At 66.0% G+C, this 48,766-nt stretch carries 53 protein-coding genes (1 of these 53 running past the window's edge); 29 read left to right on the forward strand and 24 right to left on the reverse strand.

The genetic code is table 11. The features are described from left to right. Positions 1-487, reverse strand: the start of a protein-coding gene (locus tag GW587_RS19085) for an ATP-binding protein (protein WP_166106097.1). It extends 917 nt beyond the left edge of the window; the window shows 487 of its 1,404 coding nt (coding positions 1-487); the start codon lies at positions 485-487; the stop codon falls past the left edge of the window. Positions 488-642: 155 nt separating this feature from the next. On the opposite strand from GW587_RS19085, the gene GW587_RS19090 reads away from it, so the two are divergent. From GW587_RS19090 to GW587_RS19100, 3 genes are all read left to right on the forward strand, one after another. Then, complete coding sequence (locus GW587_RS19090) at positions 643-1,347, forward strand: cysteine hydrolase family protein (protein ID WP_166106099.1); 705 nt, start codon at positions 643-645, stop codon at positions 1,345-1,347. Between the two features lie 11 nt (positions 1,348-1,358). Next, the gene (locus GW587_RS19095; protein WP_166106100.1) at positions 1,359-1,787 is read left to right on the forward strand and encodes an OsmC family peroxiredoxin; all 429 of its coding nucleotides are present in this window, start codon (positions 1,359-1,361) and stop codon (positions 1,785-1,787) included. Positions 1,788-1,901: 114 nt separating this feature from the next. Next, the gene (locus GW587_RS19100) at positions 1,902-2,489 is read left to right on the forward strand and encodes a LuxR C-terminal-related transcriptional regulator (RefSeq protein WP_166106102.1); all 588 of its coding nucleotides are present in this window, start codon (positions 1,902-1,904) and stop codon (positions 2,487-2,489) included. Positions 2,490-2,492: 3 nt separating this feature from the next. Here GW587_RS19100 and GW587_RS19105 read toward each other — a convergent pair whose 3' ends face one another. Genes GW587_RS19105 through GW587_RS19115 form a run of 3 tightly spaced genes read right to left on the reverse strand, consistent with a single transcriptional unit; the run spans position 2,493 to position 6,749 of the window. Then, positions 2,493-3,920 (reverse strand): efflux transporter outer membrane subunit, encoded by a 1,428-nt coding sequence (locus tag GW587_RS19105; protein WP_229259543.1) that lies wholly within the window; start codon positions 3,918-3,920, stop codon positions 2,493-2,495. Then, positions 3,917-5,077 carry an HlyD family secretion protein gene (locus GW587_RS19110; protein ID WP_207393556.1) on the reverse strand — a complete coding sequence of 387 codons (1,161 nt, stop codon included), beginning with the start codon at positions 5,075-5,077 and terminating at the stop codon, positions 3,917-3,919. The genes GW587_RS19105 and GW587_RS19110 overlap by 4 nt, the downstream gene beginning before the upstream one ends. Before the next feature lie 10 nt (positions 5,078-5,087). Beyond that, positions 5,088-6,749 (reverse strand): MFS transporter, encoded by a 1,662-nt coding sequence (locus GW587_RS19115; RefSeq protein ID WP_166106104.1) that lies wholly within the window; start codon positions 6,747-6,749, stop codon positions 5,088-5,090. A gap of 167 nt (positions 6,750-6,916) precedes the next feature. Here GW587_RS19115 and GW587_RS19120 point away from each other — a divergent pair, with 167 nt between their 5' ends. The 4 genes from GW587_RS19120 to kefC are packed head-to-tail and all read left to right on the forward strand — an operon-like array spanning position 6,917 to position 10,391. Continuing rightward, positions 6,917-7,612 carry a type 1 glutamine amidotransferase domain-containing protein gene (locus GW587_RS19120; protein ID WP_166106106.1) on the forward strand — a complete coding sequence of 232 codons (696 nt, stop codon included), beginning with the start codon at positions 6,917-6,919 and terminating at the stop codon, positions 7,610-7,612. A gap of 2 nt (positions 7,613-7,614) precedes the next feature. Next, positions 7,615-7,977, forward strand: a complete 363-nt coding sequence (locus GW587_RS19125) for an SDR family oxidoreductase (protein ID WP_229259545.1) — start codon at positions 7,615-7,617, stop codon at positions 7,975-7,977. Positions 7,978-8,027: 50 nt separating this feature from the next. Next, positions 8,028-8,564 (forward strand): carboxymuconolactone decarboxylase family protein, encoded by a 537-nt coding sequence (locus GW587_RS19130; protein WP_166106110.1) that lies wholly within the window; start codon positions 8,028-8,030, stop codon positions 8,562-8,564. A gap of 21 nt (positions 8,565-8,585) precedes the next feature. After that, complete coding sequence (kefC, locus tag GW587_RS19135) at positions 8,586-10,391, forward strand: glutathione-regulated potassium-efflux system protein KefC (RefSeq protein WP_166106112.1); 1,806 nt, start codon at positions 8,586-8,588, stop codon at positions 10,389-10,391. 9 nt (positions 10,392-10,400) lie between these two features. On the opposite strand, the gene GW587_RS19140 is transcribed toward kefC, so the two are convergent. Beyond that, on the reverse strand, positions 10,401-10,928 hold the full coding sequence (locus tag GW587_RS19140) for a winged helix-turn-helix transcriptional regulator (protein ID WP_166106114.1): 528 nt from the start codon (positions 10,926-10,928) through the stop codon (positions 10,401-10,403). Positions 10,929-11,125: 197 nt separating this feature from the next. On the opposite strand from GW587_RS19140, the gene GW587_RS19145 reads away from it, so the two are divergent. Genes GW587_RS19145 through GW587_RS19155 form a run of 3 tightly spaced genes read left to right on the forward strand, consistent with a single transcriptional unit; the run spans position 11,126 to position 13,345 of the window. Further along, positions 11,126-11,878 (forward strand): SDR family NAD(P)-dependent oxidoreductase, encoded by a 753-nt coding sequence (locus GW587_RS19145; RefSeq protein WP_166106116.1) that lies wholly within the window; start codon positions 11,126-11,128, stop codon positions 11,876-11,878. Between the two features lie 31 nt (positions 11,879-11,909). Beyond that, positions 11,910-12,557 carry a cysteine hydrolase family protein gene (locus tag GW587_RS19150; RefSeq protein ID WP_166106118.1) on the forward strand — a complete coding sequence of 216 codons (648 nt, stop codon included), beginning with the start codon at positions 11,910-11,912 and terminating at the stop codon, positions 12,555-12,557. Between the two features lie 11 nt (positions 12,558-12,568). After that, a complete protein-coding gene (locus GW587_RS19155) occupies positions 12,569-13,345 on the forward strand; it encodes an alpha/beta fold hydrolase (protein ID WP_207393557.1) in 777 nt (258 codons plus the stop codon). A gap of 41 nt (positions 13,346-13,386) precedes the next feature. Here the strand turns inward: GW587_RS19155 and GW587_RS19160 are convergent, their stop codons facing one another. Further along, the gene (locus GW587_RS19160; RefSeq protein WP_166106122.1) at positions 13,387-14,394 is read right to left on the reverse strand and encodes an alpha/beta fold hydrolase; all 1,008 of its coding nucleotides are present in this window, start codon (positions 14,392-14,394) and stop codon (positions 13,387-13,389) included. Positions 14,395-14,486: 92 nt separating this feature from the next. After that, the gene (locus GW587_RS19165; RefSeq protein WP_166106124.1) at positions 14,487-15,236 is read right to left on the reverse strand and encodes an SDR family NAD(P)-dependent oxidoreductase; all 750 of its coding nucleotides are present in this window, start codon (positions 15,234-15,236) and stop codon (positions 14,487-14,489) included. A 122-nt stretch (positions 15,237-15,358) separates the two neighbouring features. Here GW587_RS19165 and GW587_RS19170 point away from each other — a divergent pair, with 122 nt between their 5' ends. Beyond that, entirely contained in the window at positions 15,359-16,291 is a 933-nt protein-coding gene (locus GW587_RS19170) for a LysR family transcriptional regulator (RefSeq protein WP_166106126.1), read from the forward strand. Here GW587_RS19170 and GW587_RS19175 read toward each other — a convergent pair. Continuing rightward, positions 16,251-19,280 carry a ligand-binding sensor domain-containing protein gene (locus GW587_RS19175; protein WP_166106127.1) on the reverse strand — a complete coding sequence of 1,010 codons (3,030 nt, stop codon included), beginning with the start codon at positions 19,278-19,280 and terminating at the stop codon, positions 16,251-16,253. The genes GW587_RS19170 and GW587_RS19175 overlap by 41 nt on opposite strands. 171 nt (positions 19,281-19,451) lie before the next feature. On the opposite strand from GW587_RS19175, the gene GW587_RS19180 reads away from it, so the two are divergent. Genes GW587_RS19180 through GW587_RS19195 form a run of 4 tightly spaced genes read left to right on the forward strand, consistent with a single transcriptional unit; the run spans position 19,452 to position 22,690 of the window. Further along, positions 19,452-19,715 (forward strand): XapX domain-containing protein, encoded by a 264-nt coding sequence (locus GW587_RS19180; protein ID WP_166106128.1) that lies wholly within the window; start codon positions 19,452-19,454, stop codon positions 19,713-19,715. Continuing rightward, entirely contained in the window at positions 19,715-21,631 is a 1,917-nt protein-coding gene (locus tag GW587_RS19185) for an amidohydrolase (RefSeq protein ID WP_166106129.1), read from the forward strand. Before GW587_RS19180 ends, GW587_RS19185 begins: the two co-directional genes overlap by 1 nt. Further along, complete coding sequence (locus GW587_RS19190; RefSeq protein WP_166106130.1) at positions 21,631-22,047, forward strand: DoxX family protein; 417 nt, start codon at positions 21,631-21,633, stop codon at positions 22,045-22,047. Before GW587_RS19185 ends, GW587_RS19190 begins: the two co-directional genes overlap by 1 nt. Next, positions 22,034-22,690 carry a YoaK family protein gene (locus tag GW587_RS19195; RefSeq protein WP_166106132.1) on the forward strand — a complete coding sequence of 219 codons (657 nt, stop codon included), beginning with the start codon at positions 22,034-22,036 and terminating at the stop codon, positions 22,688-22,690. The genes GW587_RS19190 and GW587_RS19195 overlap by 14 nt, the downstream gene beginning before the upstream one ends. A 4-nt stretch (positions 22,691-22,694) precedes the next feature. Here GW587_RS19195 and GW587_RS19200 read toward each other — a convergent pair whose 3' ends face one another. Both GW587_RS19200 and GW587_RS19205 read right to left on the reverse strand, forming a co-directional pair. Further along, positions 22,695-23,327 (reverse strand): response regulator, encoded by a 633-nt coding sequence (locus GW587_RS19200; RefSeq protein WP_308495394.1) that lies wholly within the window; start codon positions 23,325-23,327, stop codon positions 22,695-22,697. A 44-nt stretch (positions 23,328-23,371) separates the two neighbouring features. Then, the gene (locus tag GW587_RS19205; protein ID WP_166106136.1) at positions 23,372-24,313 is read right to left on the reverse strand and encodes an MBL fold metallo-hydrolase; all 942 of its coding nucleotides are present in this window, start codon (positions 24,311-24,313) and stop codon (positions 23,372-23,374) included. Between the two features lie 121 nt (positions 24,314-24,434). Here GW587_RS19205 and GW587_RS19210 point away from each other — a divergent pair, with 121 nt between their 5' ends. Beyond that, entirely contained in the window at positions 24,435-25,409 is a 975-nt protein-coding gene (locus tag GW587_RS19210; protein ID WP_166106137.1) for a LysR family transcriptional regulator, read from the forward strand. A 15-nt stretch (positions 25,410-25,424) separates the two neighbouring features. Here GW587_RS19210 and GW587_RS19215 read toward each other — a convergent pair whose 3' ends face one another. The 5 genes from GW587_RS19215 to GW587_RS19235 all read right to left on the reverse strand — a co-directional run bounded on the left by GW587_RS19215 (position 25,425) and on the right by GW587_RS19235 (position 31,913). Next, positions 25,425-26,360, reverse strand: a complete 936-nt coding sequence (locus tag GW587_RS19215) for a tetratricopeptide repeat protein (RefSeq protein WP_166106139.1) — start codon at positions 26,358-26,360, stop codon at positions 25,425-25,427. A gap of 41 nt (positions 26,361-26,401) precedes the next feature. After that, entirely contained in the window at positions 26,402-27,661 is a 1,260-nt protein-coding gene (locus tag GW587_RS19220; RefSeq protein WP_166106141.1) for a D-amino acid dehydrogenase, read from the reverse strand. A 45-nt stretch (positions 27,662-27,706) separates the two neighbouring features. Beyond that, the gene (locus GW587_RS19225; RefSeq protein ID WP_166106143.1) at positions 27,707-29,566 is read right to left on the reverse strand and encodes a DUF885 domain-containing protein; all 1,860 of its coding nucleotides are present in this window, start codon (positions 29,564-29,566) and stop codon (positions 27,707-27,709) included. An 81-nt stretch (positions 29,567-29,647) separates the two neighbouring features. Beyond that, positions 29,648-30,355, reverse strand: coding sequence for a glutamine amidotransferase (locus GW587_RS19230; protein WP_166106145.1), 708 nt, complete (start codon positions 30,353-30,355; stop codon positions 29,648-29,650). Positions 30,356-30,392: 37 nt separating this feature from the next. Next, a complete protein-coding gene (locus tag GW587_RS19235; RefSeq protein ID WP_166106147.1) occupies positions 30,393-31,913 on the reverse strand; it encodes an FAD-dependent oxidoreductase in 1,521 nt (506 codons plus the stop codon). 104 nt (positions 31,914-32,017) lie between these two features. Here GW587_RS19235 and bla point away from each other — a divergent pair, with 104 nt between their 5' ends. Together bla and GW587_RS19245 are read left to right on the forward strand one after the other, a co-directional pair. Next, on the forward strand, positions 32,018-32,878 hold the full coding sequence (gene bla / locus GW587_RS19240; RefSeq protein WP_166106149.1) for a class A beta-lactamase: 861 nt from the start codon (positions 32,018-32,020) through the stop codon (positions 32,876-32,878). A gap of 32 nt (positions 32,879-32,910) precedes the next feature. Next, positions 32,911-33,441, forward strand: a complete 531-nt coding sequence (locus GW587_RS19245) for a hypothetical protein (RefSeq protein ID WP_207393558.1) — start codon at positions 32,911-32,913, stop codon at positions 33,439-33,441. A gap of 6 nt (positions 33,442-33,447) precedes the next feature. On the opposite strand, the gene GW587_RS19250 is transcribed toward GW587_RS19245, so the two are convergent. Further along, positions 33,448-34,104, reverse strand: coding sequence for a TetR/AcrR family transcriptional regulator (locus tag GW587_RS19250; RefSeq protein WP_166106151.1), 657 nt, complete (start codon positions 34,102-34,104; stop codon positions 33,448-33,450). A 20-nt stretch (positions 34,105-34,124) separates the two neighbouring features. On the opposite strand from GW587_RS19250, the gene GW587_RS19255 reads away from it, so the two are divergent. From GW587_RS19255 to GW587_RS19265, 3 genes are read left to right on the forward strand one after another with little or no spacing between them, the layout of a single operon-like run. Next, entirely contained in the window at positions 34,125-34,913 is a 789-nt protein-coding gene (locus tag GW587_RS19255) for a GNAT family N-acetyltransferase (RefSeq protein ID WP_166106152.1), read from the forward strand. A gap of 59 nt (positions 34,914-34,972) precedes the next feature. Further along, positions 34,973-35,983, forward strand: a complete 1,011-nt coding sequence (locus GW587_RS19260) for a proline iminopeptidase-family hydrolase (RefSeq protein WP_166106154.1) — start codon at positions 34,973-34,975, stop codon at positions 35,981-35,983. A 16-nt stretch (positions 35,984-35,999) separates the two neighbouring features. Beyond that, positions 36,000-36,302: a DUF1330 domain-containing protein gene (locus GW587_RS19265; RefSeq protein ID WP_166106156.1), complete on the forward strand. Its 303-nt coding sequence runs from the start codon at positions 36,000-36,002 to the stop codon at positions 36,300-36,302. Positions 36,303-36,309: 7 nt separating this feature from the next. Here the strand turns inward: GW587_RS19265 and GW587_RS19270 are convergent, their stop codons facing one another. The 4 genes from GW587_RS19270 to GW587_RS19285 all read right to left on the reverse strand — a co-directional run bounded on the left by GW587_RS19270 (position 36,310) and on the right by GW587_RS19285 (position 40,695). After that, positions 36,310-38,253: a cytochrome c/FTR1 family iron permease gene (locus GW587_RS19270; protein ID WP_166106158.1), complete on the reverse strand. Its 1,944-nt coding sequence runs from the start codon at positions 38,251-38,253 to the stop codon at positions 36,310-36,312. Between the two features lie 59 nt (positions 38,254-38,312). Further along, entirely contained in the window at positions 38,313-39,242 is a 930-nt protein-coding gene (locus GW587_RS19275; protein WP_166106160.1) for an NAD(P)/FAD-dependent oxidoreductase, read from the reverse strand. Positions 39,243-39,344: 102 nt separating this feature from the next. Further along, on the reverse strand, positions 39,345-39,944 hold the full coding sequence (locus tag GW587_RS19280; protein ID WP_166106162.1) for an NADPH-dependent F420 reductase: 600 nt from the start codon (positions 39,942-39,944) through the stop codon (positions 39,345-39,347). Between the two features lie 16 nt (positions 39,945-39,960). After that, on the reverse strand, positions 39,961-40,695 hold the full coding sequence (locus GW587_RS19285) for an SDR family NAD(P)-dependent oxidoreductase (RefSeq protein WP_166106164.1): 735 nt from the start codon (positions 40,693-40,695) through the stop codon (positions 39,961-39,963). A gap of 119 nt (positions 40,696-40,814) precedes the next feature. On the opposite strand from GW587_RS19285, the gene GW587_RS19290 reads away from it, so the two are divergent. Beyond that, positions 40,815-41,189 (forward strand): winged helix-turn-helix transcriptional regulator, encoded by a 375-nt coding sequence (locus GW587_RS19290; RefSeq protein ID WP_166106166.1) that lies wholly within the window; start codon positions 40,815-40,817, stop codon positions 41,187-41,189. A gap of 48 nt (positions 41,190-41,237) precedes the next feature. On the opposite strand, the gene GW587_RS19295 is transcribed toward GW587_RS19290, so the two are convergent. The 4 genes from GW587_RS19295 to GW587_RS19310 form a co-directional block, all read right to left on the reverse strand. Beyond that, the gene (locus GW587_RS19295; protein WP_166106167.1) at positions 41,238-41,651 is read right to left on the reverse strand and encodes a GFA family protein; all 414 of its coding nucleotides are present in this window, start codon (positions 41,649-41,651) and stop codon (positions 41,238-41,240) included. A gap of 84 nt (positions 41,652-41,735) precedes the next feature. After that, entirely contained in the window at positions 41,736-42,377 is a 642-nt protein-coding gene (locus GW587_RS19300; protein ID WP_166106169.1) for an NADPH-dependent F420 reductase, read from the reverse strand. A gap of 36 nt (positions 42,378-42,413) precedes the next feature. After that, positions 42,414-43,349, reverse strand: a complete 936-nt coding sequence (locus tag GW587_RS19305; protein ID WP_166106171.1) for an SDR family oxidoreductase — start codon at positions 43,347-43,349, stop codon at positions 42,414-42,416. Then, on the reverse strand, positions 43,337-44,017 hold the full coding sequence (locus GW587_RS19310; protein ID WP_166106173.1) for an NADPH-dependent F420 reductase: 681 nt from the start codon (positions 44,015-44,017) through the stop codon (positions 43,337-43,339). Before GW587_RS19310 ends, GW587_RS19305 begins: the two co-directional genes overlap by 13 nt. 136 nt (positions 44,018-44,153) lie before the next feature. Between GW587_RS19310 and GW587_RS19315 the strand changes: the two genes are divergently transcribed. The 7 genes from GW587_RS19315 to GW587_RS19345 all read left to right on the forward strand — a co-directional run bounded on the left by GW587_RS19315 (position 44,154) and on the right by GW587_RS19345 (position 48,441). Further along, the gene (locus GW587_RS19315; protein WP_166106175.1) at positions 44,154-44,606 is read left to right on the forward strand and encodes a winged helix-turn-helix transcriptional regulator; all 453 of its coding nucleotides are present in this window, start codon (positions 44,154-44,156) and stop codon (positions 44,604-44,606) included. Positions 44,607-44,771: 165 nt separating this feature from the next. After that, positions 44,772-45,365 (forward strand): DUF4240 domain-containing protein, encoded by a 594-nt coding sequence (locus tag GW587_RS19320; protein WP_207393559.1) that lies wholly within the window; start codon positions 44,772-44,774, stop codon positions 45,363-45,365. A 17-nt stretch (positions 45,366-45,382) separates the two neighbouring features. Beyond that, the gene (locus GW587_RS19325; protein ID WP_371875621.1) at positions 45,383-45,781 is read left to right on the forward strand and encodes a GFA family protein; all 399 of its coding nucleotides are present in this window, start codon (positions 45,383-45,385) and stop codon (positions 45,779-45,781) included. A 788-nt stretch (positions 45,782-46,569) separates the two neighbouring features. After that, on the forward strand, positions 46,570-46,854 hold the full coding sequence (locus GW587_RS19330; RefSeq protein ID WP_166106179.1) for a hypothetical protein: 285 nt from the start codon (positions 46,570-46,572) through the stop codon (positions 46,852-46,854). A 76-nt stretch (positions 46,855-46,930) separates the two neighbouring features. Beyond that, positions 46,931-47,374: a hypothetical protein gene (locus GW587_RS19335; protein WP_166106181.1), complete on the forward strand. Its 444-nt coding sequence runs from the start codon at positions 46,931-46,933 to the stop codon at positions 47,372-47,374. Between the two features lie 59 nt (positions 47,375-47,433). Then, positions 47,434-47,742, forward strand: coding sequence for a DUF8220 family protein (locus GW587_RS19340; RefSeq protein WP_166106183.1), 309 nt, complete (start codon positions 47,434-47,436; stop codon positions 47,740-47,742). Between the two features lie 429 nt (positions 47,743-48,171). Next, entirely contained in the window at positions 48,172-48,441 is a 270-nt protein-coding gene (locus GW587_RS19345; protein ID WP_166106185.1) for a hypothetical protein, read from the forward strand. Positions 48,442-48,766 lie beyond the last annotated feature (325 nt).

Here is a 48,766-nt window from a genome sequence, read left to right on the forward strand (position 1 = left end):
TGCCGACGCCGCCGGTGCCGGCCAGCGTCACCAGCCCTTTTTCCTGCAGCAGCCCGGCGATGTGGACGACCGCGTCGTCGCGGCCCAGCGGCATGGAATGGTGGTCGGCCGGCGCCGGCGCGGCCGCGCGCCAGCGCACCTGGGCCACGAAGCAATAGCCCTTGCCGGGCACGCTGTCGATATGCCGGTCGCCGCCGCCGTGCTCGGCCAGCGCCTTGCGCAGGGTGGAGATCTGTACCCGCAGGTTGGCGTCGGTGACGTCGGCGCCATGCCACGCCGAGCGCAGCAGCGTCTCGCGCGGCAGCACGGTGCCGGCCGCCAGGACCAGCGCCAGCAGCAGGTCGAAGGCGCGCGGGTTCAGATCCACCGGCCGGCCATGGCGCGACAGCGTGCGCGCGGCCGGATCCAGCAGGTAGCCGTCGAATTCGCAGGCCGACCCGATCGGAGGGAGCGCGCCCGGGGCGCGGTTTGATGTTGAGGTATCCACGAGCGAATTGTAACACTTCAATATTTAAAGTAACTACCTCCCTCCAATTCGGGAGGGCATCGCCTGATTTCGATGCTAGAGTTTAGCTTCAAATATTGAAGTTTGCTTGCCGCCCGTGCGCGGGCGGCGTTTTCCACCTTTTCGAAAGAACCATCATGAACCTGCTCCGTACCCTGTTTGTCGCCGCCGCCGCCTCCTTGCTGGTGGGCCACGCCGGTGCCGCCGCGCCGGTCTACAGCGCCGCCAAGACCGCGCTGCTGATCGTCGATCCCTACAACGACTTCATGACCGAGGGCGGCAAGCTGTATCAGGCGATCAAGCCGACCGCCGACGCCTCCGGCATGTTCGACAATATGCGCAAGATCATTCCGGCGGCGCGCGCGGCCGGCATGCAGGTGTTCGTGCTGCCGCACCACCAATCCTCGCCCACCGGCGACGACTACGATGGCTGGCAGCACGTCAATATGTTCCAGGCCAAGAACCAGGGCTTGAAGGCGTTCGAAGTGGGCACCTGGGGCGCGCAGTACAACCCCGAGTTCGGTCCGAAAAAAGGCGACGTGATCGTGCGTCAGCACTTCGCCCAGAGCGGCTTCGCCAACACCGACCTGGATTTCCAGCTCAAGCAGCACGGCATCAGCCATATCATCCTGGTCGGTGTGATCGCCAACAGCTGCATCGAATCGACCGCGCGCTACGGCATGGAACTGGGCTACCACGTGACGCTGGTGCCGGACGCGCAAGCGGCATTCAGCCCTGAAGGCATGTCGGCCGCCGCCGAAAACGCGCCGCTGTTCGCGCACGCGATCCTGAAGACGGCCGATCTGCTGAAGCAATTCCCGGCCGCGCGCGCCGCCAGGTAAGGAGGGCGAACATGCAAGCCAAGGGATACTCCACCTGGCGCGGCAACTGGCGGCAGGGCGCCGGCACCATCTCCACCGCCAGCGACAGTGTGCGCGACCAGCCCTACAGCTACGCCAGCCGCTTCGATGGCGCGCCGGGCGCCAGCCCGGAAGAGTTGTTGGCGGCGGCGCACGCCGGCTGCTTCAACCAGGCGCTGGCCAACAACTTCGGCATGCAGTCGCTGATGGCCGGCAGCATCGCCACCAGCGTGACGATCGAGCTGGGCCAGGATGAGCTGGGTCGTCCGGCCATCCTCGGTTCGCACATCTCGGTCGAGGCCGAGGTGCCGGGCGCGACGCCGGAGCAGATGCTGCAATGCGCCACCCGCGCCAGCACCAACTGTTCGATCTCCAAGATCATGCGCTGCGATATCACGCTGGCGGCGCGCCTGCTGCCGTAAGCCTGCGGCATCCGTTGCAGGGCCGTGGGCGCGGCCTTGCAACGCTTAACAACGTTAAACATTCAGCGGCGGCGCCGGTTCGTATAATCGGATTTTCTTACCTGGATGCTGACTATGACAACCCTCTACACGCCCGGGACAGCCATCTGCGCGCAAGTGGCGCATGGCAATCCCCTGATCCGCGCCGGCCTCGCCACCTTCCTCGCCGCCTGCATCGACATCACCGTCGCCGCCACTCCCGATGAACGCCACGACGTCGTCGTCACCGACTACCAGGACGGCCTGCGCCGTCTGCAGCAGGCGCCGCCGGGATGGAAGGGGCGGGTGCTGATCGTCACCGAACAGGACCGCGAATGGAGCGTGCGCACCGCCGTCACCAGCGGCGTGCACGGTTACGTGCTGCAGCATTGCAGCCAGCGCGAGCTGGAGACGGCGGTGCGTTCGGTGGGGCGCGGCTTGCGCTATCTGACGCCAACGCTGGACCGCTGCCTGGCCGACGGCCTGTCGCGCGTCAGCCTGACAGGCCGCGAGAGCGACGTGCTGCGCCTGCTGGCGCGCGGCTTCTGCAACAAGCTGATCGCGCGCGAGCTGGGCATCGGCGTCGGCACCGTCAAGACCCATGTGAAGGGATTGTTCGACAAGCTGGGCGCCACCGCGCGCACGCAGGCGGTGGTGCTGGCCACGGAGCGCGGCCTGATCTGAAGCTCAGCGCGCTGGCGGCGCGGGGCGCTGCCAGCCGCCGCCCAGCGCGCGATACAGATCGACCGAGGCCACCAGCAGCCGCGTTTGCAATTGCAGCCGGCTGATCTCAACCGCGTACTGGGTGCGTTGCGCGTCCAGCTGTTCCAGATAGGAGTTGTAGCCGTTGCGGTAGCGGCTCTGCGCGATGCGCAAGGTGTCGGCGGCGGTGCGGCTGCGGGCCAGGTTGACTTCGGCCTGGGCGCGCAGCTTGGCCAACGCGGTCAGGCCGTTTTCGGTGTCGCGCAGCGCGTTGCGCACCACGTTTTCATATTGATGGAAAGCCTGGTCGCGCTGGGCCGCCGCGATGTCGGTCTGCGCTTGCAGCCGCTGGCCGTCGAACAGCGGTTCGCTGAGGCCGGCCGCCAGCCGCCACAGCTCGGCCGGAGCGTTGATGAATTGATGCCAGCCTGCCGCCTGCACGCCGCCGGCGGCGGTCAGCCGGAACGAAGGCAGCATCTGCTCCTGCGCCGCCTTCAGCGCGGCGCTTTGGGCCGCCAGCATTTGCTGCGCGCGATAGATGTCGGGTCGGCGGCGCAGCAGCGCGGACGGCAGGCCGGCCGGAATGTCGGGCGGGGCCAGCGCCGCCAGCGGCAGGCCGCGACGCACCGCGCCGGGCGCGGCGCCGGCCAGTACCGACAGGGTATTTTCCTGCTCCGCGATGGCCAGTTCCAGTTGCGGAATGGCTTCGCCGGCGGCTTCGTATTCGGCCTTGGCTTGCAGCCATTCCAGTTGCGAGGTGTAGCCGGCGTCGTAGCCCCGGCGCGCCAGATCCAGGCTGTCGCGGCGCAGTTGCAAGGTCTTTTGGGTCAGTTCCAGCTGCGCGTCCAGGCCGCGCAGATTCAGGTAGGCGCTGGCGGTGGTGGCGGCCACCGCCAGCCCCACGGCGTCGGCGTTGGCTTGTTCGGCGCGCTCGGCGGCCAGCGCAACGTCGGTCAGTGCGGCCAGGCGGCCCCAAAGATCGACCTCGTAGCTGGCCTCGACCTGGGCCGCCAGCACGGTGATGTCGATCGGCGTGTTGAAGGCGTTCATGGCGCGGGCGCGCTGCGGCGAAACCGATGCGCTCAGCGACGGCAGCTGGCCGGCGTGCGCTTGCGTGACGCGGGCGTGCGATTCCAGCACGCGGGCGCGGGCGGTGAGCAGGTCCGCATTGCGCGTCAGTGCTTGCGTCACCAGTTCGCTCAGCACCGGATCGCCGAAGGCCTGCCACCATTCCTGGTCGACGGCGCGGCCGATGCCGGCCAGCGACAGCGGTGCGGCGGTGCGCCATTGCTCCGGCAGCGTCAGTGCCGACATCGGCGGCGGCCCGGCGCGGCCGGCACAACCGGCCAGCAGGCAGAGCGCGATGGCGGCGAGGGCGCAGGCGGTTTTGGCGGGCCTGGTGGCGGCCATCATGGCTGGGCTCCCGGCGCCGGTGCGGCGTTGGTGTCGATGCTGGTCACCACCGACATGCCCGGCCCGAGGCGCGCGGCATCGGCCTGTCGTGGGTCGATGCGGATCCGCACCGGTATGCGCTGGGCGATCTTGACGTAGTTGCCGGTGGCGTTATCGGCCGGCAGCGCGCTGAATTCGGCGCCGGTGGCGGGCGAGATGCGTTCGACCACGCCGCTCAGCCGCGCGCCGTCCAGCGCGTCGGCGCGGAACCAGGCGCGCTGGCCGACGCGCACCCGGCTCATTTGCGTTTCCTTGTAGTTGGCGATCACCCACAGTTCGGTCGGCACCAGCGGCATCAGCAGCGCGCCGGCATTGACGTAGGCGCCGCGCCGCACCGCCACCTGGCCCAACCTGCCGTCGGCGGGCGCGGTGATGCGGGTGTTGTCGAAGTCGACCTCGGCGGCGTGCAGCGCCGCGCGCGCGCCGGCCACCGCCGCTTGCAGCGCGGCTCTGTTGACCAGCACCGCGCGCTGGTTTTGGCCGGCGATGTCGAGCGCGGCGCGCGCCTGCGCCACCGCCGCGCGGGCCTGGCTGTTGCCGGCGGTCGAGGCGTCTTGTTCGCGCAGCGACAGCGAGCCGTCGCCGGCCAGGCGGCGTACGCGACCCAGGTCGGCGTCGGCCTTGGTCGCCTGGGCCCTGGCGTTGTCCAGCATGGCCTGGGCCTGGACGATGCCGGCGGCGGCGCTGTGCTTTTGCTGTTCCCAGTTGTCCAGCGCGGCCTGGCTGGCGTCCAGCTGGGCTTGCGCCTGCTCGCGGCGGGCGCGGTAGCTGCGCTGGTCGATGACCGCCAGCAGATCGCCGGCGTGGACCTGCTGGAAGTCGGCGACGTCGACGCTGGTCACGTAGCCGGGCAGTTGGGTGCCGATCATGGTCACCTGGCCGCGCACCAGCGCGTTCTCGGTGCTGACGATGGCGTCGCTGAACGGCGGCAGGCGCCAGGCGTACAGCACCGCCAGCGCGCCGGCCACCGCGATGGCGCCGAAGCCGATGGCGGGCAGCCAGCGCGTCGCCGGGCCGCGTGCCGGCGCCATGGCGGACGCCGCTGGCGTCGTCGGCGGCGGGTTGGCGGCGGTTGATGGGACGGACGGCGGGGAAACGGGCGTTGCGGTGTCGGACATGGTATCGGCTCTAGTGGCTGCTGGTGGAGGTGGAAGGAGCGGCTGCGGCGCGCTGGCCGGCGCAGCCGAGGCAGAAGGTCCAGAATTCGCTGAGGAACAGCCAAGCCATCACCGCGATCGCGATCACGCCCAGGCTCATGAAGACATCGTTGTAGGCCAGCACGTTGGCCTGGCGCGTGGCGGCGCCGGCCAGCGTCGCCAGGCCCTGGCCGGCGCGCGCGGCCGGATCCGACAAGCCGCCGCTGAACGCGCCGGCCGCCGCCTGGACCCGCGCCGCCACCTGCGGATCGGCCAGCGACAAATGTTCGACCAGATAGCTGGAATGATATTTCTCGCGCACGATCTGGAAGGTGCCGACCAGCGCGTTGCCTAGCAAACCGCCCAGGTTCTGCGTGATGGCGAACATCACCGACAGGCTGACCAGGTAGCGCGGTTCCTGCAGCACCGGCCCGAAGCCGGCCAGCAGCGTCGGTCCGAAGAAGAAGGTGCTGCCGAAGGCCAGCATGAACTGGCTCAGGTACATCTGCTCCGGCCGCGTGTCGCTGGTGACGCCGGCGTCCATCAGCGCGCCGGTCGCGATCAACGCCAGCGCCACCAGCAGCGAGCGATTCAAATTGGTCGGCTTGATGGTGGCCGCGCTGACCACCAGGCCCAGCACGCTGCCCGCCAGCACGCAGCAGAACATCGTGTGCATCTGGTCGGTGTGCAGACCGAGCGCCTGGAACAGGCCGACCACGCCGACGCCTTCGGCCAGCACGATGCGGATCAACAGCACCGACAGCGCCAGCCTGGCGATCTGACCGCTGCCGAGCCAGCGCACGTCGAGCAGCGGCCGTTCGCGGCTGCGTTCGATCAGCAGTGCGGCGGCGATCAGCAGCAGCGCGCCGGCCAGGCTGGCGCCGACCCACGGCGCCTCCAGCCACCAGACGTAGCGCCCCAGCGCCAGGGCGGCGCACAGCAGCGCGACGCCGGGCGCGAACAGCGCGAAGGTGACGAAATCGATTTTCTCGAACGCCCGCGTGCGGTCGCCGCGCGGCAGCTTGAGCAGCAGCACGCAGCCGAGCGCCAGCAGCGACAGGCCGGCTTCGAACCAGACCAGTCCCTGCCACTCGCCGATTTCCAGCAGCTCCGACGAGATCACGCGCGCCAGCGGCAAGGCCAGTTGCGACGCGCCGAAGCCCAGCACCAGCGCCTTGATGCGGTGCACCGCCGGAAACGCCTGCACGCAGTAGTTGGCCGCCAACACCGTCAGTGCGGCGCCGACCAGACCGTGCGCGGCCCGCACCGCGATCGCGGTCGGCAGGTTGTGCGCGTACAGGTGGGCGAAGGCCACCAGCGCGTACAGCGCCAGGAACAATTCGGTGAACAGTTGCAAACCGTACTGCTGGCGGAACTTCACCAGCAGCAGATTCATCGACACATTGGCCATCACGTACGCCGCCGGCAGCCATTGCATCTCGGTGGCGTAGGCGCCGAACGAGCCTTGCAGGTTGAGCAGGTTGGCGATCACCAGGCCGTTGCTCAGGCCGCCCGCCATGGCCAGCACCAGCGCCACCAGGCCGAAGGCGACCCGGCGCGGCAGCGGATGATCCGGCGTCGATGGCGACCCCGGCAACTGCGGCCGTTCCTGCGGCGACCACTGATGCGGCGCGTATTCGTCCTGGTCTTCCATGCTCGCTCCGTGGGATGTCGAGCCGCGATTTTAGGCAAGAAGCGGCCGCCTCGCGGTTAAGCGTTGTTAGGCCGGCAGGCGCATGCGGTTTACATGTTTTAATAGCTTCAAAATATGAAGCTGGTGCTAAGATCGGCTCCCGCGACCCAACCACCCATGGAGATGTGATGCAGATCTTGTTTATCGTGACCAGCGCCGAACGCGGCTATTGGTTGCCCGAATTGACCCGCCCGTACTGGCACCTGACCGAGCGCGGACACAGCGTCACGCTGGCCAGCCCCGCCGGCGGCGCGGTGCGCCACGACCGCCTGAGCAATCCGCACAGCGAAGGTTCCTGGGAAGCCGGCTGCCTGGTCAGCAAAGGCTTCCTGGCGGATCCGGCGCTGGCCGCCGCGCTGGAGCAGACCACGCCGCTGGCGGGGCTGGACGCCGCAGGCTACGACGCGGTGCATGTGGTGGGCGGCACCGGCGCCGCCGTCGACCTGTATCCGAACCCGGAGGTGGCGCGCCTGCTCGCGGCGTTCTGGGACGCCGGCAAGTTGGTCGGCGCGATCTGCCACGGCGCCATCGCGCTGGGCAACCTGGCGACGCGGCTGGCCGGCCGCAGCGTCACCGGTTTTTCGCTGGCCGAGGATCTGGAAGCGGAAAAATTGTACGGCAAGGACTTCATTCCGCATTACCCGCAACCGGTGCTGGAGCAGGCCGGCATGCGCTTTTCGCACGTCGAACCGTGGGGCGTGCGCGCCGTGGTCGACGGCAAACTGGTGACCGGCCAGAACCAGCAATCGGCGTCCGAATATTCGCTCGCCTTGCTGCACGCGCTGCAAGGCGCCAACCCCGTCGTCAACCTCACCAAGGAATGAGCATGGCAAAGAATATCTTCAGTCTGGAAGGCAAAGTGGCGCTGGTCAGCGGCGGTTCACGCGGCATCGGCGCGGCGGTGGCGGCGATCCGCGCCGCCGCGCGCGTGATGGGCGAGGGCGGCCGCATCGTCTCGATGTCGTCCAGCCTGGCCAGCATCACCGTCAACGTGCTCGGCGTCGGCTCGGTCGACACCGACATGAATCCGCAGCACGGTCCATCGTCCGACTGGCAGAAGAGCGTCAACGCGGTGGGCCGCTTCGCCCGGCCCGAGGAGATCGCCGCCGCCGTGGCCTTCCTGGTCAGCCCCGCCGCCAGCTTCGTCACCGGTTCGGTGCTGGCGGTCGACGGCGGCCGCCGCGCCTGAGCGCGCGGCCGGCTTTCCCTATTGTATTATTCGTCTGGACCAAGGAAATCATGACTCGATTACATACCGCACCGGTGGCCGACGCCACCGGCTCCGCCGCGCAATTGTTCGCGGCCATCAAGGCCTCGGCCGGCATGGTGCCGCAGGCCTACATCGACATCGGCAGCAACAGCCCGGCGGCGCTGGAGGCCGCGCTGCACCTGGACGCCGCGCTGCGTCGCGGCACGCTGCCGGCGCAGGACGCCGAAATCGTCAAGCTGGTGGTCAGCGAAATCAACCGCTGCGACTACTGCCTGGCGGCGCACACGCTGTTGGGCAAGAAGACCGGCCTGACGGCGGCGCGCATACTCGCCATCCGTCACGGCCTCGACACCGGCGACGCCCGCATCGATGCGCTGGCCGCCTTCGTCCGCCAGCTGGCGGGCAGCAGCGGCACGCTGCCGGCGCACGCGCTGGCGGCGATCCAGGCGGCCGGCTACAGCGATGCGCAAATCGTCGACATCGTGCTGGCCATGACCGCCATCAGCCTGACCAATCTGTTCAACCGCGTCAACGACACCGCGATCGATTTTCCGCCCGCCGACTAATATTTTTTACGGAACCCCCACATGGAACATGGCTTTCTCCTGCACACCTTGTATTACCTGGTCGCCGCGCTGATCCTGGTGCCGCTGGCCAGGCGCGCCGGAATGGGCGCGGTGCTGGGGTATCTGGTGGCCGGCGCCGCCATCGGTCCGTGGGGGCTGGGCCTGATCGACAATGTCGAGGACATCCTGCATCTGTCCGAGTTCGGCGTGGTGCTGCTGCTGTTCCTGATCGGGCTGGAGCTGCAGCCTAAAAAACTGTGGTCGCTGCGGCGGCCGATCTTCGGCTGGGGCGGGGCGCAGGTATTGCTGGTGAGCGCGGCGCTGACCGGCGCCGCGATGGCGCTGGGCGTCGACTGGCATATCGCGCTGGTGGCCGGCATGGGGCTGTCGCTGTCGTCGACCGCGATCGTGCTGGCCACGCTGGGCGAGCGCAAGCTGTTGCCCAGCCCGGCCGGTTCGGCCAGCTTTTCGATCCTGCTGTTCCAGGACATCGCCGCGATCCCGATGATCGCGCTGGTGCCGCTGCTGGCCGGCGTGGCCTCGGCGCACGGCAACCACGGCTGGGCGGGCGTGGCGCGGCTGGTCGGCGTGCTGGCGGCGCTGATCTGCTTCGGCCGCTTCCTGGTCAATCCCGCCATGCGCTTCCTCGGGCAAACCAAGCTGCGCGAATTGTTCACCGCTTTTGCGCTGCTGCTGGTGATCGGCATCTGCATGCTGATGGAGTCGGTCGGCCTGTCGATGGCGCTCGGCACCTTCATGGCCGGCGTGCTGCTGGCCGACTCCGAATACCGGCACCAGCTCGAAAGCGACCTGGAACCGTTCAAGGGCTTGCTGCTGGGGCTGTTCTTCATGGCGGTCGGCATGTCGGCCGACTTCGGCGTGCTGCGCGCCCATCCGCTGCTGGTGCCGGCGCTGGCCTGCGGCCTGCTGCTGATCAAGGGCGCGATCCTGTACGGGCTGGCGTTCCGCTTCGACATCCCGCGCGGCCAGCGGCTGTTCTTCGCGCTGCTGATGTCGCAGGGCGGCGAGTTCGCCTTCGTGGTGTTCGGCGCGGCGGCCGGCGCCAGCGTGCTGGAGGCCGAGACGGCGGCGATGCTGGTGATGGTGGTGACCTTGTCGATGGTGGCCACGCCGCTGCTGTTGCTGCTGTACGACCGGGTGGCGGCGCCCCGGCTGCGCACGCCCAAGCGCGAGGCCGACGCGATCTCGGCCGACAATCCGGTGATCATCGCCGGCTTCGGCCGCTTCGGCCAGATCATCGGCCGGCTGCTGGTGGCCAACCGCATCGGCGTCACGGTGCTGGACCACGATCCGGACCAGATCGAGCTGCTGCGCCGCTTCGGCCTGAAGGTGTACTACGGCGACGCCACCCGCCTCGACCTGCTGCTGGCGGCCGGCCTGGCGCAGGCGCGCGCGCTGGTGGTGGCGATCGACAACGTCGACGACAGCCTGGCGCTGGTGGACGCGGTGCGCGGCCGCTTTCCCGAGCTGGCGATCCTGGTCCGGGCGCGCAACGTCAGCCACTACTATGCGCTGCTCGACCGGGGCGTGACGCTGATCGAACGCGAGACCTTCGAGGCCTCGCTGCAGCTGGGGGCCAAGTTGCTGGAATCGTTGGGCTTCGGCGCCGAGCGCGCCGGGCAGGCCGCGCAACTGTTCCGCCGGCATAACCTGAAGACGCTGATGGAGGTCTATCCGCACCAGCAGGACCAGGACAAGGTGGTGTCGCTGACGCGCAAGGCGCGCCAGGAGTTGGAGGAGATGTTCGCCGGCGACGCCGCCGCCTTCAAGGACACGCCGCCGGAGCAGGCGCGGACGGCCGAATAAGCGTCCGGCCTATTTCGCCGGCGGGTCTTTCTTGCGTTTGACTTTTTGCTGGAACACCGCGCCCTTGGCCTCGCGTTCCTGCAGGTAGCTGTCGTGCATGGTGGCTTCGATGTCGTCGAAGGTGAACGGCCGGCCGGTGTTCGGGATCTGCCAGTGGCCGTCGATGACCTCGCCGGTGGCCTTGTACACCATCGCGATCGACGGATCCGAGCCGAGCGCGCTCTGGCCCCAGCGTAGCCCCCAGGCGCGCAGCGTCAGCAGCACGGCGTCGAGTTCCTTGCCCTTGGCGGTGGCGTGGTATTCGTAGCGCGGCGGCCGCTCCAGATACCGGCGGCGCTCGATCAGGCCGTCCTCCTCCATGCGCTTGAGCCGCGTCGACAACAGGTGCGACGAGATGCCGGTCTGCGCCTGCAACTCGTCGAAACGCCGCGAGCCGATCGACAGCTCCAGCATGATCAGCAGCGTCCAGCGGTCGCCCACCTCCGACAAGGCGCAGGAGATCTGGCACACGCTTTCCGCAATTTCGTCCCAACCCATCTTTCTTCCTTTCGGGATAGGCCGCGCCTTATCCCCGATTGTCGCTTGACAGTCGTCCAGTATGCCTTCAATATTTGAAGCCTAATAACTTCTAATTTTGAAGTGATTACCCCGCCCCATAAGAGCTGGAGTATAGCCTGTCCGCCGTCATCCGAGGGCAGGCGGCTCCGCGTCCTTTACTTGAATAAGGAAACACCATGCAATCACTATCCGACAAAATCGCCCTGGTCACCGGCTCGTCCAAGGGGATCGGCGCCGGCATCGCCCGCGCGCTGGCCGCCGCCGGCGCCACCGTGGTGCTCAACTACGTCAGCGGCAAGGCCGACGCCGAGCGTGTCGTGGCCGAGATCGCCGCCGCCGGCGGCAAGGCCAGCGCGGTGCAGGGCGACTTCTCGCGCGAGGAAGACATCGTGCGCGTCTACGCCGGACTGAAACAGAGCCACGGCCGGCTCGACATCCTGGTCAACAACGCCGGCGTGTACGGGTTCGGCCCGATCGAGGAGCTGACCGGCGCCGAGTTCCACCGCCAGTTCAACCTCAACGTGCTGGGCATGCTGCTGTCGGTGCGCGAATCGCTGCCGTTGTTCGGCCCGCAAGGCGGCGCGATCATCAACATCGGCTCGATCGCCGGCAAGATGCCGGGCGCGATGGCGTCCATCTACGCCGCCACCAAGGGCGCGGTCGATTCGCTGAGCATGTCGCTGGCCAAGGAGCTGGGCGGGCGCATGATCCGCGTCAACAGCCTCAACCCCGGCCTGATCGAAACCGAGGGCACCGTCGCCGAGGGCCTGATCGACGGCGATTTCCACCAGGTGGTGCTGAACACCACGCCGCTGGGCCGGGTCGGCCAGCCGGCCGACATCGGCAAGCTGGCGGTGCTGCTGTCCTCCGACGACGCGTTCTGGATGACCGGCCAGCAGCTCGCCGCCAGCGGCGGCATGACGATGTAACACCACAACCACCGAAATGAAAGGCCACACCATGAGCTCCACTACTTACGCAGCCGACCGCACCGCGCTGTTGATCGTCGATCCGTACAACGACTTCATGAGCGAGGGCGGCAAGCTGTATAACGCCATCAAGGAGACCGCCGACGCGTCCGGCCTGTACGACAACCTGCGCAAGATCATCCCGACGGTGCGCGCCGCCGGCATCCAGGTCGTGATCGTGCCGCACCACCGTTCGCACCAGCACGGCGACGATTACGCCGGCTGGCGTCACGTCAACATGTTCCAGGCCAGGAATGCGCCGCTGAAGGCGTTCGAGGCCGGCACCTGGGGCGGCGAGTTCAATCCCGAGTTCGGCCCGCAACCTGGCGACATCGTGGCCAAGGAGCATTGGGCGCAGAACGGTTTCGCCAACACCGACCTGGATATGCAACTGAAACAGCGCGGCATCCAGAAGATCATCATGGTCGGCCTGATCGCCAACAGCTGCATCGAAGCGACCGCGCGCTATGGCATGGAGCTGGGCTACCACGTCACGCTGGTGCCCGACGCCACCGCCGCGTTCAGCCCGGCCGGCATGGAAGCGGCGGCGCAGAACGCGCCGATGTTCGCGCACGCCATCGTTAGCACCGCCGAACTGCTGGCGCAGCTGCCGCCGGCCAAGACCGCCGCGGTGTTCTGAGCATGGGCGCCATGACCGTTATGCGCGGCGCGCTGATCGGCGGCGTGTTCGGCGCCGCCGCGCTGCTGGCGCCATCCATCGCCTCGGCCCAGGTGCAGGCGCCGCAGGCCGTCAAGACCGTGGTGCTGGTGCACGGCGCCTGGGCCGACGGCTCCAGCTGGAACAAGGTGATTCCGCTGCTGGAGGCCACGGGCCTGCGCGTGGTCAGCGTACAGCATCCGCTGACCTCGATCGCCGACGACGTCGCCGCCACCAACCGTCTGATCGATGCGCAGGAGGGGCCGGTGCTGCTGGTCGGGCACTCGTACGGCGGGGTGGTGATCACCGAGGCCGGGGTCCATCCCAAGGTCGCCGGACTGGTCTACGTGGCGGCGTTCGCGCCGGACGCGGGCGAGACCGTCGGCGCCGTCTCCGCGCCGTACGGCAACACGCCGGCCATCGCCGAGATCTGTCCGCTCAAGGACGGCTTCCTGGTGTTGTCGCCGAAGGGCGTGGCGGAGGACTTCGCCCAGGACTTGCCGGCCGCCGAGCAAAGGCTGCTGGCGGCCACGCAAGGGCCGGTGCAGGGCGCCGTGCTGGGCACGCCGTTGAAGGCCGCCGCCTGGCGCGTCAAACCAAGCTGGGCGGTGATCGCCGCGAACGACCGCACCATCGCGCCGCAGCAGGAAATCGACGGCGCCCGGCGCATGGGCGCCAGGACGCTGACCCTCTCCAGCAGCCATGTGGCGATGCTGGCCAAGCCGAAGGAAGTGGCGGCCTTCATCGCCGAAGCGGCCGCCGGCAAGTAGTCCCGGGCCGGCGCGCGCCGGTGCGCGCCGGTTTGTCGTGACTACGGTTGCGCCGCGCCGAGGAAGTCCAGCATGGCCTTGAGCACCTGCGCCGGCTGTTCCTCCTGCACGAAGTGGCCGCTGTCCTCGATCTTCACGGCGCGCAGGCGCGGCGCCTTCTTCTCCATCACCGCCGTCAGCCGCTTGAAGCCCGGCGCGCCCAGCGCCAGCACCGGCATCGGCAGCGGTTGGTAATCGCGGTCGTCGATGATGTCCTGGGTGAAGGCCTGATACCAGCCGTTGCTGGCGCGGATCGCGTCGGCGCTGTTGTAGGCGGCCTCGTAGACGGCGCGGTCGCGCGCATCGATCGCTTCCTCGTGCAGCGCCATGTAGGTGTAGAACCATTCCTGTTCCAGCCGCACCCGTCCGGCCAGCAGCTTCTCCGGCAGGCCCTTGACCTGGTGGAAGGCGAACCACCACAGATAGGCGTGGTCGGGATCGATCTTGTCGTGGAAGGTGCCGTGCTGCGGCAGCATCGGCAGTTTCAGCAGGCTGTCGGTCGACGGCGCCACGTCCATCAGCACCAGTTTGCGGGTCGCCTGGGGGAAGTTGGCGGCGTAGCTGTAGGCCACCTGCGAGCCGATGTCGTGGCCGGCGATATGGGCCGAGCTGTAGCCCAGTTGGTGCACCAGGCCGAGGATATCGGCCGCCATGGTCTTCTTGTCGTAGCCGCCGTCCGGGCGGCCGGACGCGCCCTGGCCGCGCATGTCGACCGCGATCACGGTGTAGTGCTTGGCCAGCTCGGGCATGATCTTGTGGTAGCCCCACCAGGTTTCGGGCCAGCCCGGCAGCAGCACCAGCGGCTCGCCCTGGCCGCCCATCACGTAATGCAGGGCGATGCCGTTGACCACCGCCTGCGCGCTTTGGAAGCCGGGCAGGGTGCGCAGCAGCGCCTGGTCGGAGATGTCGGCCGCGCCGACGACGCTTTGGGCGGATGCATGCAGTGGCGTCAGCGCGGCCAGCGCGGCGATGGCGACCGCCTTCTTGGTCGTGAGTAGGAGATTTTTCATGGAAGCCTCAAGGTTGGCCTGCGGGATTGCAGGCGCGAACCATATTAGCTTCAATTATTGAAGTTTAAAAGTGGTCTAACAGGAGAGCGCGATCAGATCTGCCGCTGGCCGCCGTCGACAAACAATTCGATGCCGTTGACGAAGCTGGCATCGTCCGACGCCAAAAACACCGCCGCCTTGGCGATTTCGTCGGGGTCGCCGACCCGGCCCAGCGGAATCAGCGTCGCCAGATGGTCGAGGAAGCCTTGCTGTTGATCCGCGTCGGTGCCGACCAGTTCGACCAGTCCGGGCGTCTTGACCGGGCCCGGACTGAGGGTGTTGACGCGGATGCCGCGACCCTTCAGGTCGAGGATCCAGTTGCGGGCGAAGGCGCGCACCGCCGCCTTGGACGCCGCATACACGCTGAAGGCTTCGGTGCCGCCGCTGGCCGCGGTCGACCCGGTCAGGATCACCGACGACCCCCGGCCCAACAGCGGCAACGCGGTCTGCACGGTGAACAGCGTGCCTTTGACATTGCGCGCGAAGGTGTCGTCGAAGTGCGCCTCGGTGATCTGGCCCAGCGGCAGCAGCGAGCCGCCGCCGGCGTTGGCCACCAGGACGTCGAGCTTGCCGTGTTGCGCCTTGACGTGATCGAACAGCGCCTGCAGCTGCGCCAGGTCCGCCGAGTCGACGCGCGCCGCTTCGGCGCCGCCGCCGATGGTCCGCACCGCCGCATCCAGTTCCGCCTGGCGCCGGCCGGTGATGTAGACCTTGGCGCCTTCGCCGACGAAACGCCGGGCGATGGCCAGGCCGATGCCGGTGCTGCCGCCGGTGATCACAACTACTTTTTCCGCGAGTTTCATGATGTTCCTCTGGTGATTGAAAACGTGACGGCAGTGTGCGCCGCCGAGGCCGGTCCGATAAGACAGGCGGCGCTCATATCATCTATGCTTTAATTGCATGAATCGTGGATAAAGGTTGAGAAATGAATAAATTGCTATGGATGCATTGCTTTGTCCGCGCGGTCGAGACCGGGAGTTTTTCGGCGGTGGCGCGCGAGCTGGGCATCGGGCAGCCCAACGTCAGCCGTCATATCGCCTCACTGGAAAAGGAACTGGACACGCGCCTGATCCACCGTTCGACGCGCCAGCTGGTGCCGACTCCCGAGGGGCAGCGCTACTACACGCAGGCGCGCCAGGCGCTGGATGTCATCGCGCAAGCCGAGTCGGACGCGCGCGGGCAGGAGAACCCGCACGGACTGTTGCGCGTCGCTTGCGCGCCCGGCTTCGGAACGGAAAAGATCATCCCGGCGATGCCGGCGTTCGCGGCGCGCTATCCGGATGTGGAATTGGAGTTTCGCTTCGGCGACGAGTACATCGACCTGGTTGCTCAAGGCGTGGATGTCGCGCTACGCGGCGGGGCGCTCAAGGACAGCGCGCTGCGGGCGCGGCGCATCGGCACGTCCGAGCGCATCTGCGTCGCCAGCGCGGCGTATCTGGACCGGCATGGCGTGCCGCAGCATCCCGCCGAGCTGCTGCGGCACCAGTGCATCATCTACACCTTGATGGCGGGCGGCGGCGGTTGGCCGTTCCGCGACGGCGAGGTGCACGTGTCGGGGCGCTTGCGGCTCAACAGCCTGGAGGGCATCCGCCGGGCGGTGCTGGAGCACATCGGCATCGCCTACCTGCCTTCCTGGATGGTGGTGAAGGAGCTGCGCAGCGGCGAGCTGAGGGCGCTGCTTGGCGAACATGCGGCCGCGCGTTCGCCGCTGAATGCCGTGTATTCGGCGGAGCGCCTGTTGCCGCGTCGCGCGGCCGTCTTCATCGACTTTGTCGCGGAGCTGTGTGCCGCCACGCCGGGCCTCGATGGCGGAACGCTCAGGCCGCCTCTCGCGTCAGCCAGCGCCGCAGCGGACTGAGCTTGTGTTGCACCGCGTAGGCCGCCGCCGCCGAGGCCGTGATCCGCACCGCCGTGCCCAGGCTGGGCCGGCTCCACAGCTCCAGGGTCGTGCCCAGCTTGGCGGCGCGTTCGCGCATGCCGGTCAGGCCCCAGTGGCCGGGGCGCGAGCCGTCGGCCATGATCGTGTCGGCGATGCCGTTGCCGTTGTCGCGCACCTGCAAGGTGACGTGGTCGGCGCCGTAGCCCAGCTCCAGCTCGATGCGGCCGGCGCTGGCGTGGCGGAAGGCGTTGAGCAGCGCTTCGCGGCCGATGTGGTACAGGTGCTCGCCGGCGTCGTCCTTCAGCGCGGCCGGCTGGCCGGTGACGATCAGCACGAAGCTGGCCGCGTGCTGCTCGCGCAGTTGCTGCCCCAGCTCGCCGAACAGCCGTTGCAGGTCGTGCTGGTACTGGTTGACGTTGCGCAGGCCGTTGACCTGGTTGCGCCCCTCGGCCAGCACCTGGTCCGACTGGTCGAGGATTTTTTCCACCAGCGCGCGCGCCTCGCCGTCCGGGGGCAGCCGCACCAGCAGCGTGTGCATGCGCAGCATCAGCCCCTGCACGCTTTGCAGGAAGGTGTCGTGCAGCGCGCGGGCGATGCGCTCGCGTTCGTCGGCCCGCTCCTCGATGCGCTGGCGCAGCTGGCGCGTCACCTCGCGCAGGCGCCAGCGGTACAGCAAGCCCAGCGCCGCCACCGCGCCGAGCGCGCACAGCAGCTTGAACCAGAGGGTTTGCACGAAGGTCGGCGGGATCACGAACGCCAGCTCGGCCTCGCGCGGGCTCCAGACGCCGTCCTCGTTGGCGGCCACCACGCGGAAGCGGTAGCTGCCCGGCGCCAGATTGGTGTAGAACGCCTGGCGCCGCGCGCCCGGATCCTGCCAGTCGAGGTCGACGCCGTCGAGCCGGTAGCGGAAGCGCACCCGCTCCGGCATGCTCAGGTTGAGCGCGGTGAAGTCGAGCCGCAGGCCGCTGGTGGACTTGGGCAGCTCCAGGCCGGGCAGGGGACTGTAGCGCTGCTCGCCCACCGCCACACCCTGCACCAGCACCTGCGGCGGCACCGGGTTGCGGCTGATGCGCGACGGGTCGATCCAGTTGATGCGGTTGGCGCTGGCCATCCACAGCAGGCCGTCGTCGGCCATCACCAGCGACGGCATCGGCCGCAGCTGCGAGGCCGCGCCCAGCAGGCCGTCGTGGGCGTCGAAGCGTTCGTAGTCGACCTCGACGCTCGGCTGCGGCCGCCGCAGCGCCGGCTCCAGCTGGTCGGCGCCGATCCGGCTCAGGCCTTCGGTGCCGAACAGCCACAGGTCGCCCAGCGCGGTGCGGGCGATGCCGGAGACGCCGCGGAACGCTTCGCCCTGGCGGCCGTGCAGCGTGACGAAGCGGCCGCCGTCGAACCAGGCGACGCCGCGCTCGCCGCCGACCCAGAGCCGCTCGCCGTCGCGGTACAGGGCCAGCACGATGCCGACCTCCAGCCCCTGCTCGGTGCCGTAGTGGGTGATCTGGCGGCTGCGGATGCGGGTGATGCGGTTGCGGATGTAGCCGGCCCACAGCGTGCCGTCCGCCTCGCCGGCCAGGCTGGTGGGGAATTCGCCGGGCAGGCCGCCCTGGTGCCGCCATTGCCCGTCCTTCAGCAGGTACAGCCCGGCGCGCACCACCGAGACCCACAGCCCGCCGTCCGGCGCGGCGCTCATCGCCTGCACCTCGTAGCTTTGCGCCTGCGGCGGCAGCGGGTAGCGGGTGGGGACGCCGGCGCCGGCGCGGCCGCCGACCCGCCACACGGCGTTGGCGTTGCCGGCCCATAGCACGCCGTGCGGATCGCGGTACAGTGCCGAGGCCTGGTCGTCCAGCACGCTGCCGCGCACGCCGTCCGGGCCGAGCGCGCGCAGCATGCCGACCCGGTCGCCGGCCCAGATGCCGCCGCCGGGCGCGGGCGCGATCGCCGGGTAGTTGAATTGCGCGTGCAGCGGCAGGGTCAGCAGGCGGTTGCGGCGGAAGCGGTCCAGCCCGGCCGAGGTGCCGATCCAGACATTGCCTTCGCGATCCTGCAGGAAGCTTTGCGCCAGTCCGCCGCCCAGCTCCAGCAGTTGCGGCGCGTCGTGGCCGGAGGCTGCGGTCGGGTTCGGCCTGCGCTCGACGTCGCCGCCGCGAAACAGCCACATATTGCCGTCGCGGTCGAAGTGCATGCCGTTGCCGTGCAGCGCCGGCCGGGCCGGCTGCTGGCCGGCCGGCGCCTGCGGCAGCATGCGGTAGATCTTGTCGGCGTCGCTGCCCCAGACCGTGCCGTCGGGCGCCAGCGCCAGGGCGCTGATGTCGCGCCGCGGCCACGCCGGCTGGAACGGCTCGTCGCCGTCCGGCCGGCTGTAGACGCCACCCTGCATCGCCACCCATTGCCGGCCGGTGCGGTCGAACAGCACTTGCCGCGCGCGCCGCTGCGGCAGCCCGGCCTCGGCGCCGACGATCTCGAAGCGGCCGCCGCCGCCGGCCAGGCGCGCCAGGCCGTCGCGCGCGGTCAGCCACAGCGTGCCGTCCGGCGCCCGCACCATGCTGTTGATGGCGCCGCCGGGCAAGCCTTCGCCGGCGCCGTAGTGCCGAGCGCGGCCGTTATAGAAATGGCTGAGGCCGCCTCCCATGCGGTAGCCGACCCACAGCCCGCCCTCGGGCGAGGCGTACAGCGTGCGCACGTTGGACGAAAGCAAGGTGTTGCCGTCGACGCTGTCCATCCGTTCGAAGCGCTTGCCGTCGAAGCGGTACAGGCCGGTGCCGGCGGCCAGCCACAGCCAGCCGTCGCTGGTCTGGGCGATGCCGAGCACGTCGGTGGGGCCGTTGTCGAGCGCGCTCCAGCCGGTATGGGTGAATTGTTCCTGCAGGCGGGGCGGCACCGACGGCGACGGCTGCGCCGATGCCGCTGGGCACAGCAAGCAGCCGCACAGCAAGGCGGCATACAGCAGCGACATGGCGCGAACAAGGTTCATGGTCTGGCCTGCGGGTGGGTTACATGCATTTTACCACCCATGATGTGCTCACAATGACAACTATCGCGGCCGCCGCCTCACTCGAAAGAGTGAGTCGCCGGCTGACCTTCCCAGTGATGGCAAGCGCGCGCGCCGGCCGTACACTGTGGCGTCACCATCGAGGGGAATACCATGAAGATGTATATTGTGTCGATAGCGGTGGGCCTGTTGGTCGGCCTGATCTACGGCTTTCTGAATGTACGGTCGCCGGCGCCGCCGGTGATCGCGCTGGTCGGCCTGCTGGGGATCCTGGTGGGCGAACAGTTGCCGCCGCTGCTGCGCCAGTTGTGGCAGCCGCAGGCCCCCAAAGTGTCGTGGATCGAAGACCACGTCAAACCGCATTGTTTCGGCCAGCTGCCCACCGCGCAGAAGTCCGATGAAACCAGGAGCACCTGATGTCCCAAATTCCCGATCTGATTCTGCATCGCGGCCTGTTCACCACGCTCGACCGCGCCAATCCGCACGCCGAAGCGGTGGCGATCAAGGATGGCCGCTTCACCCACGTCGGCCGCGCCAACGAGATCATGGCGCTGGCCGGTCCGGCCACCCAGGTGGTCGACCTGCACGGCAAGCGCGTGCTGCCCGGCCTGATCGATAACCACTGCCACATCATCCGTGGCGGCTTGAACTTCAACCTGGAGCTGCGCTGGGACGGCGTGCGCAGCCTGGCCGACGCGATGGCGATGCTGAAGGCGCAAGTGGCGATCACGCCGGCGCCGCAATGGGTGCGCGTGGTGGGCGGCTTCACCGAACATCAATTCGCCGAGAAGCGGCTGCCGACCATCGCCGAACTGAACGCGGTGGCGCCGGACACGCCGGTGTTCATCCTGCACCTGTACGACCGGGCGCTGTTGAACGGCGCCGCGCTGCGCGCGGTCGGCTACACCAAGGACACGCCGGAGCCGCACGGCGGCGAGATCCTGCGCGACGGCGCCGGCAATCCGACCGGCCTGCTGCTGGCCAAGCCGAACGCCGCCATCCTGTACCAGACGCTGGCCAAGGGGCCGAAGCTGCCGCTGGAATACCAGGTCAATTCGACCCGCCACTTCATGCGCGAGCTGAATCGCCTCGGCGTCACCGGCGCCATCGACGCCGGCGGCGGCTTCCAGAACTATCCCGAGGATTACCAGGTGATCCAGCAGCTGTCCGACGCCAATCAGCTGACCATCCGCCTGGCCTACAACCTGTTCACGCAAAAGCCGCAGCAGGAGAAGGAAGACTTCCTGAACTGGACCCAGAGCGTCAAGTACCAGCAGGGCGACGACTACTTCCGCCACAACGGCGCCGGCGAGATGCTGACCTTCTCGGCGGCCGACTTCGAGGACTTCCGCCAGCCGCGCCCGGACATGCCCGACACCATGGAGGACGACCTGGAAGGCGTGATCCGCGTGCTGGCGCAGAACCGCTGGCCGTGGCGCATGCACGCCACCTACGACGAGACCATCAGCCGCGCGCTGGACGTGTTCGAGCGCGTCAACCAGGAGATTCCGCTGGAAGGCCTGAACTGGTTCTTCGACCATGCCGAGACCATCTCGCCGGCGTCGATCGACCGCATCGCCGCGCTGGGCGGCGGCGTCGCCGTGCAGCACCGCATGGCCTACCAGGGCGAATACTTCGTCGAGCGCTACGGCCACGGCGCGGCCGAGGCGACGCCGCCGATCAAGAAAATTCTGGAGGCCGGCGTCAAGGTCTCGGCCGGCACCGACGCCACCCGCGTCGCCTCCTACAATCCGTGGGTGTCGCTGGCGTGGATGATCACCGGTAAAACCGTGGGCGGCATGCAGCTGTACCCGCGCGCCAATTGCCTGGACCGCGAAACCGCGCTGCGCATGTGGACCGAGAACACCACCTGGTTCTCGAACGAGGTCGGGAAGAAGGGCCGCATCGAGGTGGGGCAGCTGGCCGACCTGATCGTGCCGGACAAGGACTTCTACGCCTGCGCCGAGAGCGAGATCTCCGACATGAGCTCGCACCTGACCATCGTCGGCGGCAAGATCGTCTACGCCGCCGGGCAGTTCGCCGGCTTCGACCAGGCGCCGCCACCGGCGATGCCGGACTGGTCGCCGGTGCGGCGCTTCGGCGGCTACGCCGGCTGGGGCGAGCAGATCGGCAACAACCGCGCCGCGCTGAAGGAACTGGAACAGCGCAAACAGCAGCAGGCGGCGCTGCGGCAGCAGCAGGCCGCCTGCGGCTGCGCCAACTCGTGCGGCGTGCACGGCCACCAGCACGCCACCGCGTGGACCAGCAAGCTGCCGATCGCCGATCTGAAAAGCTTCTGGGGTGCGCTGGGCTGCGCCTGCTGGGCGGTCTGATGGCGCTGCATTTTCCCGCGCCGTTGCGCGCGCCCTGGATCCGCTGGGTGTGTCTGTTGTTGCTGTGCTCCGCGTATCTGCAGGGCGGCCTCAACAAGCTGACCGACTTCAATGCCGCCATCGGCGAGATGCAGCACTTCGGCCTGGCGCCGGCGGCGCCGTTGGCGGCGCTGGTGATCGCGCTGGAACTGGGCGCCTCGCTGCTGGTGCTGAGCGGCTATTACCGCTGGCTGGGCGCCGGCTTCCTCGGCGTGTTCACGCTGCTGGCCACCTTCGTCGCCAACCGCTTCTGGGAGATGGCGGGCATGGAGCGCTTCATGGCCGCCAACGGCTTCTTCGAGCATCTCGGCCTGACCGGCGCCTTCCTGCTGGTGGCCTGGCTCGATATTCAGAAAGGTACTGATGGAACGAAGTGATATCAAACTCGGCACCACGCTGGGTTTCCTCGCCGGCTATGTCGACACCCTGGGCTTCGTCGGCCTGTTCGGCCTGTTCACCGCCCACGTCACCGGCAACTTCGTGCTGATCGGCCGCGCGCTGGTGCAGCCGGCGGCGGAGATCATTCCCAAGCTGCTGGTGTTCCCGGTGTTTATCCTGGCGGTCGCGCTGGCGCGGCTGTTGATCCTGTACTGGGAACGCCACGGCGGCAAGCAGCTGCGCAACAGCCTGGTGGTGCAGTTGCTGCTGCTGATCGCCACCGTCGTCTGCGCCTACGCGGCCTTGCCGATGCTGCATGCGGACGCGCCGCTGAGCCTGTTGACCGGCATGCTGTGCGCCGCCGCGATGGCGGTGCAGAACGCGTACGGCAAGCTGCTGTTGGGGAAATCGGCCGCCACCACCGTCATGACCGGCAACGTCACCACGCTGGTGATCGAGCTGGTGGATTCGCTGCGCGGCGACCCGGACGCGATCGGCCGCTGCAAGAAGCTGGTGTGGCCGGTGCTGGCGTTCGGCGCCGGCTGCATCAGCGGCGCGCTGGCGTTCGGCGTGTTCGGCTTCTTCGGCCTGCTGCTGCCGTGCGTGCTGCTGGTGGTGCTGGCCGCGGCGGCGGCCGACTAGCCGACTAGATCGTGATGATGCCGCGCTTGAGGGCGATCGTCACCGCGTGGGTGCGGTCGTTCGCGGCCAGCTTGGCCAGCACGTTCTTCATGTGAGCCTTGACGGTTTCCTCGGAAATCGTCATGCGCTCGGCGATGCGGCGGTTGGAGTTGCCGCTCGCCGCATACATTAACACTTCCATCTCGCGCGCGCTCAATGGGCCCTGGCCCATGTGCTGGGCCAGTTCCATCGCGATCTCCGGCGGGATGCAGCGCTGCCCCAGATGCACGCCGCGCACCGTGTCCAGCAGGTCCTTGCGCAGTGTGCTTTTCAACAGGAACCCCTGCGCGCCGGCCTTCACCGCGCGCAGGATCTGCGCGTCGCCCTTGTAGGTGGTCAGCATGACGACGCGGGCGCCGCCATGCTCGCCGCGAATCTGCTCCAGCGCCTTGACGCCGCACAGCTGCGGCATGGCGATATCCATGATGGTGACGTCGGGCCGCAGCGCGGCGTAGCGTTCGACCGCCTCGTTGCCGTCGCTCGCTTCGCCGACCACGCGCATGTCGGCCTGGCTGGAGATCGCCTCCGTCAGGCCGGCGCGCATCAGCGGATGGTCGTCGACGACCATCACGGTGATCGGACGGGGTGTGGTGCTCATATCCATGCGCTTATTGTAGACCGTGGTAGCTGACTGCACGCTGACTAGCGCAACTGCGTGTAGTTCACCGGCACCCAGTCGAAGGCCTTGCCGGCGCTGCGCAGGTGGCCCAGGCCGGGGAAGGCCAGGTGGCTGGCGCCGACCAGCGTGCCGTCCTTGGCCACCGCCTGGAAGGTCTTCAGGCGCGCGGCGGCGGCGGTCTTGCTGTCGCTGTCGAAGCCGATGGTCACTTCCGGATGGTCGAACTGCACCGCGCCGACGTGGATCAGGTCGCCGATCAGCAGCAGCTTCTTGCCCTTGCTTTCGACCAGGTAGGTGGTGTGGCCCGGCGTGTGGCCGTAACCGGCGTTGGCGCGAATGCCCGGCGTCAGTTCGACGCCGGCGTTGAACGGTTGCAGCCGCTGGGCCGATGCATACGGCGCCACCGACGCCATCGCGCCCTGGAAGAAGCCCTTGCTGTCGGCCGGCGCCTGGTCCAGGTTGGCCTGGCTGAGCCAGAAGTCGGTGTCGTGCTGCTCGGCGCGCACGACGGCGTTGGGGAAGGTCGCCTTGCCGTTGGCCGCGAGGCCGCCGACGTGGTCCGGGTGCAAATGGGTGATATAGATTTCATCGACCTGCTCCGGCTGATAGCCCGAGGCTTTCAGGTTGGCCAGCAGCTTGCCCAAGGTCGGGCCGAACAGGTTGCCGGCGCCGGTGTCGATCAGCACCAGCTTGCCGCCGGTGTTGACCAGGTAGCCGGTGACCGAAGTCTCCAGCGGCACGTTCAGCCACGAGCGCGCCAGTTCCTTGCCGGTGGTGGCGGCCGGCTGGTGCAGCAGCTTGTCCATCGGCAGGTCGACGGTGCCGTCGCTGATCGCTGTCACTTCGAAGTCGCCCAGCATGATGCGGAAGAAACCGGGGGCGTTGGTGCCGGCCAGCGGCGCGGCGGCGTAGGCGGGGGCGGCGAAAGCGACGGCGAGGGCGGCGGCGATACTTGCGAGTTTCATGTTGTTCTCTTGAGATTGTTGCGATAAAGCGTAGTATGCAGCTTTGCAAAAAATGGCACAATATGGAAAAAGACAAACACTATTTGCAATATCTGCAAACCGCTCTGTCGATGGAGGGACCATGATTGACTGTTTGCAATGCTTCGTTGCCGTAGTGGAAACCGGTAGCCTGTCGCGCGCGGCGGCGCAGTTGAAGATCGCGGTGTCGTCGGTGTCGCGCAAGCTCGATTCGCTGGAGGCGGAGCTGGGCGCGCGGCTGCTGCTGCGCAGTTCGCGGCAAGTGATCCTGACCGACGCCGGCGAACGCTTCCTGCCGAGGGCGCGCAGCATATTGGCGGAGCTGGCCGACGGCAAGGCGGCGGTGCAGGAACTGGACAGCGAACCGCGCGGCCTGCTGACGGTGACGGCGCCGGCCGCCTTCGGCCGCCTGCACGTTGCGCCCGCCATCGCCGTGTTCCTGCAACGCCATCCGCTGCTGGAAGTGGAGCTGCATGTCAGCGACGATGTGGTGGACCTGGCGGCGCGGCGCGTCGATGTGGCGGTGCGCGCCGGCGTGCTGCCGGCCAGCGATCTGGTGGCCACCCGGCTGGCGGGGCTGAACCGTGTGCTCAGCGCCAGCCCGGCCTATCTGGCGCGGTGCGGTTGGCCGCAATCGCCGTTGGACCTGTTGCAGCATCAGTGCCTGACGGTGACCGGTCGTTCGGCGCCGCGCGGCTGGTGGCGTTTCGAGGGCGTCAACCAGAACCAGCCGCTGGCGGTGAAGGGCAAGCTGCGCTGCGACGATACCGACTCGCTGCTGCACGCGGCGATCGGCGGCGCCGGCATCGTGCACCTGGCGAACTGGCTGGTCAGCGACGCCATCGTCGCCGGCCAACTGGTGCCGGTGTTCCCGATGGACCCGGTGCGGCGCGACGCGGTGCCGCCGCGGCGCGATCCGGGCGAGTCGGCGATCCACGCGGTGCACATGCCGGGCCGCTCCAACCAGGCCAAGGCCCAGCTGCTGATACGTCATTTGAGGGAGTATTTCGGCGATCCGCCGTATTGGGATCTGGCGATGGAAGCTGCCGGGGCGGGCGAGCGCCGCGCCCCGTTGTAGAACCAGATGGTGCGATCAGTCCCAGTCGCCGCCACCGCCGCCGCTATCGCCGCCGCCGCCGCCGGAATCGTCCCAGCCGCCGTCGCTGACGCCGAAGTTGTTGCCGCCCATGTCGTCGCGGCGTAGCAGCTCGTCCGGATTATCGTAGACGATATCGTTGCGCGGCTGGTCATGGTTGCCCGAGCTGTCGCCATGGCTGCCGCCGGTGAACTGGCGTGCGATCGCTTCGCCCGCCACCAGCCCGGCGCCGAGCGCGGCGCCGGTCGCCAGGCCGCCCATGATGCGCGAACCCATGCCGCTGCCTTGCGGCTGGCCGTAGCCCGGCTGCGGATAACCCTGCTGCGGGAAGCCGCCTTGCTGCGGATAACCGCCGGGCGGATAACCCGGTTGCGGCGCGCCGGCGTTGTAGCCGGCCGGATCGAAGCCGCCGCCGCTCTGCTGCGCGCGGCGCTGCATGAAGCGCGTCGCCAGCCAGATGAAGCCGAGCAGGCCGCCGCCGACGATCAGGATGGTGCCCCAAGGGATGCCGCCGCCGGCCGACGTCCCGGCGTTGTTGGCGTAGCCGCCGCCGTTGCTGCTGCGGGCCGGCTGCCGCTGCGAATAGTCGGCGCGCGGCTTCTGGCCTTCGGCCAGCAGCGTGCGCAATTTGGCGACCGAGGTCGGATTGACCTTCGGCAGGCCGGGCGCGAGTTCCTCGGCCTTGGCCAGCGACACCTCGGCCGCCTTGAACTTGCCTTGCTTGGCCAGCAGCTCCGCTTCGACGAAGTGCGCGCTGGCGCTGTTCGGATGGGCTTTGAGCACCTGGTCCATCATGGCCTGCGCTTCGACGTAGTTGCCCGCCTGGGCCGCCGCGTAGACTTCCTTGACGGTCGGTTCGGCGGCGAACACCGGCGCCGCCAGCGCCATGGCGCCGGCCAGCAGGGTAATGCGTGCGTATGATTTAACCTTCATGATCAAGCTCCTAGTTGTTACAGGCAACAGATGAAGGCAGTTTACGCCAATTTCAAGGGCGCCGGCGTGCGTTGCACCACAGAGCCCATGGATGACGCGATGCGCTCGGCCACCAGCTCGGCCGTGGCGGCGGACAAGGTCCAGCCCAGGTGGCCGTGGCCGGTGTTGTAGAACACGCAGGGCGCCTTGCCCGGCCCGACGCGCGGCACCAGGTCCGGCATCATCGGCCGCAGCCCGGCCCACGGCGTGATGCCGCGCGTGCTGACGCCGGGGAAGCAGCGCTGCACCCAGTCCACCAGCGGCGCGATGCGGTCGGCGCGGATGTCGCGGTTGTAGCCGTTGAACTCCGCCGTGCCGGCCACGCGCAGCCGGTCCGCGCCGAGCCGGCTGCTGACCAGTTTGGTCGCGTCGTCGACCAGGCTGACGTTGGGGGCGGCGGCGCGGCTGGCGGCGTCGTTGAGTTGCAGCGTGATCGAATAGCCTTTGACCGGATACACGTTGACATGGTCGCCCAGCTGCGCCGCCAGCGCGCGGCTGGCGGCGCCGGCGCAGATCACCACCGCGTCGTAATGGCTGGTGTCGGCCTGTTCCTGATGCAGCGTGGTGACGCTGGCGCCGTCCGCGCCGGCGCTGACGTTGACCACCTGCCGCTCGAAGCGCAGCTGCGCGCCCAGCCGCTGCGCCGCCCGCGCCAGGCCGTCGGTGAACTTGTGGATGTCGCCGCTGCTGTCGCTGTCGGTGTAGTGGCCGCCGTAGAAGTCGCCGGCCAGCGTCGGCTCGATGGCGCGCATCTCCTGCGGCGTGACGGCGCGGCGCGGCAGGCCGCCGCGCGCCAGCAGCTTGGAGACCTCGGCCGCGCGTTCGAAGCTGTCGCGGTCACGGCAAATGTGCAGGATGCCGGCGCGCTTCAGGTCGAAATCGATCTGCTCGTCCTCGGCCCAGCGGAACAGGTGCTCGCGCGCCGCCACCGCCATCCTGGCGTTGGCGATGGTGTTGTCGCGGTAGTGCGGAATGGCGGCGATGAATTCGGCGAACCACGACACTTTGTGCCAGCTTGGCTTGGGGTTGATCAGCAGCGGCGCGTCGCTGCGCAGCATCCACTGCAAGCCCTTGACGATGGTGGCGCTGTGGTTCCACACCTCGGCGTTGCAGGCGGACAGCTGGCCGCCGTTGGCGTACGAGGTTTCCATCGCCGCGTAGCGATGGCGTTCGATCAGCGTGACGGCGAAGCCGCGCTGGGCGAGGGCGTAGGCGGTGGTGACACCGGTGATGCCGCCGCCGATGATAGCGATGGTTTTCATGGGCCACCCAGCTTACAACAAAAACATCATTACTTGAATGGATATTTAAGCACGCTGTTGTTTCACAATATAGCGGTCGATCAGCGTCGGCAGCACGGTCAGCGGCACGCCGCAGCTTTGCACCAGCGCGTCGTTGAAGCCGGCCAGGTCGAACTTGCCGCCCAGCGCCGCCTTGGCGCGCTCGCGCTGGCGCAGGATCTCGTTGTGGCCCATCTTGTAACCGCAGGCCTGGCCCGGCGACACCGTGTAGCGGTCGATTTCGCTGGTCATCGCCTGCACGCCGCGCCCGGTGTTCTCGACCAGGAAGTCGATCGCCTGGCGGCGCGACCACTTCATCGCGTGCATGCCGGTGTCCACCACCAGCCGGCAGGCGCGGAACTGCTGCGCCTGCAGGTAGCCGATCTGGCTGTACGGATCGTTGGCGTACAGGCCGAATTCGTCGACCAGCTGTTCCGCATACAGCGCCCAGCCTTCGACGAAGGCGTTGAAGCCGATCAGCGACGAGATCAGCGGCAGCTCGTGCTGGTGCTCGGCCAGGTAGGCGCCTTGCCAGGCGTGGCCCGGGATGCCTTCGTGCGCGGTCAGCGTGGCGATCTCCGACTTCGGCCACAGCGTGGTCGATTTCAGGTTGATGTAGTAGATCGCCGGGCGCTTGCCGTCCAGCGAGGCGAAATTCATATAGCCCAGCGGCGCGCCGGCTTCGATATCGGCCGGCACCCGCTTGATCAGCAGCGGCGCCTTCATGTCCAGGTGCGAGATGCGTGGCATCAGCTTGCGCATCGCGTCGACGCGGTCGTTGCAATAGGCGATCAGCTGGTCGCGGCCCTTGTCGTTGTCGGCGTAGAAGCGCGCCGGATCCTTGGACAGCGCCAGCATGCGCTGGCCGACCGAGCCCTTGGTCATGCCCTGCGACTTGAGGATGGCGTCGATGCGCGATTGCAGCATCTTGTTCTGTTCCAGGCCGATGGCGTGGATCTCCCTGGCGCTGCGGTCGGTCGAGGTGCCGAGCCGCAGCGCCCACTCGTAGTAGGCCGCGCCGTCGGGCAGGCGATGCACGCCGGCGACGTCGATGGCGCCGGCGGTGAGCTTGCCGAAGCTGACCAGCTGGCGTTGCAGCGCCGGATAGACCTCGCCCTGCACCAGTTTGGTGGCGCGCGCGTGCCAGTCGCCGTCCAGGCCCAGTTTGGCGGTGCGCTCGCTGATCGAGGTCACCAGCTTTTGTCCGGCCACCGGCGTCTTGAGGAAGTCGCTCATTTGCGTCATCGCGGTGCGGCAGATGAAGTTCGGCGGCATGATGCCTTTGGCCGACTGCTCGGCGATGCGGGCGGTTTCCTGGTCCAGCATGCGCGCCATCGCGGCCACGCGTTCCAGGTAGGCCTCGGCGTCGGCGGCGTTGGCGATCGCGTGTTGCGAGTCGAGGAATTCCGGGATGCGGGTCAGCGCGCCGTCCTGCTGCGTGACCGGGAACGGCGCGGTGCCGCCGTTGAAGCCGCTGGCGGCGCCGCCGAACGGGAAGCGCAGGCCGGCGATGCCTTCCTTGGCCGCGTAGGCGATGGTGTCGTAGCGGGTTTGCGCGGTGTCGCTGAGCGCGGCGCGGTCGACGCCGCGCAGGCGGGTCTGGATCGACTTGACTTGCGTCGCCCACGCGGCGTCGCCGTCGGGACCGACGTCCTCCAGCTGCGATTTGAGTCCGGCGCGCGCGTCTTTGTCCAGTCCCAGGCCGGTGGCGCCGGTCGGCGACAGGCGCAGGATTTCGTCGGCGATCTGGTCCAGCAGCGTGGTGAAGCCGGCGTCGGCGGGGCTGGCGGCGTTGGTGGTGGCCGCCAGCGCGAAGCCTGGCAGGGCGCCGACGGCGGTGGCGGAGAGGGCGGACAGCAGCAGGTCGCGGCGGGAGAAGGTACTCATGACATCCTTTGGGTATGGGGGGAAGAATCGGCGCGAGGCCGACCTTAGCGCGGCGCCCCCATGGATGTCAATGGCTTTAGGCTAGGCCAGGCCCTTCAGCCACTCCCGCAGCATCAGCGCGCCTTGCCGCGCCAGCTGCTCGCCGTGGCGGCGGGTGCCGGCGCGCAGGTCTTCCAGATGGGCGCCGGCGTGCACCAGTTCCACCGCGTGGCCGATCAGCCACTGCTCCAGCCGCGCCGGGTCGAATTCGGGATGGCACTGGAACGCCAGGCCGTGCTTGCCGATCGCGTAGGCCTGGTGGCGGCAGGCCGGGGTCGAGGCCAGCAGCTCCGCGCCGTAGGGCAGGTCGAAGGTGTCGCCGTGCCAGTGCAGCATCGAGGTCAGGTCCGGCGCCAGATGCCGCAGCGGCGAGGCGGCGCCGGTCGCGGTCAGGCGCAGCGGCTCCCAGCCAATCTCGCGGATGCCGGAATGGACCGAGGCGTCCAGCGCCCTGGCCATCAGCTGCGCGCCCAGGCACAGGCCCAGCGTCGGCCGGTCGGCGAACAGGCGCTTGCGCAGCAGCGCGATTTCGTCGGCGAGGCAAGGATAATGGCGCACGTCGTTGACGCCGACCGGGCCGCCCAGCACGATCAGCAGGTCGGCCTCGGCGGCGGGCGCCAGGTCGTCGACGCCGGCCTCCAGGTAGCGCAGGCCGTAGCCGGCGGCGGCCAGCGGTGCGGCAAAGCTGCCGACGTCTTCAAACATGACGTGGCGGATGGCGACCGCGATTTTTTTTGCGGTTCTGCTCATGGTGTCTCCTCCCAAATTTTGCCTAGAATAAACTAATTCAGGGCGACTCGGCGGAAAAACGCAGCGTGAAACGGTCGGCCAGTTCGCGCAGCGCGTCGGCCTCCTGGCGCGGCAGCGCCAGCGCCACGTGCATGTCGGGGCGCACCAGATAGGCGGCGTCCTGCAGCAGCCCGGCCTGCGCGGCCGCCTCGCTCCAGGGGTAGGCCTGCAGCGGCAGGCGCAGCGCCGATGCGGCCGCCGTCAGCGCGGGTGCGGGTTGGCCGTAGACGTGCAGCTGCCAGTCCAGCGTGTGCAGCGCGGCGAAATTGTCGTGGCCATCGGCCAGCGGCAGCCACGGCAACCGGTCGCCGCCGATGATCTCGCCGGCGCGGCCGCCGCTCAGCGGGCTGTCCGGATAATGGATCTGCACCTGCGACAGCGTCTTGAACAGCGTGCGCCGCGCGGCGGCGAAGCCGGCCAGCACCGGGAACACATGCGGCAGGAGCCAGCTGCGCAACAGCTGTCCGCCCGCGCCCTGCGACACGATCAGCTGGAAGGCGCGGTCGGTGGTCACCACCAGCTTGCGCGCGAAGACGATGCGCTCGGCTTCGTAGGTATCGAGCAGCGCGGCGTCGGCGCGGCCGCGCAGCACGTGCGCCAGCTTCCACGCCAGGTTGACGGCGTCGCCGATGCCGGTGTTCATGCCCTGGCCGCCGGCCGGGCTGTGGATGTGCGCGGCGTCGCCGGCGATGAAGCAGCGGCCGGCGCGGAAGTGCGCCGCCACGCGGTGGTGCACGCGGTAGGTCGAGAACCAGTTCAGCTGGGCCACCTCGATGCCGAGCAGCGCTTCGAGCATGGTCCGCACCGCGTCGAAGCCGGCGCCCGGCGGCGCCTGCGGCGGCATGATGCCGATCAGGCGCTGCATGCCGCGCGAGCGCACCGGCAGCATCAGCGCGAAGGTGTTGGCGCCGAGGTGGCCAACCAGGTCGCGGTTGGGCGGGCCGGCGGTCTGCACGTCGGCCACGTAGTACAGATGGTCGTAGGTGCCGCCGCTGAAATCGAGTTTCAGCGATTCGCGCACCCGGCTGCGGGCGCCGTCGCAGCCGCACAGGTAGACGCTGCTGCACGGCAGGCGTTCATCGTCGCGCTTCAGCACCGCGCGCACGCCCCATTCGTCCTGCGTGAACGACTCCAGTTCGGTGTTCCATTCGACCTCGACGCCGCCGGCGCGCAGCTGCTCGACCAGGAAGCGCTCGTGGTCGTCCTGCGCGAAGGCCAGCACAAAGGGGTAGGGACTGAGGCCGGCGCCGATGTCCTTCAGCGGCAGCTGGACGATGTCCTCGCCGGCCTCGCGCAGGTGGATGGTGTCGATCTTGATGCCGAGGTTGACCACCACGTCGGCGAAGCCCAGCTGGCGGTAGAACTCCAGCGTGCGCGCATGCACCGCCATCGCGCGCGACGCTTGTCCCGGACCGCTGTTCTGGTCGATGATGCGCACGGAGACGCCTTGCCGCGCCAGGCGGATGGCGAGTACCAGGCCGGTGGGCCCGGCGCCGACGATGAGCACTTGAGTAGCCATGATCCAGTCTACATCCGCGCCGGAATGCGGTGCGCGCAATTGGCGACGCATCGCGCCCACCGCTGGTATGATTCGAGCACATCATTGATCCCGTTTTCGCTGCGATGACCCATTCTCCGTTCCGCCGTTCCCTGCTGCTGGCGCTGGCCGCCGCCCCCTTGGCCCGCGCCGCCGAGCCACCGTCGCCGGAGGCGCGATTGGCGCGGCTGGAACAGGCGTCCGGCGGGCGGCTCGGCGTGGCGGCGATCCACACCGGCGACGGCCGCGTGCTGGCGCATCGCGGCGACGAGCGCTTCCCGTTCTGCAGCACTTTCAAGATGATGCTGGCGGCGGCGGTGCTGGCGCGCGATCCGGCGCTGCTGACAAAACGCATCCGCTACACGAAGGACGACCTGGTGCCGCACGCGCCGGTCACCGCCAGGCATCTGGACGACGGCATGACGGTGGCCGAGCTGTGTGCGGCGACGCTGCAATACAGCGACAACCCGGCCGCCAATCTGCTGATGAAGCAGATCGGCGGCCCGGCGGCGGTGACCGCCTACGCGCGCTCGATCGGCGACGCCGAGTTCCGCCAGGAGCGCTGGGAGACGGAGCTCAACTCCGCCATTCCCGGCGATCCGCGCGACACCACCACGCCGGCGGCGATGGCCCGCTCGCTGCACAAGCTGGTGCTGGGCGACGCGCTGCCGCCGCCGCAGCGCCAACAGCTGAAGGACTGGATGCTGGGGAACACCACCGGCGCCACCCGCATCCGCGCCGGCGTGCCGGCCGCATGGCCGCTGGCCGACAAGACCGGCGCCGGCGACTACGGCACGGTCAACGACATCGCCGTCGTCTGGCCGCCGGGCGCGGCGCCGATCGTGCTGGCGGTCTACCTCACGCAGCCGGGCAAGGACGACAAGATCCGCCCCGAATTCCACGGCGAGGTGGCGAAGATTGTCATCGAAGCCTTCAAGGTGGGATAAACTACGCCCCTTACACATCAGCGGCACATCCCATGAACACCAAAAAACAGCCTCCGAAGACTCCCGAGGCGCCAGCCGCCAGCGGCGTCAATCCCTTCCTCGATGCCGATTTTTATGGCCGCGTGCGCGACTACACCGAGCGCGACGCCACCTTTTCCAAGGAGCTGAAGGCGATCGGCGAGACCGGCGCCGGCAAGCAGGACACCGACGCGCGCTCGGCGCCGTCGCTGGAAACCCTGCGCGGCGTGGTCAAGAAGGGCCTGCGCCTGGAGGAGATGTTGAACCGCATCGTGCAGGGCGTCGAGGGCGGCCTGTGGGAACCGTGGCTGACCGCGTTCGGCTTCGAGCTGCGCGGCGTGAACTACGCCAAGACCGGTGCGCGCAACGCCCGCCTGGCGCTGGACATGAGCCTGGGCTCGAAGGCGCACGCGCTGTTCGCCAACGCCGGCGTCGGCAACTGGCGCAGCCAGGTTGCCCGCGACTGCGCCCAGGTGCAGATCGACAAGCCGACCGAAACCACGCCGGCCAAGGCCTATGCCATCTTCTTCCTCGACGCGCCCTGAGCGGTATCAGTCCGTCGCGGCCTTGGCCAGCTCCGCGCTCAAGGCCGCGAACAGGATGTTCATGCCCGACTGGTAGATAGCATCGAGTTCGGTGACGCGCAGATGCGGCGCCACCGCCGTGATGCGCGGGAAGGTCTCCGGCTGGTTGAAGTTTTCCAAAATGATGGGCGCGGCGTCGGGCTGCCTGGCGCGGCTGCCGACTTCCGCGATCCCGGCGCCGACGGTGAAATTGGCCATCAGGCGGTAGTAGCAGGCGCTTTGCTGCGGCGTCAGGCCGGCTTCGTGGAACAGCTGCAGCAGCTGCTCGTAGAATTGCAGCGACGGCTGCGTGCGGAAACGGCGCGAGACCATGCTGAGGAAGGCGTGCGGATGCACGATCGCGATGGTGCGCAGCGCGTCGAAGGTGCGGCGCACCCGTTCCAGCGGCGTGCCCTCGGGCGTCAGCCTGGCCGCGACTTCGCCCAGCACGATGTCGAGTATGCCGTCGAGCAGCTCGGCCTTGTTGCGGAAATAGTAGTACATCGCCATGGCTTCGACACCGAGCACGCCGCCCAGTTTGCGCATGCTCAGCTGGTCGATGCCATGTTCGTCGATCAGCGCCAGCGCGACTTGGGCGATGCGGACCCGATCCAGTGGCTCCCCTTTGATCTTCTTATGAATCATTGATTTTTTTATCCAGAGTTATGCAAACAGATTATCGCATTATCGCCGAGTCTATTGAAACCGGGGCACGCCGCGATTTTTTCGCGGCGGCGCCGCCGCAGCTCGGGTGCGCCGCGCTGGATGTGCCGGGAACCACGGCCACGCTGCTGCGCGTCCAGGCCATGCCGTCGCCGATGATGAACAGGGTGGTCGGCCTGCCCGACGGCGCGCGCACCGCCACCGACACGCTGGACTGGATCAGGCAAGCCTACGGTGAGGCCGGCGTCGAGCAATTCTGGCTGACCGACTGGGAGCCGGTGCAGCCTGCGCCGCAGCCGGCGTGGGTGCTGTTGCTGCGCGACCTGAGCGACGCGGTGCCGGCCGCGTCGCCGGATGCAACGCTGCGCGTGCGCCTCGCCCGCGACGACGAGCGCGAACTCGGCGCCGGCATCCTGTGCCGCAGCTTCGGCATGCCCGCCATCGTGATTCCCTGGATGGCCGCGCTGGTGGGCCGGCCCGGCTGGCGAATTTACTTCGCCTGCGACGCCGACGACGCGCCGGTCGCCACGGGCGCGCTGTACATCGACGGCGAACGCGCCTGGCTCGGCATGACCGCCACCTTGCCGCAGGCGCGGCGCCAGGGCGCGCAGCACCTGTTGCTGGCCGCCAGGCTGGCGGATGCCAGGGGCGCCGGCTGTGTGGTCGCCGGCATCGAGACTGAAGCGCCGGGTGAGGGCGAGGTCAAGCCGGCTTTGAACAATATCCTCCGCGCCGGCTTCCGCGAAGTGGGCTTGCGACAAAACCACCTGTTCCACAGCAGCCCGAGCTGACTTTACACTGTAATATTCATCGTGTATGCTGCGGTTTTTTACAACGCAAGGTGAGTGTTATGGATCGTCGACATTTTCTCAGCGCTAGCGCCGCCACCGTGGCCGCCGTTGGCGTCAATTCCACCGCGAACGCGGCCGGCACGTCCGGCGGCGCGACCGTCGTCAAGGCCGACGGCCTGAATCCGCCCGGCATCCGCACCGCCGGCGTCAAGATGGTGCCGGTGGTCGGCGGCAAATACAAAGTGTGGACCAAGAAGGTCGGCAGCGGCCCGATCAAGGTACTGCTGCTGCACGGCGGCCCCGGATTCACGCACGAATACCTGGAGGCGATGGAATCCTTCCTGCCGGAGGCCGGCATCGAGATGTACTACTACGACCAGCTGGGCTGCGGCAACTCGGACCAGCCGGAGGACCCGTCGTTGTGGACGCTGCCGCGTTACCTGGAGGAGGTGGAGGAAGTGCGCGTCGGCCTGGGACTCGACAACTTCGTCCTGTACGGCCACTCGTGGGGCGGCATACTGGGGATCGAGTACGCGCTGCGCCACCAGAAGCACCTGCGCGGCCTGGTCATCGCCAATATGACCGCCAGCATCGATTCGCTGCTGCGCCATCTGGACGTCATCAAGAAACAGCTGCCGCCGGCGACGCAGGTCAAGCTGCAGGCGCTGGAAGCCAAGGAAGCCTACGACTCGCCCGAGTACGAGCAGATCATGATGGAGGAGCTGTATCCGAAAGTGATCTGCCGGACCGACCCATGGCCGGACGCCGTCAACCGCGTGTTCCGTCACGCCAATCTGAAGATCTACAACCAGATGCAGGGCAAGAGCGAGTTCCTGGTCACCGGCAACCTGAAGGGCTGGGATCGCTGGGATCGCCTGCACGAAATCAAGGTGCGCACGCTGACGATCGGCGCCACGCATGACGAGATGGATCCGAAGGACATGCAAAAGATGGCCAGGCTGATGCCGCGCGGCAGTTCGATGATCTGCCCGAAAGGCAGCCATCTCTGCATGTGGGACGACCAGGCCTACCACTTCGAGCACCTGTTAAAATTCCTGAAGACCGTCTAATCCCAAGGAGCCCCGCATGTCCGCTTACGTTATCTTTATCCGCGAAAACACCACCGACGCTGCGGAGATGCAGTTGTATGCGCAGACTGCGCCGGCCGCCCGCGCCGGCCACGACATCACCCGGGTCGCCTTCTACGGCGCGCTCGACGTGCTGGAAGGGCCGCCGACCGAAGGCGTGGCCATCCTGCGCTTCAACGACATGGACGCGGCGCGCGCCTGGTACAACAGCCCGGCCTATCAGGAAGCGCGCGAGCATCGCTTCAAGGGCGCCGAGTACCGCCTGCTGCTGGTCGAAGGCAGCGACGTGACGCCGGCGTAAGCAGGCATCAGGTTTTTTGCACCCTCATCGCCGAGAAACGGTTGTAGCCGAAGCCGCCAACGATGATGAGGAGTATGAGCGCCTGCGCGGCCAGCGTCTCCATGGTCGGCAGCACGCCGAGCAGATCAACGCGCGGGAAGTTGACCGGGGTGACGCCGATCCAGCCGGCTTCCTGCAACGCGGCCACGCCTTTGCCGATCAGGATCACCGCCAGCACCGCGACGAAGCCCGACGTCAACGAGAAGAACTTCCCGATCGGCATGCGCGCGCTACTGCGCAGCAAGACCCAGGCGATCATCCCCAACAGCACGATGGCGGCGACGAAGCCGGCCAGCAGCGCGCCGCCGTTGCCGTCCGCCGCCAGCGCCGAGTAGAACAGCACCGTCTCGAACACCTCGCGATACACCGCGATGAACGACAGCGCGAACAAGCCCCATGCCGAGCGACGGCTCATGGCCGCCGTCAACTTCTCGGCCAGATATTCCTGCCAGCGGCCGGCGCTGCTCTTCTGGTGCATCCACAAGCCCACGCTGAGCAGGACCAGCGCCGCGAACACCGAGCCGATGCCTTCGCTGACTTCGCGGCTGGCGCCGCTGATCGTCACCAGATAGGTCGCCGCCAGCCAGGTCAGGCCGCCCGCGACCAGCGCGCCGATCCAGCCGCCATGGACATAGGGTAAAACATCCTTGCGCTGCGCCTTGCGCAGGAAGGCGATGATGCCGATCACGATCAGCAAGGCCTCGACGCCCTCGCGCAACAGGATGGTCAGCGCGCCGACGAAGGTGGTCAGCGGATCGGCCTTGGCCTCGCCGATTTCCTTTTCGACCAGTGTGAACAGCTTGCGCAGCTGCTCCGCCGATGCGTCCGCCTCAACAACGCTGCCCTTGGCGACGGCCGAGCGATAAGCCAGCATCGCGTTTTCCACCGCGATCAACAGTGACTTGTTGCGGGCGCCGACCACCGGCTCGATCGGCTCAAAGCCATCAAGGTAGGCCGACAGGCCGAGCGTGGTCGCGGTGGCGCGATCGCCGGCATGCAGCGCCGTCAGGCTTTCCGCGAGACGCAGGCGCGACAGAGCGAGGCCGGACGGCTTGCTCGCTTCGGCGTCGCCCGGTTTGGCGCGCAGGTGGGCGATAAGGTCGCGCGCGGCCGCCTCGCCGGTGGCGGCGGCGATGGCTTCCTGCGTCAGCGTGGTCACGGCGGACAGATCCGGGAACAGCTTCCTTACCTTGGGATCGTTCTTCCACAGTTTTTCGCCGCGCGCGCGCGCCGCGTCGTCAAACGACAGGCCGCCGATGAAGAACGCCAGGTCCCAGCGGTCCGCCTCCGGCAGCGCGGAGAAACTCGGCATGGAAGTGCCCGACACGCCTTGCGACACCACCTGGAACAGCGCCATGACGCTGCGCGATTGGGCGCGCTGGCCGTCGGTGAAGGCGATCGGCTTGGGATCCAGGGTCGCGGCCAGCGCTCCGTCGCCGCCGCCGATGGCGCCGTGGCACGAAGCGCATTGCGCCGCAAACAAGGATGCGCCATGCGCAAGATTCGGCAGCGCCTTCGGCGCCAGCGGAATCGGGTAGGCCGCGATCAACAGCTCATTGGAGCGATGCGCCAGCCGCTTCACTTCGGTGGCATCGGCCTTGCGCACGACCGCCGCGCGCAATTCGGCGATCGCCGCCGACACGGCCGGCTTGGCGGGGTGATCGGGGAGGGCGGCGATCTGCTTGATCGCGTTGTCCGAGAAGTCCAGCATTTCGGCGTACTCGCCGTCGCTGACGACCTTGCCGTTTTCGACGGCGCCGCCGTAGTCGACCGCCAGATAATCAATCAACTGCCACAACTGCTTGGCGCCAGCGTTCTGCTCGCCTCCCTGCGCCTGCGCGGCGGCGGCCAGCCAGAAAGAAACAAGCAGCAGAGCAAAACAACGGAGCGTAATTTTCAGCGGGTTGAACATGATTCTCATTCTCATCGGTTAACTACGCGACTATAGGTTCAGCCAGTCGCCATGTCAACTCAGGGTGGCGGCGAAAGCAAGAGGTCATTACGTAGCGCCGTCGCGGCCGTCGCGGCTTGTGCGGTCGCGCGGCTGATCTGGTTTAGGCCGGCAACCACGTCGCCGATGGCATACAGGCCCGGCACGCCGGTGCGCTGGTGTTCGTCGACATGAAGGTAGCCGTCCTCATTTACCTGGGCCCCCAGCTCCTGCGCGATCCGCGAGGCGACCTGCGCGCCCAAAGCAGGATAGACCGCGTCGAAGGCCAGCTCCCCGCAATCGGTGGCAAGAATCAGCTTGTCGTGCTGCATGCGCGCCGACGCCACCGCGCCATCGACCACCGCAATGCCCGCGCCCGCCAGGCCGGCCCGCTGCGTGACATCCAGGTTGGTGGTCCCGTCCCACGCCAGCAGCGTCACGTCGTCCGTGTAGCTGCGGATGAAGGCCGCCTCGCGGGCGCCGTGCGCGCCGCGACCGATCACCGCTACCCTTCGGCCGCTCACCTCGAAGCCGTCGCAGATCGGACAATAACGAATCAGCCCTGCCGCGAGCGCCGCAGCGTGCAATTCGTCGTCAAGGGGCGGGCGGACGTCGCGAATGCCGGTGGCGAGAATCACCGTCGACGCCTCGATCAGGCCGCTGCTGGTACGGCACTGAAAGATGTCGCCAGATCGCTCCACCGTCGCCACTTCGGCGGTGGTAATTCGGGCGCCGTAGCGGACCGCCTGCTCACCAATGCGCTGGACCAGTTCGCGGCCGCTGATGCCGTCGGGGAAGCCTGGATAATTCCGTGTCAGCGGGATCGAAGCGGCCCGTCCCGCGCCGCGATCGATGACCTGGACGGACAGCCGGAAGCGCGCCAGGTAGAGCGCCGCCGTCAGTCCGGCGGGACCGCCGCCAATGACCAGGCAATCGACGCGCTGGCGATCCTGCCATAGGCCGCCCGTCATTGCGGAAATCCGTCCGGCTCGCGTCGCGCGGCCTTTCCGCAGGCCTGCGCCTTGGCAGCGCATCGATCACCCTGAATCATGGAATCGCTCCAGTCCCATTCATCAGTCAAACTTGACCAGGTCCTTGAAGATCAAATGTCCCCAGGTATTGCTGCCCCCCTGCACCAGCAGTCCGCCTTCGGCAAGCGCGCCGAGTTTGATCGGCGCAAAACCGAGCTGCTCCGCCAGTGCCGCGATCTGGTCCGCTGCGCCGTCATCATCGCTGGAGAGGAACACGACCCGCCTGCCACCATGCACGGCCGGATCCTGGCCGAGCACGGGTGCGCCCAGATGGTTGAAGCCCTTGACCACTTTGCCACCGCTGAAGGCCTGGGCGACTACCGCAGCGGATGACCGTCCTATCAGCTCCTCGGCAGGCGCGCCGTAGGCATTGGTCACATCGACGATGGTCTTTCCCTGCCAGGACGGCAGCGCCTTCGCGACATCCGGGTGCGATTCGTAACGAACGGCCAAAAAGATGATGTCCGCCTTAATGGCTTGCGCCAGCGTGGTGGGAATAATCTGCGGCCCGATTGCGGCGGCATCCGCAGCGAAACTTTCCGGATCGCGCGTGGTGGCGACGGAAACTTCGATGCCGGATCTGGCGAACGCCTTGGCGAGCGCGTGGCCGATCTTGCCGAAGCCGATAATTGAATAAATCATCAATAGTCCTTGGTGGTTAGACTTGCGCCAGGCCGCCATCGACGGCGACCTCGCTGGCTGTCATGAAACTGCTGTCCGACGACGCGAGAAAAGCCGCCACTGCGCCGAGTTCGGCGGGATCGGCCATGCGCTGGAGCGGCGTCATCATGCCGTAGGCTTTCTGGCCTTCCTCGCCCAGCGCCGCCTTCGCCAGTTCGGTTGCCGTGGGACCGGGCGAGAGGACGTTGATCCGGATGCCGCTGCCTTTCAGGTCCAGCGCAAAGGTCTGCGCCAGGTTGCGCACGGCCGCTTTGCTCGCGCCGTAGGCGCCGAAACCCGGGGCACCCGTGGCGCCGGCGCTTGATCCGGTCAGGATGATCGAACCGCCCGGTTTCATCAGTGGCAGCGCCTTCTGCACCGTGAAAATGGTCCCTTTCACATTGGTGTCGAAGGTCTCGTCGATGTGCTCGGCGGTGATCTGGCCGAGGGGCAGCGGGCCACCCGCGCCGGCATTCGCCAGCACGATGTCGAGGGTGCCGCGCTCGGCCTGTACCGCGGCATAGAGCCGGTCCAGGTCGGCTTGGTTGGAGACCGAGCCCTTCACCGCGCGGGCATTGGGCCCGAGTTCAGCCAGCGCCGCGTCGAGCGCCTCCTGGCGGCGGCCGAAGATGAAAACGAAGGCGCCTTCCTCAATAAAGCGCTTTGCTGCGGCGAGGCCGATGCCGGTTGCGCCGCCGGTGATGACTGCGGTCTTTCCATTCAATCTGGTCATGGTGTATTCCTATAAGTTGTGGGGAGGCAGGGAGCTGCTCCTTGACTCCACTATGCGGTCCTGCTAACCTAAGGTCAAGTATGCACTTTTAGGTAAGTACCAAAAATAAGGATGGAAAAATGAGCACGCTTCCCCAAACCTGCGGCGCAGTCACCACCGCCGGCCCCGACTTTTCCTGTGGGCTCGACGCGACGCTGCGCATCATCTCGGGCAAATGGAAACCGCTGATCCTGTTTTTCCTGCGCGATGGCCCCAGGCGTTACGGCGAGCTCAAGCGCTTGATTCCGGGCGTCAGCGACAAGGTGCTGATACAGCAGTTGAAGGACCTGGAGGCCGATCGCGTGCTGGCGCGGACCGACTACAAGGAAGTGCCGCCGCGCGTGGACTACGCGCTGACTCCGCTCGGCCGCAGCCTGGCCGAGGCGATCGTCCCGCTATGTACCTGGGGCACCGAGCACATGTCGGAAATGGCCAGCATCTTCGCCGGGCGCTAAAAGACCGGTATGGACGCCCAGCCAGGCGCGTGCCGCGACCCGCCAAGTTCACAGCAGGCGCGTGTCGGCCGGCGCATGCTTGAGGTCGTCATGGCGGCCATCTTGATATTTCAGTGTCCTGGCGAGTACGTCGGCCTCTTCCTCGAAACCGTCCAGTGTGACGATCGCCACTGCGTAGAACGTGCCGTCGATACCCTTCGCGAAGGTGCGGACACCACATGTCTTGCAGAAGCGGTAGTAAAGGTGGGAGTCCGTTTTGCCAGCGGGTATCCACGTGTAGTCGGCCAGATGGTCTTCGCCTTGTCCCATCTTAAAATCTTCCGACGGCACGATCGCAAACCATAAGCGCGACTTGGTGCAGATCGAGCAGTTGCAGCGTGTCGTGCCTTTTTCGAAGTCGATGGCGGCCTCAAAGGTGACAGCGCCGCAATGGCACGCGCCGTGATACGTTTTCTTCGTCATGATATTTCCTTCCGTTCTAAGTAGGTCCCTCGCGACCCATCGCCGCAGGTAGATTCCTGACGATCTGGACGTTCGCCTGGGTGCTCATCGCTTCGGGCCGATATCGACGTGCATGGCGATGTCGAAGGTGCCGGCGCCGTTCTTGGCCAGTCCGATCATCAGCAAGCCGAGCGACTCGAGCGTCTGCGCCATGTGCAGGGCGCCGATATCCAGCGGCCGCAGCCCGAGACTTTCAAGGAAGGCCGCGACGCGCGCCTTGGCCCCGGCATCGTCGCCCGCCATGAACGCGTCGAGCTGCCCACCCTTGGCCAGGACCGGGCCGAACAGGGTGTTGAACGCCTTCACGACATGCGCGCCGGCGGCAAGGCCTTTCGCCGTTTCCTGCGCGCCGGAACTGCCGCTGGGCGTGACGAGGCCGGAGAGGTCGGATGCGACCGGGTTGGTGATGTCGATGACTACCTTGCCTGTCAAAGCTTCGCCGAAATCGGCGATCACAGGCGCGGCACCGCTGTACGGCACGGCGAGGATGACGATGTCGCCCGTGGGTGTGGCGCCGTAGGTCCCGGTGGTCGCGCCGGCACCCAGCTGGCCGGCAAACGCCTGCGCCTTGGCCGGGTCGCGGACGATGACCTCAACCGTCTGTCCTGCCTTGATGACGCGCCCTGCGATCGCCGTGGCCATGCCGCCGGCGCCGATGATGCTGATGATGTTGTTGGAAGTGCTCATGTGTCGTTTCCTCTTTAGTCGATGAGACAGTGCCGGTCAGGCAGGGAAGTAGTGGCCGTTGTCCATATCGGCGAACAGGCCGGGTTGCTTCGGCTCCCAGCCCAGGGCCTGGCGCGTAATCAGGTTCGATGCCGGGAGATCGAGCGTGACCAGGTTCGCCAGGAAACCGTAGTACCCCGGCAGCATCAGGACGTCCAACGGAATGCTCACGGCAGGCACGCCCAGACGAGTGCCTATGGCTTCGGCGATGGTACGGAATGGAACGCTTTCACCCTCGATCCCGTGCCAGGTTTTGCCAGCCTCCCCCTTTTCCAGCGCCAGGCGGAACAGGGTGGCGAGGTCGCGGGCATGCACGGCGGGCCACACGTTCGCACCATCTCCCGGATAACCGATGAGGCCCTTTTCCTTCGCCAACCCGATCAGCAAGGGGAGGAATGCGACGTCGGTCGTGCTGTGCGCGATGGTAGCAATGCGCACAACGGAAGAGCGCACGCCTCGTTTTGCGAGGTCGATGACGGCCCGCTCGACTTCGTTACGCACCCGCAGCGTCCCCTTGTACGCCGGGCCGCCTGGGACGGCCGGGTCGTCCTCCGTCGCGGGACGGCCCAGCTTGTCCCAGCCGGGCGAGCCGATGCTGCCCGACACGACCAGTGGCTTGCCGGTGCCGGCCAGCGCCTCGCCGTACGCGAGCATTACCTGAAGCTCGGCGGCGGCCACGGCGTCGAGCCCGCCGGTGGGCAGCAGGTCTTGCCGGTGCGCGACGTGAATCACGCCGTCCGCCGCCGCTGCCGCCGCCTTCAGTCCCTCAAGGTCGGAAATATCCCCGCGCCGAACCGTGGCGCCGAGTGCTGCCACCGCAGCTGCAGCTTTGTCCGAGCGGGCCAGGCCCGTTACTTCGTGTCCGGCCGCGATCAGGTCGGGGATGATGTACGAACCGATATGGCCGGTTCCGCCAGTAACTAAAACGCGCATGTGCTATTCCTTGTGAGTGATTGAGAAGGTGGTGCTACGGGGAGGCTGACCCCGATTGAGAAATTGGTGTGCTTGATAGCGTTGGCGAGCAGACCTAGTGACAGAAGGCAGACGTGCTCCAGTGTCCGCGCCATCGGCAGCGGTCCGATATCCATAGGGCGTAGTCCGAGGCTCTCGATGAACGCCGCGACGCGTGTCTTCGCCTGCGCGTCGTCTCCCGCGATGAACACATCCAACGGGCGGTTCTGGAATGAACCGGCAGCCAGGACGTGGGAGAACATCGTGTTAAAGGCCTTGACGACGACCGCATCGGCAGGCGCGGCCCTGGCGATTTCCAGCGCGCCGAAACTGTCGACGGGCGTTACAAAGCTCGTGAAGTCGGCCGCCACGGGGTTGGTGATGTCAACCAGGAGCTTGCCTGCCAGCGCGGCGCCATACTGCCTGACCACGTCCAGAACGGCGGCGTACGGCACCGCCAGGATCACGATTTCCCCGAGCGGGATGGCGCCGAAGTCGCCTGTCGTCGCGCCGGCGCCGACCTGTGCTGCCAGCGCCCGCGCCTTGGCCGCGTCGCGGGTGATCACCTCGACGCTGTGTCCGGCCTTGGCGGCAAGGCCTGCAAGCGCTGCGGCCATGCCACCCGCTCCGATAATGCTGATAGTGCTCATGTTTGATTCCTGGCCGTCACGGACGCGATCGGGTGACCGCGTTCAACTTGAGGCCATGGTATGCATTTCACTTGTAAAAAGCAAGTGAAATGGTGAAATTTTACTTGCGAGGAGCAAGTGATGTTAAGATCCGCTCATGAAGACGACGAGTAAGAAAGACCTTCGGTCGCATTGCGCGGTGAACTACGGCGTGGAGATTTTCGGCGACCGCTGGTCGCTGTTGATCATTCGCGACATCGTTTTTGTTGGCAAGAAGACGTATGGCGCGTTCCTGAAATCGGAAGAGGGGATCGCGACCAATGTTCTGGCCTCCCGCCTGGCGTTCCTTGAGGAGCAGGGAATTTTGTCGCGGGCGCCCAGCCCCGATGGGCGTAAAGATTTTTACACGCTGACCGAAAAGGGCCTGGACCTGATACCTGTCATGCTGAGCATAGTCCTGTGGAGCGCGCAGCATGACGCGCAGTCGTACGTGCGCGGTCAGAAGGAATTCATCGCACGAATCAGTCAGCAGCCCGCGCAAGTAAGCGAAGAGGTGAAAGCGCTGGTTCGCAATGGAGGATGTATATTCCCCGATGGCGATTATGAGTAAGGGCGAGCCCCGTGTGAGAATGCCGCCGATGACTGAAAAAATTTCCCATATCATGGCTGGACTTATGTTGGCAGGCTTCAGCCAACTAGCAGCTTCCGTCGGACTCCCGACATCATCCGAGGAGCTGACGAAGCTCTACGAAGCACGCAAGCCAAAGAAATAAGCATGAGTTTTCAACGTCGCGCCATCCTTCACGCCGTGAGTCTGCTCGCGCTGTGGGGATCGGCATTATCAATTTTCGCTGCCCCGGTTGCTATTCCTATGGATGAAAAAAAATTTTGGCGTATTGTCGATGCCGTGAGAGCAGATGCCGGTGACGACTTCGAGTCACGGCCTTTGGTCTTGCAAAAGCACTTGGCGTTGTTTGAGCCCGAAGAGATTCAGCGCTTCCAGCAACGCTACGAAGCCCTGCTGCTCGAAGCGAACAGCTGGAGTCTATGGGGCGCCGCCTGGCTCATGAACGGAGGCTGTTCCGATGACGGATTCAAATACTTCCGCGACTGGCTGATTTCCGAAGGCGAGGAGACATTCAAGGCCGCGCTCGCGAAGCCGGATTTCCTCGCATCATTGCCGCGTCGCGAATATTTCGAGTTGGAAGCATTCGGTTATGCCGCCCTGAAGGCTTACGCCGCAAAGGGCGCGGGGGAATTAGACCGCGACTTTAAAGTAGAATACGCCGTCACAGCGGGAGAAGAATGGGAGGAGTCGGATCTGCCGACGTTGTTCCCCGCGCTGTCGGCCAAATATCCCCGGAATTAATCGATCTTGGAGCGCGAGTGAAAACTTACCATGGCAGCTGCCATTGCGGTGCCGTGCGAATTGAGGCGGACATCGACCTTAGCCAAGGCACCATCCGCTGCAACTGTTCCATCTGCGCGAAGATCAGATTCTGGCCTGCGATAGTAAAACCCGACGCGTTCCGATTGTTGTCCGGCGAGGCCGATCTCACCAAATATCAGTTCCTGACAAAGACCGACCAGCATTTGTTTTGCAAACACTGTGGTGTACGCCCGTTTGGAATCGGCCGCTCGCCGCGATGGGGCGAGTTCTACGCGGTCAATCTAAGCTGCCTGGACGACGTCACACCCGAAGAACTCGTGAACGCACCAATCACCTACCTGGACGGCAAAAACGATAATTGGGATACACCGCCGACTGAAGTGCGCCACCTGTAGACTTTTATTGATGACCTGCTACCCCAAATTAGTAAGATGCTGAGCTAGGCTCCGTCAATTGGGAGGCAGGCATGAAAAAGCGATTTACAGAAGAGCAGATCATTGCGGTAATCAAGGAGGCCGATGCCGGTACCGAGGTGTGTGATCTGAGTAGGAAGTACCCGCTATGTCGCAAGAGCTGGACTATAGCAGCGCTTAGAGTTCCTGGTGAAAGCTATATGCTAGTAGGAGGAGCTTCTGCTACGGGCGCTCTCGGCCGAGCGTGAGAATCAGTGAGTTTTTCAACTCAGCAAGCTGCTATTCTGAACGCCGTCGACCGGTTGAATCCGTGGCTCAAAGTGGCACTTTGCGGTTACGCGAGAAGAAGCGCTATTGTATATTTGACAAATGTGGGGATAAAACTCATGAATGCAATTTTCGTGAAGTATGTATATATCTTTTTTCTTTCAGCGCTCGCATCACTTCTACTTTTTTCGTTCGGCAAGATATCCCGTCCTGATATTTTAATGAGCCTCGTACTTCTTTTTATTTTCGGAAGCGTTTGCACACGTATCGAGAATTTTGCGAAGTTCATCGTTCGGAAAAATGATTAAAACAAAAAAATAACTAAAGATACGCTGCGTTTGGGAAAACGTACTTGCATTCAACACAGAGGAGATATGAGAAAAATGCTGGTTGCAGCGCTGCGAAAGTTAGCTCAAAATATTGGATTAGGACAGCTCTAGTTAGGGCTGTTGCCGCTCAGGCCGTAAGCGGTCAATTTCAGGCGGTGGAAACGCGAGGGTAAAGTGAGCAAAACAGGGTTTTCGCTTTGTGGAGGTTATGCTGCCATAATCGTCGGCTGCGTAAGCTATGCTTTCCTTGGCGGCTTAGATACGAAGAGCCGCTTTATGTTTTTGCAGATTCCAATTGTGCTTCAATCGGCGCTTGCCGACAAGCTTGGTTTGTTGGGAATGCTAGAAAATATTTCATGGATTTCTGCATATATTATTTTTGGCGGTCCGATTTTTGCCATACTGTACGTTATCGGAATCATGCTGGACTCGGCCCGTACAGCTAAAAATTCCACATAAATATTTCTAGAACGTCTGATATTGAGGAACTGAAATCGGCCAAGAACGGACACCCGAATAGCTAAATCAATACCATATGAACGATAAAAATATAGACCTGCCTTATCAAGTTGCAGAGAAGGCTAATTTGGCTCCAGCCCAATTCCAAGAGCGTGCCGGTGGACGACTCGATTACTCAGAACAGCGCATTGAGATGATTAATGAGATGCTTGCTGAGGCTTCTCTGCTCACTAGTTGTCAGATGACCGAAACGGACCAAAAGGAACTGGTCCAACTGTTCGGCTCATACATCCTTGAGGTCGCGAGGCGCGAATTTGGTGGATCCTACAAGTGGCATGAAGGTCGTGACCAGCCTGTGCTCGTAGTCGAAGAGCCGGAATTCAGTGTGGCAATCATTATTTTCGATAAAGCATTTGGGCGACTGTCTGGCGATACGGCCGACAACCTCGCATTCTTCTTCCGTGGATTCGTCGATAGGGTCGAGTCCGCAGTTCCGGGGGCAAATGCGCTCTATTGCTGACGAGCAATCTGCAATCGGCCAAAAGCAGCTGGTCAAAATAACCATGAGTTAAGACGAAAATGAAAAATATTCAGATTTTTGATGGTGCTGAAAATGCGGTGTACGATATCTTCGCTGCAACCGATGAAGAGTTCGCTCTCATTTTCTCCCCAAGTACCGATGTCGCATTTATAGATGAAGTGTACGAGCAGCAGTCTGCTGAGATTTTGGACACCATCTTCACAGCAATATGGCAACGTCGAGTACAAAAGAGTCAAGCGATGGGAATTCACGGAATTCTCTTCTACGAAAACGAGCACAAGAAGGTTTACTACCCTACTCGTCGCGATGAAGAAGCCGTCAATCCAGAGGGCTCCCAGCTGCGATGAGATGATGCTCCATGGACGGCACAAACCGGCCAAAGCCGCCGTTCAAAACGTGGTGCAGGCTTGACTTATTTGTCTTGTGAATTGGAATTGTCATTATGTGTTTTTGCGTGTAGTTCCATGATTTAGAGGTCCTTCGTGCGGCTGGAGCGAAAAGAATCAAAGACAGCCGCCAATTGAAGAAGTCGTTAGCCGTGGTTTCCAGGCATTTGGACGGTGAGCATAAACTCTATCATCTCACGACATGCCGTCAGCTCTGGCAAGGTAGTCGGGCGTGAAATCGGGGCAACGAGGAATATGTTTTCAGATATTCGTGAGAACATTGTTCCGGACTTATAGTACTGTTTGCCAACTTACGGTATGGACGAGAACGGCCACAAGCAGACGGAGCTCTTTGGTATGTCAACCAATCTAAGTTAATCCATTAGCCACATGTCAAATAATTCGTTAATCGCTCGTATTCAAGCCAGCTTGGAACTGCTGGAGGCGCATCAATCCTCTGCACGCGTCCTTGCTGATTCTATTAGAGGAAATGGAAAGGCATTAGAAGCGATGCCTTATGTCTTGATTAAGGAGATGGAAGATATGGCTATGGACCTCGACATCGTTCAATGGCAAGATGAGGACGGATTTTTACCGGAGCTTGGTCCCATTTTCATCCGGGTTCGAGACTGGCTATCGAAACTGCCCCGTGATGTTTGAGGGCTGCGTGTTGCGCGTATTCGGCGAACATCTTGATATTGATGGTCTCGTTCAAAGTCAAAAATTAGTGCCTGTTGTGGCCTGGAGGAAAGGACAAGAACGGATTTTGAGGGGCCGATTTCATAGCGATTCGGGCGCTAATTTTGATGTTAGCAGTGTCGAAGATGAAGATTTTTTTGGCTCAAGTTTCGGATGTAGAAGCTGAGATAGCCCCCTGATTCACCGTACACGGCCTATGCGCTATTCTTACGGATAGGAATAGGACTGTGCATATGACTAGGAACAAGCAAACAATCGAGGTTGTAACGGTAAGCGAAGAGCGCCG

This window comes from Duganella aceris, assembly GCF_011090165.1.
Taxonomy (GTDB): Bacteria; Pseudomonadota; Gammaproteobacteria; order Burkholderiales; family Burkholderiaceae_D; genus Rugamonas; species Rugamonas aceris.

Bases quoted from the DNA above. Each gene is read 5' to 3' on its own strand.
- GW587_RS19175 (WP_166106127.1), bottom strand. From the start codon at position 19,280: ATGAACCTTGTTCGCGCCATGTCGCTGCTGTATGCCGCCTTGCTGTGC.
- GW587_RS19320 (WP_207393559.1), top strand. From the start codon at position 44,772: ATGAGTTTTCAACGTCGCGCCATCCTTCACGCCGTGAGTCTGCTCGCG.
- GW587_RS19115 (WP_166106104.1), bottom strand. From the start codon at position 6,749: ATGGAAGACCAGGACGAATACGCGCCGCATCAGTGGTCGCCGCAGGAA.
- GW587_RS19270 (WP_166106158.1), bottom strand. From the start codon at position 38,253: ATGTTCAACCCGCTGAAAATTACGCTCCGTTGTTTTGCTCTGCTGCTT.
- GW587_RS19290 (WP_166106166.1), top strand. From the start codon at position 40,815: ATGAGCACGCTTCCCCAAACCTGCGGCGCAGTCACCACCGCCGGCCCC.
- GW587_RS19300 (WP_166106169.1), bottom strand. From the start codon at position 42,377: ATGAGCACTTCCAACAACATCATCAGCATCATCGGCGCCGGCGGCATG.
- GW587_RS19130 (WP_166106110.1), top strand. From the start codon at position 8,028: ATGACTCGATTACATACCGCACCGGTGGCCGACGCCACCGGCTCCGCC.
- GW587_RS19105 (WP_229259543.1), bottom strand. From the start codon at position 3,920: ATGATGGCCGCCACCAGGCCCGCCAAAACCGCCTGCGCCCTCGCCGCC.
- GW587_RS19090 (WP_166106099.1), top strand. From the start codon at position 643: ATGAACCTGCTCCGTACCCTGTTTGTCGCCGCCGCCGCCTCCTTGCTG.
- GW587_RS19245 (WP_207393558.1), top strand. From the start codon at position 32,911: ATGAACACCAAAAAACAGCCTCCGAAGACTCCCGAGGCGCCAGCCGCC.
- GW587_RS19215 (WP_166106139.1), bottom strand. From the start codon at position 26,360: ATGAAGGTTAAATCATACGCACGCATTACCCTGCTGGCCGGCGCCATG.
- GW587_RS19225 (WP_166106143.1), bottom strand. From the start codon at position 29,566: ATGAGTACCTTCTCCCGCCGCGACCTGCTGCTGTCCGCCCTCTCCGCC.
- GW587_RS19305 (WP_166106171.1), bottom strand. From the start codon at position 43,349: ATGCGCGTTTTAGTTACTGGCGGAACCGGCCATATCGGTTCGTACATC.
- GW587_RS19200 (WP_308495394.1), bottom strand. From the start codon at position 23,327: ATGAGCACCACACCCCGTCCGATCACCGTGATGGTCGTCGACGACCAT.
- GW587_RS19155 (WP_207393557.1), top strand. From the start codon at position 12,569: ATGACCGTTATGCGCGGCGCGCTGATCGGCGGCGTGTTCGGCGCCGCC.
- bla (WP_166106149.1), top strand. From the start codon at position 32,018: ATGACCCATTCTCCGTTCCGCCGTTCCCTGCTGCTGGCGCTGGCCGCC.
- GW587_RS19110 (WP_207393556.1), bottom strand. From the start codon at position 5,077: ATGTCCGACACCGCAACGCCCGTTTCCCCGCCGTCCGTCCCATCAACC.
- GW587_RS19165 (WP_166106124.1), bottom strand. From the start codon at position 15,236: ATGAAACTCGCGGAAAAAGTAGTTGTGATCACCGGCGGCAGCACCGGC.
- GW587_RS19190 (WP_166106130.1), top strand. From the start codon at position 21,631: ATGGCGCTGCATTTTCCCGCGCCGTTGCGCGCGCCCTGGATCCGCTGG.
- GW587_RS19295 (WP_166106167.1), bottom strand. From the start codon at position 41,651: ATGACGAAGAAAACGTATCACGGCGCGTGCCATTGCGGCGCTGTCACC.
- GW587_RS19210 (WP_166106137.1), top strand. From the start codon at position 24,435: ATGATTGACTGTTTGCAATGCTTCGTTGCCGTAGTGGAAACCGGTAGC.
- GW587_RS19185 (WP_166106129.1), top strand. From the start codon at position 19,715: ATGTCCCAAATTCCCGATCTGATTCTGCATCGCGGCCTGTTCACCACG.
- GW587_RS19205 (WP_166106136.1), bottom strand. From the start codon at position 24,313: ATGAAACTCGCAAGTATCGCCGCCGCCCTCGCCGTCGCTTTCGCCGCC.
- GW587_RS19310 (WP_166106173.1), bottom strand. From the start codon at position 44,017: ATGAGCACTATCAGCATTATCGGAGCGGGTGGCATGGCCGCAGCGCTT.
- GW587_RS19160 (WP_166106122.1), bottom strand. From the start codon at position 14,394: ATGAAAAATCTCCTACTCACGACCAAGAAGGCGGTCGCCATCGCCGCG.
- GW587_RS19095 (WP_166106100.1), top strand. From the start codon at position 1,359: ATGCAAGCCAAGGGATACTCCACCTGGCGCGGCAACTGGCGGCAGGGC.
- GW587_RS19265 (WP_166106156.1), top strand. From the start codon at position 36,000: ATGTCCGCTTACGTTATCTTTATCCGCGAAAACACCACCGACGCTGCG.
- GW587_RS19100 (WP_166106102.1), top strand. From the start codon at position 1,902: ATGACAACCCTCTACACGCCCGGGACAGCCATCTGCGCGCAAGTGGCG.
- GW587_RS19285 (WP_166106164.1), bottom strand. From the start codon at position 40,695: ATGACCAGATTGAATGGAAAGACCGCAGTCATCACCGGCGGCGCAACC.
- GW587_RS19150 (WP_166106118.1), top strand. From the start codon at position 11,910: ATGAGCTCCACTACTTACGCAGCCGACCGCACCGCGCTGTTGATCGTC.
- GW587_RS19340 (WP_166106183.1), top strand. From the start codon at position 47,434: ATGAAAAATATTCAGATTTTTGATGGTGCTGAAAATGCGGTGTACGAT.
- GW587_RS19120 (WP_166106106.1), top strand. From the start codon at position 6,917: ATGCAGATCTTGTTTATCGTGACCAGCGCCGAACGCGGCTATTGGTTG.
- GW587_RS19125 (WP_229259545.1), top strand. From the start codon at position 7,615: ATGGCAAAGAATATCTTCAGTCTGGAAGGCAAAGTGGCGCTGGTCAGC.
- GW587_RS19280 (WP_166106162.1), bottom strand. From the start codon at position 39,944: ATGATTTATTCAATTATCGGCTTCGGCAAGATCGGCCACGCGCTCGCC.
- GW587_RS19180 (WP_166106128.1), top strand. From the start codon at position 19,452: ATGAAGATGTATATTGTGTCGATAGCGGTGGGCCTGTTGGTCGGCCTG.
- GW587_RS19275 (WP_166106160.1), bottom strand. From the start codon at position 39,242: ATGACGGGCGGCCTATGGCAGGATCGCCAGCGCGTCGATTGCCTGGTC.
- GW587_RS19220 (WP_166106141.1), bottom strand. From the start codon at position 27,661: ATGAAAACCATCGCTATCATCGGCGGCGGCATCACCGGTGTCACCACC.
- kefC (WP_166106112.1), top strand. From the start codon at position 8,586: ATGGAACATGGCTTTCTCCTGCACACCTTGTATTACCTGGTCGCCGCG.
- GW587_RS19345 (WP_166106185.1), top strand. From the start codon at position 48,172: ATGTCAAATAATTCGTTAATCGCTCGTATTCAAGCCAGCTTGGAACTG.
- GW587_RS19335 (WP_166106181.1), top strand. From the start codon at position 46,931: ATGAACGATAAAAATATAGACCTGCCTTATCAAGTTGCAGAGAAGGCT.
- GW587_RS19195 (WP_166106132.1), top strand. From the start codon at position 22,034: ATGGAACGAAGTGATATCAAACTCGGCACCACGCTGGGTTTCCTCGCC.
- GW587_RS19250 (WP_166106151.1), bottom strand. From the start codon at position 34,104: ATGATTCATAAGAAGATCAAAGGGGAGCCACTGGATCGGGTCCGCATC.
- GW587_RS19170 (WP_166106126.1), top strand. From the start codon at position 15,359: ATGAATAAATTGCTATGGATGCATTGCTTTGTCCGCGCGGTCGAGACC.
- GW587_RS19145 (WP_166106116.1), top strand. From the start codon at position 11,126: ATGCAATCACTATCCGACAAAATCGCCCTGGTCACCGGCTCGTCCAAG.
- GW587_RS19260 (WP_166106154.1), top strand. From the start codon at position 34,973: ATGGATCGTCGACATTTTCTCAGCGCTAGCGCCGCCACCGTGGCCGCC.
- GW587_RS19235 (WP_166106147.1), bottom strand. From the start codon at position 31,913: ATGGCTACTCAAGTGCTCATCGTCGGCGCCGGGCCCACCGGCCTGGTA.
- GW587_RS19255 (WP_166106152.1), top strand. From the start codon at position 34,125: ATGCAAACAGATTATCGCATTATCGCCGAGTCTATTGAAACCGGGGCA.
- GW587_RS19230 (WP_166106145.1), bottom strand. From the start codon at position 30,355: ATGAGCAGAACCGCAAAAAAAATCGCGGTCGCCATCCGCCACGTCATG.
- GW587_RS19315 (WP_166106175.1), top strand. From the start codon at position 44,154: ATGAAGACGACGAGTAAGAAAGACCTTCGGTCGCATTGCGCGGTGAAC.
- GW587_RS19140 (WP_166106114.1), bottom strand. From the start codon at position 10,928: ATGGGTTGGGACGAAATTGCGGAAAGCGTGTGCCAGATCTCCTGCGCC.